General features: G+C 65.7%; 48 protein-coding genes (2 of these 48 only partly in view). 30 read left to right on the top strand and 18 right to left on the bottom strand.

What is annotated here, in order from left to right; translation table 11 throughout:
• Positions 1 to 917: the 3' portion of an ATP-binding protein gene (locus AC1VV3_RS04710; RefSeq protein ID WP_482961973.1), read on the top strand. It extends 751 nt beyond the left edge of the window; the window shows 917 of its 1,668 coding nt (coding positions 752-1,668); its start codon lies off the left edge, out of view; the stop codon is at positions 915 to 917.
• A 30-nt stretch (positions 918 to 947) separates the two neighbouring features.
• Here the strand turns inward: AC1VV3_RS04710 and AC1VV3_RS04705 are convergent, their stop codons facing one another.
• The 3 genes from AC1VV3_RS04705 to AC1VV3_RS04695 form a co-directional block, all read right to left on the bottom strand.
• Complete coding sequence (locus tag AC1VV3_RS04705; protein ID WP_431566949.1) at positions 948 to 2,378, bottom strand: MATE family efflux transporter; 1,431 nt, start codon at positions 2,376 to 2,378, stop codon at positions 948 to 950.
• Positions 2,379 to 2,385: 7 nt separating this feature from the next.
• Complete coding sequence (locus AC1VV3_RS04700; protein ID WP_431566948.1) at positions 2,386 to 3,132, bottom strand: 7-carboxy-7-deazaguanine synthase QueE; 747 nt, start codon at positions 3,130 to 3,132, stop codon at positions 2,386 to 2,388.
• Between the two features lie 363 nt (positions 3,133 to 3,495).
• Positions 3,496 to 6,165 (bottom strand): valine--tRNA ligase, encoded by a 2,670-nt coding sequence (locus AC1VV3_RS04695; protein WP_431566947.1) that lies wholly within the window; start codon positions 6,163 to 6,165, stop codon positions 3,496 to 3,498.
• 180 nt (positions 6,166 to 6,345) lie between these two features.
• Between AC1VV3_RS04695 and AC1VV3_RS04690 the strand changes: the two genes are divergently transcribed.
• The 5 genes from AC1VV3_RS04690 (at position 6,346) to AC1VV3_RS04670 (ending at position 10,864) form a co-directional block, all read left to right on the top strand.
• Complete coding sequence (locus AC1VV3_RS04690) at positions 6,346 to 7,461, top strand: ABC transporter permease (protein ID WP_132263443.1); 1,116 nt, start codon at positions 6,346 to 6,348, stop codon at positions 7,459 to 7,461.
• Complete coding sequence (locus AC1VV3_RS04685; RefSeq protein WP_243654090.1) at positions 7,458 to 8,387, top strand: ABC transporter ATP-binding protein; 930 nt, start codon at positions 7,458 to 7,460, stop codon at positions 8,385 to 8,387. The genes AC1VV3_RS04690 and AC1VV3_RS04685 overlap by 4 nt, the downstream gene beginning before the upstream one ends.
• Before the next feature lie 10 nt (positions 8,388 to 8,397).
• Entirely contained in the window at positions 8,398 to 9,336 is a 939-nt protein-coding gene (locus AC1VV3_RS04680; RefSeq protein WP_132263441.1) for an MlaD family protein, read from the top strand.
• Positions 9,337 to 9,368: 32 nt separating this feature from the next.
• The gene (locus AC1VV3_RS04675; RefSeq protein ID WP_243840862.1) at positions 9,369 to 10,016 is read left to right on the top strand and encodes an ABC-type transport auxiliary lipoprotein family protein; all 648 of its coding nucleotides are present in this window, start codon (positions 9,369 to 9,371) and stop codon (positions 10,014 to 10,016) included.
• 293 nt (positions 10,017 to 10,309) lie between these two features.
• A complete protein-coding gene (locus tag AC1VV3_RS04670) occupies positions 10,310 to 10,864 on the top strand; it encodes an outer membrane protein (protein WP_431566946.1) in 555 nt (184 codons plus the stop codon).
• Positions 10,865 to 10,962: 98 nt separating this feature from the next.
• On the opposite strand, the gene AC1VV3_RS04665 is transcribed toward AC1VV3_RS04670, so the two are convergent.
• Genes AC1VV3_RS04665 through crcB form a run of 5 tightly spaced genes read right to left on the bottom strand, consistent with a single transcriptional unit; the run spans position 10,963 to position 14,252 of the window.
• Positions 10,963 to 11,658, bottom strand: coding sequence for an ATP12 family chaperone protein (locus AC1VV3_RS04665; protein ID WP_132264176.1), 696 nt, complete (start codon positions 11,656 to 11,658; stop codon positions 10,963 to 10,965).
• Positions 11,655 to 11,864 carry a hypothetical protein gene (locus AC1VV3_RS04660; protein WP_132263437.1) on the bottom strand — a complete coding sequence of 70 codons (210 nt, stop codon included), beginning with the start codon at positions 11,862 to 11,864 and terminating at the stop codon, positions 11,655 to 11,657. The genes AC1VV3_RS04665 and AC1VV3_RS04660 overlap by 4 nt, the downstream gene beginning before the upstream one ends.
• Entirely contained in the window at positions 11,861 to 12,511 is a 651-nt protein-coding gene (locus tag AC1VV3_RS04655; protein WP_431566971.1) for an HAD-IA family hydrolase, read from the bottom strand. Before AC1VV3_RS04655 ends, AC1VV3_RS04660 begins: the two co-directional genes overlap by 4 nt.
• 8 nt (positions 12,512 to 12,519) lie before the next feature.
• Complete coding sequence (locus AC1VV3_RS04650; RefSeq protein ID WP_431566945.1) at positions 12,520 to 13,845, bottom strand: RluA family pseudouridine synthase; 1,326 nt, start codon at positions 13,843 to 13,845, stop codon at positions 12,520 to 12,522.
• On the bottom strand, positions 13,842 to 14,252 hold the full coding sequence (crcB, locus tag AC1VV3_RS04645; RefSeq protein WP_132263433.1) for a fluoride efflux transporter CrcB: 411 nt from the start codon (positions 14,250 to 14,252) through the stop codon (positions 13,842 to 13,844). The genes AC1VV3_RS04650 and crcB overlap by 4 nt, the downstream gene beginning before the upstream one ends.
• 117 nt (positions 14,253 to 14,369) lie before the next feature.
• On the opposite strand from crcB, the gene AC1VV3_RS04640 reads away from it, so the two are divergent.
• From AC1VV3_RS04640 to gatB, 7 genes are all read left to right on the top strand, one after another.
• Positions 14,370 to 15,020 (top strand): hypothetical protein, encoded by a 651-nt coding sequence (locus AC1VV3_RS04640; RefSeq protein ID WP_431566944.1) that lies wholly within the window; start codon positions 14,370 to 14,372, stop codon positions 15,018 to 15,020.
• 236 nt (positions 15,021 to 15,256) lie between these two features.
• Positions 15,257 to 15,463 (top strand): 30S ribosomal protein S21, encoded by a 207-nt coding sequence (gene rpsU / locus AC1VV3_RS04635; protein WP_007688176.1) that lies wholly within the window; start codon positions 15,257 to 15,259, stop codon positions 15,461 to 15,463.
• 258 nt (positions 15,464 to 15,721) lie between these two features.
• Positions 15,722 to 16,291, top strand: a complete 570-nt coding sequence (locus tag AC1VV3_RS04630; RefSeq protein ID WP_482961972.1) for an FKBP-type peptidyl-prolyl cis-trans isomerase — start codon at positions 15,722 to 15,724, stop codon at positions 16,289 to 16,291.
• Positions 16,292 to 16,302: 11 nt separating this feature from the next.
• Positions 16,303 to 16,806 (top strand): FKBP-type peptidyl-prolyl cis-trans isomerase, encoded by a 504-nt coding sequence (locus AC1VV3_RS04625; protein WP_132263428.1) that lies wholly within the window; start codon positions 16,303 to 16,305, stop codon positions 16,804 to 16,806.
• 135 nt (positions 16,807 to 16,941) lie between these two features.
• Positions 16,942 to 17,244: an Asp-tRNA(Asn)/Glu-tRNA(Gln) amidotransferase subunit GatC gene (gatC, locus tag AC1VV3_RS04620; RefSeq protein WP_134093159.1), complete on the top strand. Its 303-nt coding sequence runs from the start codon at positions 16,942 to 16,944 to the stop codon at positions 17,242 to 17,244.
• A complete protein-coding gene (gatA, locus tag AC1VV3_RS04615; RefSeq protein ID WP_431566943.1) occupies positions 17,244 to 18,743 on the top strand; it encodes an Asp-tRNA(Asn)/Glu-tRNA(Gln) amidotransferase subunit GatA in 1,500 nt (499 codons plus the stop codon). Before gatC ends, gatA begins: the two co-directional genes overlap by 1 nt.
• A gap of 177 nt (positions 18,744 to 18,920) precedes the next feature.
• Positions 18,921 to 20,423 (top strand): Asp-tRNA(Asn)/Glu-tRNA(Gln) amidotransferase subunit GatB, encoded by a 1,503-nt coding sequence (gatB, locus tag AC1VV3_RS04610; RefSeq protein ID WP_431566942.1) that lies wholly within the window; start codon positions 18,921 to 18,923, stop codon positions 20,421 to 20,423.
• Between the two features lie 180 nt (positions 20,424 to 20,603).
• Here gatB and AC1VV3_RS04605 read toward each other — a convergent pair whose 3' ends face one another.
• From AC1VV3_RS04605 to AC1VV3_RS04595, 3 genes are all read right to left on the bottom strand, one after another.
• Positions 20,604 to 20,906 (bottom strand): hypothetical protein, encoded by a 303-nt coding sequence (locus AC1VV3_RS04605; protein ID WP_132263421.1) that lies wholly within the window; start codon positions 20,904 to 20,906, stop codon positions 20,604 to 20,606.
• Positions 20,907 to 20,920: 14 nt separating this feature from the next.
• Complete coding sequence (locus tag AC1VV3_RS04600; protein WP_482961971.1) at positions 20,921 to 23,836, bottom strand: M16 family metallopeptidase; 2,916 nt, start codon at positions 23,834 to 23,836, stop codon at positions 20,921 to 20,923.
• A 112-nt stretch (positions 23,837 to 23,948) separates the two neighbouring features.
• A complete protein-coding gene (locus tag AC1VV3_RS04595) occupies positions 23,949 to 24,404 on the bottom strand; it encodes a nuclear transport factor 2 family protein (protein ID WP_134093155.1) in 456 nt (151 codons plus the stop codon).
• A 347-nt stretch (positions 24,405 to 24,751) separates the two neighbouring features.
• Between AC1VV3_RS04595 and clpB the strand changes: the two genes are divergently transcribed.
• Positions 24,752 to 27,331, top strand: coding sequence for an ATP-dependent chaperone ClpB (gene clpB, locus AC1VV3_RS04590; RefSeq protein ID WP_431566940.1), 2,580 nt, complete (start codon positions 24,752 to 24,754; stop codon positions 27,329 to 27,331).
• A 68-nt stretch (positions 27,332 to 27,399) separates the two neighbouring features.
• Here clpB and AC1VV3_RS04585 read toward each other — a convergent pair whose 3' ends face one another.
• From AC1VV3_RS04585 to AC1VV3_RS04575, 3 genes are all read right to left on the bottom strand, one after another.
• Positions 27,400 to 28,371 carry a 2OG-Fe(II) oxygenase gene (locus tag AC1VV3_RS04585; protein WP_431566939.1) on the bottom strand — a complete coding sequence of 324 codons (972 nt, stop codon included), beginning with the start codon at positions 28,369 to 28,371 and terminating at the stop codon, positions 27,400 to 27,402.
• Between the two features lie 87 nt (positions 28,372 to 28,458).
• Positions 28,459 to 31,650, bottom strand: a complete 3,192-nt coding sequence (locus AC1VV3_RS04580; protein WP_431566938.1) for a TonB-dependent receptor domain-containing protein — start codon at positions 31,648 to 31,650, stop codon at positions 28,459 to 28,461.
• 376 nt (positions 31,651 to 32,026) lie between these two features.
• A complete protein-coding gene (locus AC1VV3_RS04575) occupies positions 32,027 to 32,560 on the bottom strand; it encodes a hypothetical protein (protein WP_482961970.1) in 534 nt (177 codons plus the stop codon).
• Positions 32,561 to 32,982: 422 nt separating this feature from the next.
• Between AC1VV3_RS04575 and AC1VV3_RS04570 the strand changes: the two genes are divergently transcribed.
• From AC1VV3_RS04570 to mtnP, 8 genes are all read left to right on the top strand, one after another.
• Positions 32,983 to 36,027, top strand: coding sequence for a TonB-dependent receptor domain-containing protein (locus AC1VV3_RS04570; protein ID WP_431566936.1), 3,045 nt, complete (start codon positions 32,983 to 32,985; stop codon positions 36,025 to 36,027).
• A gap of 99 nt (positions 36,028 to 36,126) precedes the next feature.
• Entirely contained in the window at positions 36,127 to 38,214 is a 2,088-nt protein-coding gene (locus AC1VV3_RS04565) for a tetratricopeptide repeat-containing sulfotransferase family protein (protein ID WP_431566935.1), read from the top strand.
• A gap of 17 nt (positions 38,215 to 38,231) precedes the next feature.
• The gene (locus tag AC1VV3_RS04560) at positions 38,232 to 39,455 is read left to right on the top strand and encodes an aspartyl/asparaginyl beta-hydroxylase domain-containing protein (RefSeq protein WP_431566934.1); all 1,224 of its coding nucleotides are present in this window, start codon (positions 38,232 to 38,234) and stop codon (positions 39,453 to 39,455) included.
• Positions 39,456 to 39,460: 5 nt separating this feature from the next.
• The gene (locus AC1VV3_RS04555; RefSeq protein ID WP_465128119.1) at positions 39,461 to 40,936 is read left to right on the top strand and encodes a 2OG-Fe(II) oxygenase family protein; all 1,476 of its coding nucleotides are present in this window, start codon (positions 39,461 to 39,463) and stop codon (positions 40,934 to 40,936) included.
• Between the two features lie 89 nt (positions 40,937 to 41,025).
• Complete coding sequence (locus tag AC1VV3_RS04550) at positions 41,026 to 41,346, top strand: hypothetical protein (protein ID WP_482961969.1); 321 nt, start codon at positions 41,026 to 41,028, stop codon at positions 41,344 to 41,346.
• 248 nt (positions 41,347 to 41,594) lie between these two features.
• A complete protein-coding gene (locus tag AC1VV3_RS04545; RefSeq protein WP_431566931.1) occupies positions 41,595 to 42,380 on the top strand; it encodes an SDR family oxidoreductase in 786 nt (261 codons plus the stop codon).
• A gap of 32 nt (positions 42,381 to 42,412) precedes the next feature.
• Positions 42,413 to 43,054, top strand: a complete 642-nt coding sequence (locus AC1VV3_RS04540; RefSeq protein ID WP_132263401.1) for a TetR family transcriptional regulator — start codon at positions 42,413 to 42,415, stop codon at positions 43,052 to 43,054.
• Positions 43,044 to 43,934 carry an S-methyl-5'-thioadenosine phosphorylase gene (gene mtnP / locus AC1VV3_RS04535; RefSeq protein ID WP_431566930.1) on the top strand — a complete coding sequence of 297 codons (891 nt, stop codon included), beginning with the start codon at positions 43,044 to 43,046 and terminating at the stop codon, positions 43,932 to 43,934. Before AC1VV3_RS04540 ends, mtnP begins: the two co-directional genes overlap by 11 nt.
• A gap of 52 nt (positions 43,935 to 43,986) precedes the next feature.
• Here the strand turns inward: mtnP and AC1VV3_RS04530 are convergent, their stop codons facing one another.
• The gene (locus AC1VV3_RS04530; protein ID WP_134093145.1) at positions 43,987 to 44,667 is read right to left on the bottom strand and encodes an SDR family NAD(P)-dependent oxidoreductase; all 681 of its coding nucleotides are present in this window, start codon (positions 44,665 to 44,667) and stop codon (positions 43,987 to 43,989) included.
• A gap of 207 nt (positions 44,668 to 44,874) precedes the next feature.
• On the bottom strand, positions 44,875 to 45,354 hold the full coding sequence (locus AC1VV3_RS04525; protein ID WP_132263396.1) for a peroxiredoxin: 480 nt from the start codon (positions 45,352 to 45,354) through the stop codon (positions 44,875 to 44,877).
• Between the two features lie 183 nt (positions 45,355 to 45,537).
• On the opposite strand from AC1VV3_RS04525, the gene AC1VV3_RS04520 reads away from it, so the two are divergent.
• Positions 45,538 to 46,044: an S-adenosyl-L-homocysteine hydrolase gene (locus AC1VV3_RS04520; protein ID WP_132263394.1), complete on the top strand. Its 507-nt coding sequence runs from the start codon at positions 45,538 to 45,540 to the stop codon at positions 46,042 to 46,044.
• A 257-nt stretch (positions 46,045 to 46,301) separates the two neighbouring features.
• Positions 46,302 to 48,515: a TonB-dependent receptor gene (locus tag AC1VV3_RS04515; RefSeq protein WP_431566929.1), complete on the top strand. Its 2,214-nt coding sequence runs from the start codon at positions 46,302 to 46,304 to the stop codon at positions 48,513 to 48,515.
• Between the two features lie 149 nt (positions 48,516 to 48,664).
• On the opposite strand, the gene AC1VV3_RS04510 is transcribed toward AC1VV3_RS04515, so the two are convergent.
• Complete coding sequence (locus AC1VV3_RS04510; protein WP_132263391.1) at positions 48,665 to 49,342, bottom strand: TetR/AcrR family transcriptional regulator; 678 nt, start codon at positions 49,340 to 49,342, stop codon at positions 48,665 to 48,667.
• 110 nt (positions 49,343 to 49,452) lie between these two features.
• On the opposite strand from AC1VV3_RS04510, the gene AC1VV3_RS04505 reads away from it, so the two are divergent.
• The 3 genes from AC1VV3_RS04505 to AC1VV3_RS04495 all read left to right on the top strand — a co-directional run bounded on the left by AC1VV3_RS04505 (position 49,453) and on the right by AC1VV3_RS04495 (position 53,609).
• A complete protein-coding gene (locus tag AC1VV3_RS04505) occupies positions 49,453 to 50,565 on the top strand; it encodes an LLM class flavin-dependent oxidoreductase (RefSeq protein WP_132263389.1) in 1,113 nt (370 codons plus the stop codon).
• A gap of 63 nt (positions 50,566 to 50,628) precedes the next feature.
• Positions 50,629 to 51,231, top strand: a complete 603-nt coding sequence (locus AC1VV3_RS04500; RefSeq protein ID WP_431566928.1) for an NADPH-dependent FMN reductase — start codon at positions 50,629 to 50,631, stop codon at positions 51,229 to 51,231.
• Positions 51,228 to 53,609, top strand: a complete 2,382-nt coding sequence (locus AC1VV3_RS04495; protein ID WP_431566927.1) for a beta-glucosidase — start codon at positions 51,228 to 51,230, stop codon at positions 53,607 to 53,609. The genes AC1VV3_RS04500 and AC1VV3_RS04495 overlap by 4 nt, the downstream gene beginning before the upstream one ends.
• 80 nt (positions 53,610 to 53,689) lie before the next feature.
• On the opposite strand, the gene AC1VV3_RS04490 is transcribed toward AC1VV3_RS04495, so the two are convergent.
• Positions 53,690 to 54,901, bottom strand: a complete 1,212-nt coding sequence (locus AC1VV3_RS04490; RefSeq protein WP_314465830.1) for an MFS transporter — start codon at positions 54,899 to 54,901, stop codon at positions 53,690 to 53,692.
• 154 nt (positions 54,902 to 55,055) lie between these two features.
• On the opposite strand from AC1VV3_RS04490, the gene AC1VV3_RS04485 reads away from it, so the two are divergent.
• The 3 genes in view from AC1VV3_RS04485 to AC1VV3_RS04475 are tightly spaced (at most 17 nt apart) and all read left to right on the top strand, a layout consistent with a single transcriptional unit that may run on beyond the window.
• A complete protein-coding gene (locus AC1VV3_RS04485) occupies positions 55,056 to 56,177 on the top strand; it encodes a Gfo/Idh/MocA family protein (RefSeq protein ID WP_431566926.1) in 1,122 nt (373 codons plus the stop codon).
• 17 nt (positions 56,178 to 56,194) lie between these two features.
• The gene (locus tag AC1VV3_RS04480; RefSeq protein WP_431566925.1) at positions 56,195 to 57,253 is read left to right on the top strand and encodes a sugar phosphate isomerase/epimerase family protein; all 1,059 of its coding nucleotides are present in this window, start codon (positions 56,195 to 56,197) and stop codon (positions 57,251 to 57,253) included.
• Positions 57,250 to 57,318, top strand: the start of a protein-coding gene (locus AC1VV3_RS04475) for a gluconate 2-dehydrogenase subunit 3 family protein (protein WP_431566924.1). 564 nt of this gene lie beyond the right edge of the window; only the first 69 of its 633 coding nucleotides appear in the window; the start codon lies at positions 57,250 to 57,252; its stop codon lies off the right edge, out of view. The genes AC1VV3_RS04480 and AC1VV3_RS04475 overlap by 4 nt, the downstream gene beginning before the upstream one ends.

Genomic DNA, 57,318 nt, shown 5'->3' with positions numbered 1-57,318 from the left:
GCGGCGATGAGCGGCAGCTGGATTGCGAGATCCTGGGCAAGTGCCTCCTGGAGGCGCGGGCGAGGAACCGCCTGGCGGAGCAGATCGGCAAGATCACCGTCGATTCGCCGATTCCCTATCTGCTCTCCGACTTGTCCAACATCCTGAACAACCACATGGGCAAGCTCGACAAGGGCCACTCCAGCGCGCCCTACATGCGGCTGCGCAACAAGCTCGACGAATTGAAGGGCGATCCGCGCTACCAGTTCATGTTCTCGGGCATGCTGGTGGGCGACACGATGGCCGAGTTCGTCTCGCAGCTGTTTCGCCTGCCTTCGCGCGGGCGGCCGATCTCGATCATCGACGTGTCCGGCGTGCCGTCCGACATCACCAGCACCGTGGTGGCCGTGCTCAGCCGCATGGTCTTCGACTTCGCCGTCTGGGCGCGGGAGGAGAAGACGCGGCCGATCCTGCTCGTCTGCGAGGAAGCGCACCGCTACGTTCCGAACGAGAAGAACGCCGACGGTTCGTCGGTCGGCCGCATCCTTTCGCGCATCGCCAAGGAGGGCCGAAAGTACGGCATTTCGCTGGGCCTTATCACGCAGCGGCCGTCCGACCTTGCGGAGGGCGTGCTCTCGCAGTGCGGCACGATCATCTCGATGCGTCTCAACAACGACCGCGATCAGGCTTTCGTCCGCGCGGCCATGCCTGAAGGCGCGCGGGGTTTCCTCGATTCCATCCCGGCGCTGCGCAACCGCGAATGCGTGATCTGCGGCGAAGGCGTGGCGATCCCGATCCGCGCTTCGTTCGACGATCTGGAGGAATTCCGCCGCCCGGCGTCCGCCGATCCCTCGTTCATCGAACTCTGGAGCCAATCCGGCGGCGAGGAGGAGATGGTGCTCCGCACGGTCCAGCGCTGGCGGGCCCAGGGCAGATAAGCAAAACCGCGGAGAACCCGGCGCGCGCGGTCAGGCCTTGAACGCCGCGCGCCACTTGCCCCAGCGGTAGTAGCCGATCGTCAGAGCGACAGTCAGGGCCGAACCGACGGGATAGGACCACCACACCGCGTCGCTGTCGATGACCGGATAGGCGAGCCAGTAGAAGCCCAGACGTCCCGGATAGAGACCCAGGAACATGATTACGAGCGGGGCCACCACGGCGCCATAGGCGCGCATCGTGCCGGTGAGGATCATCGTGATCGACACGATCACGAAGCTGGCCGTGCAGACGAGCTGAATGTGCCGGGCGATCGGCATGGCCGGGCTGTCTCCGCCCAGGAACAATGCCAGCAGCGGGCGGTCGAACAGCACGATCAGCGCCGCCACCAGGGTCGAGAGCGCCAGGTTGGTGACGAGGCCCACTTCGGTCACTTTGCCGACACGGCCATGGTCGCCCGCGCCGAGCGACTGCGCCACCATGGCGCTCACCGCCGAGCCGATCGCGAAAGCGGGCATCTGGAGGTAGTTCCACAATTGCAGCGAGGCCCCGTAGGCTGCCGCGGCGTCCAGCCCCTCGCGGTTGACGAGGCTGACCATGATGAGGCCGGCGGAGGACACCAGCAGCATCTGGGCGCCCATCGGCAGGCCCTTGACGATCACATAGGCCAGTTCAGGGCCGCGCGGCACCAGATAGCCCAGTTCCGGCCCGCGCAGGCGCATCGGCAGGTCCTGCCGGTAGATGCGCCAGAGCTGGTAGACCAGGCCGGCGAAGTTCGCGAAGGCCGTGGCCATGGCCGAGCCGGCGATACCCAGCGTGGGGATCGGGCCGGGCCCGATGATGAGGAGCGGATTGAGCACGATGTCGAGCGCGACCGTCAGGATCATGGCGTAGAGCGGCGTCTTGGAATCGCCCGCGCCGCGCATCCCCATGGAGACCATCATCGACATCGAGCCTAGCGGGATCGTCACGAAGATCACCCGCAAGTAGGCGAGCGCCTCGACCCGGCTGGCCTCGGGCGTGCCGAGCGAATGGAGCAGGGCATCCGCCCCGAACCAGCCGCCGATGCCGCAAAGCCCCGAGAGAACGAGACAGAAGCCCAGCCCGGAGCCGAACGTGCGCCGCGCCGCGTCGATGTCGCGCGCGCCGAAGTGCTGGCCGACGCGCACCGTCGTGGCCATGCCGAAGCCGAACACCAGCGCGAAGAGCAGGAACATGATGACGTTGGCATTGGCCGTTGCCGCCAGCGCGGCCTCGCCCAGCAAGCGCCCGACCCAGATCGCGTTGACCGACCCGTTCAGCGTCTGGAGCACGTTGGAAATCAGCATCGGCACCGAGAAGACCATCAGCGTCTTCAGGATCGGTCCCTGCGTGAGGTCGCCCTTCATCCGCTCCATCTGCCGGGGGGGCTGTCCCTCCTCGGGTTCGGTTTCCCCGTGCGGAATCGGTGATGCCTCGTTCATATGCCCCTCAAGTTCCCCGCGTATCGCCCCAGATGTGTATGTGCAGCCGGTCCGTGAAGCGATAGCCTTCCTGCGTGCATAAATCCGAGAGCCATCCCGACCTCTGCCGGATGACATCGCTGGAGCGACCTTCCGGCATCAGGAATATCCGCTCGGCGGGGATCGCGTGGCGTTCCTGGAGCGCGCGGACTTCGTCCACGTCGGCAGGTTCCGCCACCACGAACTTGAACCAGGCCCGCGGGTCCGCCGCCCAAGCGTCGAGCCGCTCGGGCACCAGCGCCAGTTCCGCCGGGTTGCCGCTGTGCGAGAGCTTGGGGCTGACGTTGTACTGCTGCACCCGTGCGTCGAGGCCCGCATGGGGCGCAACCGAGCCGTTCGTCTCGATCTCGACATGCATCCCCGGTCGCGCCTCGTCGAGCGCCGCCAGCATCCGCGCCAGCTGCGCGCCCTGAAGCAGGGGCTCGCCGCCGGTGATGACCAGCCGGTCGGGCGGAAGGTCGGCCACCATGCGCGCCACGTCGGCTTCTTCGGCCATGACCTGGTTGGCCTTTCGCTCGAACGCAAGCTCGTCCCGATGGAAGCGGTTATCGCCGGAAAAGCGCCAGGTATAGGCGGTGTCGCACCACTCGCAGGCCAGATTGCAGCGCGACAGCCGCACGAAAGTGCTCGGCCGCCCCATGCTGGCGCCTTCGCCCTGAAGCGAGGCGAATACTTCGGGTTCGCCGGGAGTGGTGGTGGCAAGAGCAAGCGTCACGGTATTCTCGAATGCAGTTTGATGGAGCGTGGTTGACACAGTTTACACGGTCCAGGGGAGAAAATGTCACCTTGTGTGGGAGGTGTCATCTTGCGGCTGGTTGCGTGCAGGAAGAGCAGGGCGATCACGCGCGCGAAGGTGTCAGATGCGCGTGATGTAGGAAATCGAAAAAAGTGAGAAGTCCTGGGGGATGATCCCCCAGACCCTCGGAATGTCGAGGTCTCGCCCTGGCTGGCCGTTTTGCGCCCACTGGGAGCCGGGAGACAAATGGCCTGCGGTCGCAAGGAGAGCACGGGCGTGGCTGCGCGCGCGACCTCGCCAGTATCGGGGTGCAGGGGTGTTAACCCCTGCGTTTCCCTTTTCTTATCCCAGCCGCGCCAGCGCCGCAGCCAGACGCTCCGCCTCCGCCGAGTGGTGCGCATGATCCGCACGCGCCTTGTCGATCGCCTCGGGCTTGGCCTTCTCGACGAAGGCCGGATTACCCAAACGCTTGTCGAGCGAATCCCGCTCCTTGACCGAAGCGGCCATGGCCTTTTCGAGGCGCGCCTTTTCCGCCGCAATGTCGATCACGCCTTCCAGCGGGATCGCCAGGGTCGCATCGCCCGCGCCCACCTGCATGGCGGCACCGGCGGGGGCAGCCTCGAAGTGGATCGCATCCAGACGGGCCAGACGGTCGATCGCGGTGCCGTTGCGGCCGATCACCGCGCGGGTCGCGTCGGAAGGGTCGGCGACATAGGCGGTAAGGCGGGCGCCCGGCGCGATGCCGAGTTCGGACTTGGCGCCGCGAAGGTTGCCGATCAGCGCGATCAGCCACTCGACTTCGGCCTTGGCCCCGGCATCGACCGCGGCTTCCGGTGCGGGCCATGCGGCGACGATCAGGTCGTTCTCGCGGGTGCCCATCTTGCTCCACAACTCTTCGGTGACGAAGGGCATGAAGGGGTGGAGCATGACGAGGATCTGGTCGAGCACCCAGCCGGCGACGGCCTTGGTCTCGTCATCGAAGCTGCCCTTGATGAGTTCGATGTACCAGTCGCAGAACTGGTTCCAGACGAAGTGGTAGATCGCATTGGCAGCCGCGTCGAAACGCAAGTCGGCCATGGCCTTGTCCAGCGCGGCGACGGTTTCGACGACTTCGCCGATGATCCACTTGTTGACCGCCGTGGTCGCCTTGGGGGCGGCGACGGAGGTGCTGGCGACGATGCCGTTGGACTGGCAGAAGCGCGCGGCGTTCCACAGCTTCGTGGCGAAGTTGCGGTAACCTTCGACGCGCTTTTCATCCATCTTCACGTCGCGGCCCTGGCTCTCCATGGCAGCCATGAAGAAGCGCAGCGCGTCGGCGCCGTACTTGTCGATCAGGCCCAGCGGATCGACCACGTTGCCCTTGGACTTCGACATCTTCTGGCCATCGGCGGCGCGGACGAGGCCGTGGAGGTAGAGCCGCTTCCACGGCACTTCCTTCATGAAGTGGATGCCCTGCATCGCCATGCGCGCATCCCAGAAGAACAGGATGTCGAAGCCGGAAACGAGCAGGTCGTTCGGATAGTGCTTCTTCAGCAGCGGCGCATCTTCATCAGGCCAGCCGAGCGTGGCGAAGGGCCAGAGCGCGGAGGAGAACCAGGTATCCAGCACGTCGTTGTCGCGGGTCAGCTTCTTGTTGCCGGCCTGCGCCTGTGCCTCTTCCTCGGTTTCGGCGACGAAGATTTCGCCGTCTTCCGAATACCACGCCGGGATGCGGTGGCCCCACCAGAGCTGGCGGGACACGCACCAGGGCTGGATGTTTTCCATCCAGTTGAAGAAGGTCTTTTCCCAGGTCTTGGGGACGATCTCGATGGCGCCCGAGCGGACGGCTTCCATCGGCGGGCCGGCCAGCGTCTGCGCATCCACGTACCACTGGTCGGTCAGCCAGGGTTCGATGACCACGCCGCTGCGGTCGCCGAACGGGGTCTGGATCACGCGATCCTCGACCTTTTCGAGCAGGCCGTCATCCTCCAGGAATGCGACGATCGCCTTGCGCGCCTCGAACCGGTCCATGCCGATGAACTGCGCGGGGACGAGGCCGTCCTGCGTCTGGCAGACCTTGGCATCGGCATCGAGCATGTTGAGCATGTCGCCGGCCTTGAAGCCTGCGCGCTTGCCCACCTCGAAGTCGTTGAAATCATGACCCGGGGTGATCTTCACCGCGCCGGAGCCCAGTTCGGGATCGGCATGCTCGTCCGCAACGATGGGAATCTCGCGGCCGGTGAGCGGCAGGGTGACGGTGGCGCCGCGTGCAAGGAGTTCCTTGTAGCGTTCATCCTCCGGGTTCACCGCGACGGCCATGTCGGCCAGCATCGTTTCGGGGCGGGTGGTGGCGACGTGGATGTGGCCCGAACCGTCCGAAAGCGGATACTTGATGTGCCAGAAGTGGCCGTTGGTCTCGCGCGTTTCGACCTCAAGGTCGGAAATGGCGGTGCGGAACTTGGGGTCCCAGTTCACCAGGCGCTTGTCGCGGTAGATCAGGCCCTGCTTGTGCAGATCCACGAAGACCTTGACCACGGCCTTGGTGAAGTGCGGGTCCATCGTGAACTGCTCGCGGCTCCAGTCCATCGAGCAGCCCAGGCGGCGCAGCTGGCCGGTGATGGTGCCGCCGGATTCGGCCTTCCATTCCCAGACCTTCTCGATGAACTGCTCACGCGTGTAGTTGGCGCGCTTGTCTTGCTTGGCCTCCATCTGGCGCTCGACCACCATCTGCGTGGCGATGCCGGCGTGGTCGGTGCCGACCACCCAGAGCGCGTCCTTGCCCTTCAGGCGTTCGTGACGGATCACGATGTCCTGCAGCGTATTGTCCAGCGCGTGGCCGATGTGGAGCGATCCGGTGACGTTCGGCGGCGGGTTCACGATGGTGAACGGCTGCGCGTCAGGGCGTTCGGGGCGGAAAAGGCCTTCGCCTTCCCAGTGCTGGTACCACTTCGCCTCGATCTGGGCGGGGTCGAAAGTCTTGTCCAGCGCGGCTTCGGGCGCGGTTTCGGGGGAGGCTTCTGGAGTGTCGGTCATGGCGCCGCGCTTTGCCAGTGCGGGGCGTCATTCGCAAGTGCCGCCAACACGGGATGCCGCCATAGTCGCGGGACGTGCATAAAGGATGGCTCCAATACGGTTGCGATTGCGAAATGAACAATTCGCCGCGCCGGGGGAACCCCTTGCCGGTACAGGCATTTTCCCCCAATACGAGCACACATGCGGGAATGGGCTGAATTCACTCTGTCGGAAAGCGACCAGGACGGCGTCCAGACTGTGGCGCTGAAGGGGCCGTTGCGCGTCCATTCTCTGGGCAATCTCGACCACAAGCTGGCCGCCTTGCACGGCCCGTTCGACCGGATCGACATGTCCGGCGTCACCGATATCGACACCACCGGCGCCTGGCTCGTCTGCCGCTATGCAAGCGAGCATAACCTTGAAGTCGTGGGTGAAAGCGACCAGGCCAAGCACCTGTTCGCGGCGATCGGCCGCGTCCCTGACGAACAGCCTGAGATCGAGCCGGAACGGCCTCTTCTGGTCCGCACGGTGGGCGAACTCGGTGATCTCGTGGTCGGCTGGGGGCACGGGCTGGTCCGCTCTGTCGGCTTCCTGGGGGAGCTGATCTCGGCGCTCGGCGCGGCTATCCGGCACCCCTCGCGGCTTCGGGGCACGGCGCTGGTGCATCACATGCAGCATGTGGGCGTCAACTCGCTGTGGATCGTCGGGTTGATGAGCTTCCTCATCGGCATCGTCATCGCCCAGCAGGGCGCGGTGCAGCTGGCGCAGTTCGGCGCCGAAATCTACACGATCAACCTCACCGGCCGGCTCGCGATGCGCGAACTGGGCATCCTGATGACCGCGATCATGGTCGCGGGGCGCTCGGGCTCGGCCTTTGCGGCGCAGATCGGCACGATGAAGTTGACCGAGGAGGTGGACGCCATGCGCACCATCGGCGTCTCGCCGATGCAGGCTCTGGTGGTTCCGCGCGTGCTGGCGGCGATGCTGATGATGCCGCTGCTCGGCTTCTATTCCACGGTGCTGGCGATCATCGGCGGCGCCTTCATCGCGAATTTCGCGCTCGATATTCCGTTCTGGACTTTCCTTCAGCGCACTCAGGAAGTCGTGCCGATCACTGACGTCTGGGTGGGCTTGCTCAAGGCCCCCGTCTTCGCGCTGATCGTCGCCCTCGCAGGCTGCTATCAGGGGATGCAGGTGACCTCGAACGCCGAGGAAGTGGGCGCGCGCACCACCCAGGCGGTGGTCACGGCGATCTTCACCGTGATCGTGCTCGACGCCTTCTTCGCGATCTTCTTCACCAAGATCGGCTGGCAATGATCGAAAGCGAAAGCCTTCAGGCGGAGCCGGCGGAAACCGCCGCCGATTCCGATGAGAAATTCCCGATCGTGGTCGAGGGGCTGCGCAATGCCTTCGGCGATCACGTCATTCACGAGAATCTCTCGCTCAAGGTCCGTAGGGGTGAGATTCTGGGCGTCGTCGGCGGATCGGGCACCGGCAAATCGGTGCTGATGCGCTCGATCATCGGGCTCCAGCAGCCGGAATCGGGCGAGATCACCGTGCTCGGTCATCACATGGGCGATTCCACCGATGAGGAAGGCCGCGACTTGCGCTCCCGGTGGGGCGTCTTGTTCCAGGGCGGCGCCTTGTTCTCGACCTTGACCGTGGGTGAGAACGTGGAAGTGCCGCTCAAGCAGTTCTATCCCGAAATCACCGACCAGATGCGCGGCGATATCGCGCGCTTCAAGGTCCGGCTCGCGGGCCTGTCGGAAGAATCCGCTTACAAGTATCCCAACGAGCTTTCGGGCGGCATGCGCAAGCGTGCCGGCCTGGCGCGGGCGCTGGCGCTCGATCCCGAACTTCTGTTTCTGGACGAGCCGACCGCCGGCCTCGACCCGATCGGTGCCGCCGCTTTCGACCGGCTGACGCGCGGGTTGAAGGAGACGCTCGGGCTGACGGTATTCCTCATCACTCACGATCTCGATACGCTTCACGCCATTTGCGATCGCGTGGCGGTGCTGGCGGACAAGCAGGTGATCGCCGTGGGCACGATCCCGGAATTGCTGGCGCTCGATCACCCCTGGATCCAGGAATATTTCAACGGCCCGCGCGGCCGTGCCGCGCTGGGCGCGAAAGACGAGATTTCGATGAACGACGACGCGCTTGTCGCGCAGGACGGTTCCCCTCCCGAAGGACCGGCCGTGGACAGCAGCAACGGGCGCGATATCAACGGACGCGGGGCATAGGGTAATCAGCATGGAAACACGGGCCAATCATATCTGGGTCGGAGCCGTCACGCTGGTCCTTCTGGCGACCCTGGCGGCGTTCATCATCTGGATTGCGCGCCTGAACGATGGTGCGCGCAACGAATACGACATCTTCTTCAAGCAATCGGTCGATGGCCTGGCCAAGGGGTCGGGCGTCGATTACGCGGGCGTGCCGGTAGGGCAGATCAAGGAAATCGAGCTGTGGCCGCAGGATCCCAGCTTCATCCGCGTGCGGGTGAAGGTGGACAAGAAAGTGCCCGTCACCGTCGGCACCACCGCCACGATACAGGGCAGCTTCACCGGCGTTGCCGATATCCAGCTTGAAGGCGCCGTGAAGGATGCGCCGCTGCTGACCGAGCCGGGTCCGGAAGGCGTGCCGGTCATCCCCACCAAGCGCGGCGGCCTGGGTGAAATCCTGTCGAACGCTCCGCTGTTGCTGGAGCGCCTGGCGACGCTGACCGAAAACCTCAACCTGCTCCTCTCGGAAGAGAACCGCCGGTCGATCACCGGTATTCTCAAGAACACCGACAAGATGACCAAGGATCTTTCGTCGGCGACGCCGCAAGTGAAGCAGACCCTGGCCGAACTTCAGGGCACGCTCAACCAGGCGACCCGCACGCTGACCGCGTTCGAAGGCGTGGCCGGCAAGGCCGACAGTCTTCTGGGCGATCAGGGCAATTCGCTGGCCGAGCAGCTCCGCAACACGCTGGGCGCGGCGCAGAAGTCGATGGAGACGCTGGACCAGACCCTGCAGCATGCGCAGCCGGCCTTCGATCAGGTCTCGCAGCAGACGCTTCCCGCCGCCGAAGCTGCGATCCGCGACTTGCGCGCCACCAGCAAGGCGCTGCGCAACGTGACGGAAAAGATCGACGAGCAGGGCGCTGGCGCGCTCATCAAGGGGCAGAAGCTGCCCACGTACAAGCCATGAACGGGCGATCCATGCGCCTGCACGAACCGAGAATGAAGATGGGAACCGCGATGAAGCTCCGGCACAAGACCCCGATCCTCGGCGGCGCGCTTGCAGCCGCGGCAGCCCTGGCGCTTTCGGGCTGCATCAGCCTGGCGCCCAAGGCCCCCGACCTGCTGCTGCGCCTGACGCCGGACCAGACCGCGCCGGCCGGTTCGCAGGCCACCGGGCAGATCTCCGAGGCCATTGTCGTGCTCGATCCCGAAGCCGATCGCAGCCTGGACGTGCTGCGCGTGCCGGTGAGGGTGGACGGATCGACCCTGTCCTATCTCAAGGACGGCTGGTGGATTGAAAAGCCGAGCCGTCAGTTCCGCTCGCTTCTGGCAGAGACCTTGCGGGCCCAGACCGGCCAGCTCGTCGTCGAAGGCGGCGATTTCGAGGTCACCGGCAAGACGCTGATCGGCGGAAGGCTGCTGCAGATGGGCTATGACGTCCCCACGTCATCGGTCATCGTGCGTTTCGACGCGATCCGCACCGAGCGCAGCGGCCCGCTCGTGACCCGGCGGTTCGAGGCGATCGTGCCGGGCGTGAAGGCGGAAGCAGCCTCGGTCGGTCCGGCGCTCAACAAGGCGGCGAATGACGTTGCCAACCAGGTCGCCACCTGGGTGAAAAGCGGCGGGGCAAGCGCTGCGCCTCAATAATCATGACAATTGCTGTAAGTAATTGTCGCATTTGGGTGCAGGGTCGAGGTAAGTAGGAGGCGATTTGGAATTTTAATTCAGACGCCTCTTTTTATTTTTTCGCCCATTTTCTGTTTTCCAGAAATCCGCAGTCGGCCTTCATTCTTGAGGGCGGTGTTGTGGTAAAAACATCACAATGACACTTCTGTGACGTGACTTGTTCAGTGCGCTGTATTGAAAGCATTTTCCTGCGCTGTATTCGGCCCGGACCCCGCGGCCGCAACGGCCGGGTAAAACAGAATGCAGGAGCTACCATGAACAAGTTCGCCCTTCTTGGCGCCGTCGCCCTTTTTGCCGCGCCCGTCGCCGCCAATGCGCAGGCTTATGTCCAGGCTCAGACCGGTCTCGACAGCGTTTCGGTCAATGGCGGTTCGTCGGAAGGCCTGACTTACGGCGTGGCCGCAGGTTATGATTTCCCGGTGCGCGAAGCCTTGTTCTTCGGCATCCAGGCGGGCATTTCGGGCAGCACCACCAAGGAATGCGCAACCGATCTCCTGGCTACCGGGGACAAGCTCTGCGTTCGCGCCGGCCGCGATCTCTCCGCGATTGCCCGCGTCGGCACCAATGTCGGTGACACGACCAAGCTCTACGTGCTGGGTGGCTACACCAATGCCCGGCTGCGCGTGACGTACAACGACGGCGTCAACAAGGACAGCGACGGCGTCAACCTCGACGGTTTCCGCCTTGGCGCCGGTTTTGAACATGACTTCGGTGGCAACCTGTTCGGCAAGGTCGAATACAACTATTCGAACTTCGAACAGGGCTACAGCCGCCACTACGGCCTTGCCGGTCTTGGCGTGAAGTTCTGATCAGAGCCAAGTCTGCACGGCGGCTCTGCCGCGTGAGGCTATAAAAAAAGCCCGCTCCGGTTCGACCGGGGCGGGCTTTTCGGCTTTTTCGTGCAGCTTCAGGCGCGCGCCAGTGCGGCCAGCCGGATCGCCAGCTTGAACGCCTCGAACCTTGCGGCGCGGCGTTCGGCGGCTTCCCAGTCTTCGCCCCAGAGTTCGACCTGCCAGTCTTCTTCGAGGTTGGCCGCGTTCCACAGGGCCTCGGCATCGGCATCGGACCGAATCGCCGCCATGGCGATCACCAGCGACGCGGCAAGGCTGGAGAGCATCTTCAGCGCCGCCAGCGCAAAGTCGTTCTCGGCGGCGAGGGCGGTTTCCAGCCGCGCCAGCGTTTCGGCGGGCTGAGGCTTGTGGAGCACGCCGGAAATGCGGGCGAAGCGGATGTCGTAGCGCTGTTCGGCTTGCGCCAGCAGGGGCTCCCACAAGGCCAGCTGGCGCTGGTAGAGCGCGTCCTCGGGATCGCCGCGATAGCAGAGCGTGTCGGTTTCGGCATAAGGCAGCACGTCACGCACGGTCTGCGCCCGGTCCTGGGCGACGGCGTCGATCGCGAAGTCGGCCAGGTCGCGCAAGTGGAAGGACTGGGCGTCGATCTGCTCGCCCTGCGCGGCCCATTCGGCGGCCAGCGCTTCGGCCAGCGCGCGGGTGGGGACGATCTGCGCGCGGCCGCCGGCCGTCCTGATGGGGCGGCCGTCCAGCAGCACGCGCCACTGGCCATCGATCTCCCCGACGCCGGCTTCCTTGTAGAAGCGCTTCATCGCGGACTGCGCCATTTGCGGGCGAGGATCTTGGGGACGACGAAGACGTCGACAAGGCCGTTGGCGATCAGCAGGTAGCCGAGCCAGAGCGGCGCGGCGAGCTTGTTGGCGCCGATCGCCATGCCCGCAATCACGCAGGCGACGCCGAACAGGCGCACGAGCTGGATCGTGGCGAAGCGGGCCTTTGCGGGGTCTTTCTCGCTCACGTCAGCAGGTACTCCATGAGGTCGTTCGGCGCTTCGCAGACCTTTTCGGCGCCGGCCTCGATCAGTTCGCGCGGGTGATGATAGCCCCAATCCACGCCGACGGCACGGGTCCCGGCGGCCCGGGCCATCTTCATGTCATAGGCCGTGTCACCGATCATCACGGCGGCTTCCGGCATCGCCCCGGCCTCTATCAAGGCTTCCTCCAGCATCGCGGGATGCGGCTTGGAGGGATGGCGGTCGGCGGTCTGGAGCGTGACGAAAAGATCGGAAATCCCGTTCGCCGCCAGGCAATGCGTCAGGCCGCGATCGGACATGCCGGTAGCGACCGCGAGCGTCCAGCCGCGGGCGTGGAGCGTGCGCAGGCAATCCTCGATACCGGGGAACAGGGGTTGCGACACGCGCCCCTCTTCGCGGGCCTGGCGGAACGACACCTTGTAGGCCTCGGCCATGGCGTCCTGCTGGCGCTCGTCGCTTTCCGGCAGCAGCTGGCGGATGGCCTGCGGCAGCGAGAGGCCCACCGCGCGCCGGATCAGGGCGCGGGAGGGGGCGACCAGGCCGAATTCGGCGAAGCTCGCCTCCATCGCCTCGCAGATCGGCGCCTGGCCATCGACCAGCGTGCCGTCGCAATCGAAGACGGCGAGCTTCACGGACGTGGTCACCGCTTACCTCGCGGCGACGACGGACCACCTGCAGAGGGACGCGCGCCGCCGGGGCGGGGGGCGGGCTTGCCAGAGGGCTTGCCAGTGGGCTTGGAAGCGGGCCTGGAAGCGGGCTTGGCGCCGGGCCCGGCCTTGGCCGCCGGCCTGCCCGCGGGTTTTCCGGCAGGCTTGGCACCCAGCTTGCTGCCGGGCTTGCCCGAAGGCTTGCCGCGCGAACCGGGGCGTTCCGAGCTGCCGTCGCGGCGTGAGCGTCGTTCGCCGCGGCGTTCCTTGCGGTACTGCTTGGCATGGGCCTTGGCCATGCGCTTCTCGTCGTCCTTCCCGGGCGCCGGGGGCGCTTCGGGCAATTCGGCACCGTCGTTCTCGTCGAAGCCGAGCGAGGCCAGCGAATTGGCGAAATGCTCGGGCAGGGGGGCGGTCACGTCGAGCGGCACGCCGTCCGGGTGATCGATGATCAGGCGGCGCGCATGAAGGTGCATCTTGCGGCTGATCGTGCCCGAGAGGAACGCTTCCTGGCCGCCGTACTTGCCATCGCCGACGATGGGGTGGCCAATGGCGGCCATGTGGACGCGAAGCTGGTGGGTACGACCGGTCAGCGGGTGGAGTTCCACCCAGGCGGCGCGGTTGCCGGCGCGATCGAGCACGCGGTAGCGGGTGCGGGCCGACTGGCCGCCTTCCTCATCGACGTGCATCTTCTCGCCGCCGGTGCCCGGCTGCTTGGCGAGCGGCAGCTCGATCATACCGTCGTTGATGCTCGGCACGCCGACCACCAGCGCCCAGTAGATCTTGCGCGCGGTGCGACCGGAGAACCGCTTGGAGAAGAACGCCGCGCTGCCCGGCGTGCGGGCGACCAGCAGAACGCCCGAGGTGTCCTTGTCGAGGCGGTGGACCAGGCGCGGACGCGGACCCTTTCCGGCATAAGCGTCGAGCAGGCCGTCGACGTGCTCCTTCATGCCCGAGCCGCCCTGCGTGGCGAGGCCCGGCGGCTTGTTGAGCACGATGGCGGCGCGGTCCTGCGTGAGGACCATGGCGTCGGCGCGTTCGATCTCTTCCTCGGTCAGTTCGCGGCGCGGGCGCGATCCGCCCAGGCCGGGCTTGGCCTCGCCGCCCGGCGGTACGCGCAGGACCTGCCCGGGCGTCAGGCGGGTATCGACATCGGCGCGCTTGCCGTCGACGCGGATCTGCCCGGTTCGCGCCCAGCGCGAGACCATGGCGAAGCCCACTTCGGGCAAGTGGCGCTTGAACCAGCGATCGAGACGAACGCCTTCATCGTCGCGGCCTACGGTAAATTGGCGGACAGTGTCCGAATTGTCGCGGCTCATGCGGCGACTCCCTTCATGATGGAAAGACCGGCAAACAGCGCGGCGAAGCCTGCGATCAGCGTGATCGCGACATAGAAAGCCGCAAGACCGACCTGCCCGCGCGAGACGAGGGCAATGGTATCGAGGCTGAACGAGGAAAACGTGGTGAAGCCGCCTAATACGCCGACGCCGATAAGCAGGCGAGCGCTCTCGCCCTCGGTGCCGCGCAGCAGTAGCCAGCCGGCCAGCACGCCCATGGCAAGGCTGCCGACGACATTGACGGTCAGGGTGCCATAGGGAAACGCGCCGGCGCGGACAGGTCCGATGGCGGTGGTCCAGGCCAGCCCGGCGAGATACCGGAGCCAGGAGCCTAGACCGCCGCCGAACGCCACGAAGAGCGAGGAGGCAAGAAAGGAAGGTTGGGACATCGCGCCGCCTTAGCCGCGAATGCGCAGTTTTCCAATCGTCGCCGTCCGAACCGTCCGGCAGGGCAGTCGTCTATAAAGGTTCCAGGGTGCGACCCCACTCCGCAAGGAGACATAATAATGCAAATCTCATCGTCGACGAGCGCGCTGAGCGCTCTTTTCAATCCGCGTCAGGACATGGACGACAAGATCTCGACCGCGGTCGGCAATGGATCGATCAGCGATACGGACGCCTCGGCGCTCGAATCGGCCCTCGATTCGATCGACGACGCGCTCGGTACGAGCGGATCGGCCAGCCGGCTCGCGCCTTCGCAGATGAAGGATCGGATCGATTCGCTGATCTCCGACCAGGTGGAGAATGGCACGCTCAGCGAGGACCAGGCGAGCGCCTTGCAGTCGCTGTTCGCGCAAGGCCCGTCGCAAGGCGGCGATGCGGGCGCTGCGGGTGAAGGTGGCTCCGGCGGACCAGGCGGGCCGGGCGGCCCCGGTGGTCCCGGTGGCCCTCGCGGCGCGGGCGGTCCGCCTCCCGGCGGCGGGTCCGTCGAGGAAGCCGACGAAACCGACGAAACCGAGGCGACGGACGAAACGGATGAAACCGATTCGACCGACGATACCGAAGAGACCGACGAAGCCGACGCGACTCTCGCAGCCGTGCAGGCGTTTCTCGAGAACCTGAAGGCCCAACAGGCCGAGGGAACGACCTATACTGCTTCGGCGGCGACCTCGGCTGCGGTTTCCGCCGCGGGCCTGGTCGTGGATCAACTGGCCTGATCCTTTCTATCGGTGTATAAGTGCTCTCCATCGGGGCTTCAAAACCCGGTGGAGAGCGCATCCGGGCCAAGAAAACGGCCAAGGTTGCTTGCCTTCCGGTGCTGGCAGTGCTAGCGGCCCCCAACTTCGAGCCGACCCCGCCATGGGATTCGGTGCAAATTCGTGTTTTTCTTTCAGGGTACCTTCCGCGTCGGAATGCGGAATTCGTACTTTTGATTTGTGAGGTGTGTCGGTTTATGCAGATTCTCGTCCGCGACAATAACGTCGATCAGGCTCTTCGTGCGCTCAAGAAGAAGCTGCAGCGTGAAGGCGTCTACCGCGAGATGAAGCTGCGCCGTCACTACGAAAAGCCGTCGGAAAAGCGCGCTCGCGAAAAGGCCGCCGCTGTGCGTCGCGCCCGCAAGCTGGAGCGTAAGCGCATGGAGCGTGACGGCGCCAAGTAAGATCGGCGTCGGCCCCGCCCGGTGGGCGGGGTTGCGGCAGCGCATGGTTCCCGTTTCCGAGCGGGCCTCGCGCAAGGATGCCGCTACAGTCAGGATCGTGATGACACGATTGTGATTGGCACATCTTAAATTGCTCGGCTTGCGGCTTGAACGCCGCTCCGGCTTGAGCCATGAGGGCGCGGAAATTTCCATCCGCGCCCTTTGTGCATCTGCCGTGCAGGTGTTCCTGGCGGGCGAACCCGAACGAGGCCCTAGACCATGACTGAGATCACTCGCGTTCCGCTGCAGCCGATTGAAAAGGGCTCGCTGGGCAAGATCTGGCTCGGCGTCGCTGCAATCGCGCTGGCCGCGGGTGGTGTCGCCTATGCTGCCCTGCCGCCGCAGGTCCATGTCAAGACGCTGACCGCCGGCACCGGCGAATTGCCGACCGTGGCGGATGTGGTGCTCATCAACTACAAGGGCACGCTGCCTGACGGTAAGGTCTTCGACCAGGCCCAGCAGGTGCCGATGGCGCTCAACGAAGTGATCCCGGGCTTCTCCAAGGCGCTGGTGAAGATGCAGCGCGGCGGCAAGTACGACGTCGAGATTCCCGCGAAGCTTGCTTACGGCGACAAGGCCGTGGGCCAGATCCCGGCAAACACGGACCTGAACTTCGAGATCGAGCTGCTGGACTTCAAGAGCCGCGCCGAGATCGAACAGCAGCAGCGCCTGATGCAGCAGCTCCAGCAGATGCAGGGCGGCGGTGCTCCTGGCGCACCCGGCGCGGCCATCCCCGGCGGCGCCCTTCCGGGCGGTGCCGTGCCCGGCGCCGAAGGCCCGGCACGCTGATCGCGTCCTTCATGAACCGCAAGATCGGCTCTTCGCTTCTGGCGCTGGCTTTCGTCCTGCCTGCCGCGGCTCCGGCCGCCGCGCAGGAAAAGGCCGCGCCGGCTGTCGGCTCCACCGCTGCCGCGCCGGCCCGCAAGGTCGCCGTCACCACGCTGACCGCGGGGCAGGGCGAAAAGCCCACCCGTGAGGACTATGTGCTGGTGAGCTACAAGGGCATGCTCAAGGACGGCACCGTGTTCGACCAGAACGAGCAGATGCCGATGGCGGTTGGAAGCGTCGTGCCCGGCTTCGCCGACGGCCTCGTGCAGATGCAGCGCGGCGGCAGCTATCGCCTGGAGATCCCTTCGGAGCTGGCCTACGGCGCCGAGGGCGGCGGACCGATTCCGCCGAATTCGGATCTCGTCTTCGAAGTCACCTTGCTGGACTTCAAGACCCAGGCCGAGCTGGACGCGATGATCGCGGCACAACAAGGTCAAGGCCAGGAGCAGGCGCAACCGGGGCAATCCGGCCAGTAACGCGCCTGCCAATAGCACATCGGGGCGTGCTCCTCGCGGAGGCGTCCCTGCTTGAAGCAAATTCGGCCGGGTGCTAGCTGCCCGGACTGATCTCCCGGCGTGGTGCGCCATGCCGGTCAAACCTGAAGGAAAGCCATGTCGGTCGATACCGCAACCGTTGCGAAGATCGCCAGCCTTGCCCGCATCAAGGTGAGCGAGGCTGAAATCGAGGCGATGGTCCCCGAACTCAACGGCATTCTCGCCTGGGTGGAGCAACTCGGCGAAGTCGATACCTCGAACGTCGAGCCGATGACCGCCGTCATCCCCAACACGCTGCGCCTGCGCGACGACGTGATCGATGCCGATCCGCTGACCGGTGGCAACAAGCGCGATGCCGTTCTGGCCAATGCTCCCGCCGCCGAACACGGCTTCTTCGGCGTGCCCAAGGTGATCGAATAATGCCCGATACTTCAAACTCTCTTACGGAACTCGGCGTCGCGCAGATCCGCGACGGCGTTGCGAACGGCGATTTCTCCGCTGTCGAAGTGGCAGAAGCGTTCAACGCCAATGTCGCCGCCGCGCAGGAAGCGCTGAACGCCTTCATCATCGCCACGCCCGAAAAGGCGATCGAAGCCGCACAGGCCACCGATGCCAAGCGCGCGCGCGGCGAAGCGCTCGGCAAGATGGGCGGCGTGCCGATCGGCATGAAGGACCTGTTCGCGACTTTCGACGTGCAGACCACGGCCGCCAGCCACATGCTGGAAGGCTTCAAGCCGCAGTACGAATCGACCGTCTCGCAGAAGCTGTGGGACGCCGGCGCGGGCATGCTGGGCAAGCTCAACCTTGACCAGTTCGCCATGGGCTCGTCGAACGAGACCAGCTACTTCGGCAATGTGATCTCGCCGTGGAAGCGGAATGACGGCGGCAACGCCGCGCTGGCTCCGGGTGGTTCCTCGGGCGGTTCGTCGTCGGCTCTCGCCGCGCGTCTCTGCCCGGCGGCGACCGGCACGGATACCGGCGGCTCGATCCGCCAGCCTGCTGCGTTCACCGGCACCACCGGCATCAAGCCGACCTACGGCCGTTGCTCGCGCTGGGGCGTGGTCGCTTTCGCCAGTTCGCTCGACCAGGCAGGCCCGATGGCCCGCTCGGTGCAGGACTGCGCGATCATGCTCGAAGCCATGGCCGGTTTCGACGCCAAGGATTCGACCAGCCTCGACCTGCCGGTGCCGAACTGGGAAGCGGCGCTTTCCGGCGACATGAAGGGCAAGAAGGTCGGCATTCCCAAGGAATACCGCGTCGACGGCCTGGACGACGACGTGTCGAAGTCGTGGGACGACGGCATCGCCTGGTTGAAGGATGCGGGCGCGGAGATCGTCGAGATCTCGCTGCCGCACACCAAGTACGCGCTGCCGACATACTACATCATTGCGCCTGCCGAAGCCTCGTCCAACCTCGCGCGCTATGACGGCGTGCGTTATGGCCTTCGCGACCTCCCGGACGGTGCCAACCTTCAGGACATGTACGCCGCTACCCGCGCCGCCGGTTTCGGCCCCGAGGTGAAGCGCCGCATCCTGATCGGCACGTACGTGCTCTCGGCCGGCTTCTACGACGCCTACTACACGCAGGCCCAGAAGGTCCGCGCGCTAATCGCGCAGGACTTCGCGCATGCCTTCGAGCAGTGCGACGTGATCCTCGCGCCGACCGCGCCCTCGGCCGCTTTCGGCCTGGGCGAGAACGTCGACGATCCGCTGAAGATGTACCTCAACGACGTCTTCGCGGTCCCGGCCTCGCTCGCGGGTCTTCCGGCGATGTCGGTCCCGGCCGGCCTCAACCGTGAGGGTCTGCCGCTGGGTCTTCAGGTCATCGGCAAGGCTTTCGACGAACAGGGCGTGCTGAACGCCGGTCTCGCGCTTGAACAGCGCGCGCAGTTCGCGGCCAAGCCGGAGAAGTGGTGGTAGACTGGTTTACCCTTCTCGACCTGCTGGTAAGTCTCGGGGACCTTGTTCCCCGCAGCAAGCACAAGAGAGGGGACGACCGACCCGCTCGTCGGCGCAAGACGCCGGAGCGGGAAAGGAATGACGGGGAGGGGCAGCGGCACCTGCTGCTGCGTCGCCCCAGGAGTGGACCGAAACACGATGACTGAATCAACCTATCGCATCCAGGGCGCCACCGGTGACTGGGAGGTCGTGATCGGCCTCGAAGTCCACGCGCAGGTCACCTCGAACTCCAAGCTGTTCTCCGGCTCGGCGACGGCATTCGGTGCGGAGCCGAACAGCCAGGTCTCGCTGATCGACGCGGCGATGCCGGGCATGTTGCCGGTGCTGAACGGGGAATGCATCCGTCAGGCCGTGCGCACCGGCATGGCGATCGAGGCGCAGATCAACAAGTGGTCGCGCTTTGACCGCAAGAACTACTTCTACGCCGACCTTCCGCAGGGCTACCAGATCAGCCAGCTCTACCACCCGATCGTGGGTGAGGGCTCGCTGACCATCGACGCGGACGAGAAGGCAGGGATCCCGGCCGACAAGGTCATCGGCATCGAGCGCATCCACGTCGAACAGGACGCGGGCAAGCTGATGCATGACCAGCATCCGACGATGTCCTATGTCGACCTCAACCGTTCCGGCGTCGCGCTGATGGAAATCGTCAGCCGTCCGGACATGGCCTCCCCCGCCGAAGCCGGCGCCTACCTGTCGAAGCTGCGCACGATCCTGCGCTATGTCGGCTCGTGCGACGGCAACATGGACCAGGGCTCGATGCGCGCCGACGTCAACGTTTCGGTGCGCAAGCCCGGTGACGAACTCGGCACCCGTACCGAGACCAAGAACGTCAACTCCGTGCGCTTCGTCATGCAGGCGATCGAGCACGAGGCCAGCCGTCAGGTCGACGTGCTGGAAGCGGGCGGCAAGATCGTGCAGGAAACCCGCCTGTTCGACCCCACCACCGGCTCGACGCGTTCGATGCGCTCGAAGGAAGACGCGCACGACTATCGCTACTTCCCCGATCCGGACCTGCTGCCGCTGGAACTGGACGATGCCTTCCTGGAAGCATGCCGTGCCAGCCTGCCGGAACTGCCAGACGCCAAGCGCGCCCGCTATGAAGGCGAACTGGGGCTTTCCGCCTACAACGCCGCCGTGCTGACCGCCGACGTCGATACCTTCGCGTGGTTCGAGGCGCTGCTGGCCGAAACCGCTTCGGCGCAGGGCAAAGCGCCCGCCGAAGTGGCCAAGCAGGCGGCCAACTGGCTGATCTCCGAGTTCTTCGGCGCGCTCAACAAGCAGGGCAAGAGCCTTGAAGACTCGCCGATCAACCACGAGCAGGCGGCGGAACTGCTGGCGCTTGTCGGCAAGGGCACGATCTCGGGCTCGATCGCCAAGCAGGTGCTGGAAACGATGTTCGAGACCGGCGACAATGCCGGTGTCATCGTCGAGCGCGAGGGCCTGAAGCAGGAATCGGACACCGGCGCCATCGAGGCCAAGGTGGACGAGATCCTCGCCGCCAATGCCGACAAGGTCGCGCAGTACCGCGAAGGCAAGGTCGCGCTGTTCGGCTTCTTCGTCGGCCAGACGATGAAGGCCATGGCCGGCAAGGGCAACCCGCAGGTGGTGAACGAGATCCTCAAGGCCAAGCTGGGCTGATCTTGCGCCTGAACGAATAGAAAAAGCCCCGGAAAAGCAGAGCGCTTTTCCGGGGCTTTTTCGTTGTGCGGCGTGAGGTCCGCTCGGCAGTGACCCGGTTCGCCGGGGCCGGCCATTCCGGAAAACCCGGCGTCACGCCGGCGCGGGCGGCAGGTCTCATCCCGCCGCCGCACTCCCGGATCAGCTCGTTTTCGTGCCCTCCAGCGGCATGGTGCCGAAGAACCCGGCCTTGATCGTGCCGGTCAGCGCGGTTCCGTCGACCGTGGCCTTGCAGTCGAGGTCGATCGGCATGGGCGAAGTCATCTTCATCTTCCAGCTCAGCTGGTTGCCGCTGATGGTGCCGCCGCGCAGCTCCATCGTGCCGAGATCGCCCGTGATCTGGCCGGTGAAAGTGTCACCTTCGGGCACGATGGTCAGCGTGCCCTTCTGGTGGCCCATCGGGGTCTTGGTCGAGCATTCGTAAGTTCCGCCGAGCAGCGACATTCCATTTCTCTCCTTTATTCCTGGCCTTGAGGCGCGGCCGGGGCGGCGCGCACTTCCACGGGCAGGCCCAGGCCCTTGAGTTGCGGTTCCACCAGCTTGCGGTCGCCCACCACCACGAAGGTCAGGCCCTTGGGCTGGAGGTACTGGGTGGCGGCGGCACCGATCGCCTTGGCATCGATCGTGCGATAGCGCGCGGCGAGCCCGACGTAGTAGTCTTCGGGTCGGCCGAGGCGGTCATTCTTGCGGATCGCGGCCTGCACTGCCGCCCCGGTTTCGAACTGGTTGGGAAGCTGACGGATCGCGCCTTCGGTGACGCGCTGCAGTTCCTCGGCGGTCACCGGCTTGCTGCCCGGGAACGCGTCCATGTCGGCGATGATCGCCTTGATCGCCTCTCCCGTCTTGTCCGATTGGACCGGGGCCGAGACTTGTACCGAGCGCGGTCCGACAGGCTGTGCAACGCCGCTGCGCACGCCGTAACTCCAGCCCTTTTCCTCGCGCAGGTCCTTGTTGAGGCGCGAGAGGAAGCCGCCGCCCATCACGTCGTTGGCGAGCTGCAGTGCTTCGGTATCGGGCGTGCGGCCGGTCATCGGCAGCACGCGGCCCGCCATGATCACCGATTGCGGGGAGCCCGGACGGTCGATCAGGACGATGCGGTTGCCGCCTGCCGCCGGCACGGCGGCGCCGAGCGGCTTGACGGGCTTGGGCGTGGCCGGGGCCTGCCATTGCCCGAAGGCGCGTTCGAGCATCGGCTTCAGTTCGGCCATGGTCACATCGCCGACGACGGTGATGGTGGCGATATCGGGGCGAAGCCACTTGTCGCGCGCGGCCTTGAGCTGCGCCGGGGTCAACGCGGCCAGTGAGGCGGCATCGCCCAGGCCGTCACCCGGCTGGGCATAAGGATGCGTGCCGAAGAGTTCCGCCCCCAGCGAACGCGCGGCGAGAGCGTTCGGCGTGGAGAGCGCCTGTGCCAGCTCCGCTTCCGACTGCGCCTTGACACGGGCGACCTCGGAGGGGGCGAAGGCGGCGTCGCGGACGATCTGCGCGGTGAGATCAAGCGAAGGCGCCAGATTGGCGGACAGCGCCGAGAGCGTCACGCTGCTGGTATCGAGCGACCCGTCGATCGAGATGCTGGCGCCCAGTCGCTCCTGCGCTTCGGCGATCTGGGTGGCGTCGAGCTTGCTGGTGCCCTGGTCGAGCATGGCCAGCATCAGCCCCTGTGTGCCCGGCGTGTCGAGCGCATCGGCGGCATAGCCGGCGTCGAAGTCGAGCGTGAGGACCAGCTTTGGCACGGCCGTGCGGCGCGCGAGCGCGACCGGAATGCCGTTCGACAAGGTGGTGCGCTCGATGGCGGGGAAAGTCAGGGCGCCGATCTGGCCGAGGGGCGGCATATCGCGTTTGGGACCGGCGGCGAGGGTGGGGGTTTTCCCCTTGGGGGCGGCGCCCTTCGGGTTGGAGCCGGGCGCGGGGTTTTCCGCCTCGTCGCCCCAGCCGCCCATGGCATCGCCGCTTTCCTTGCGCTGGCCGGGCAGGACATCGAGCGCATAGACCGGGCGCGAGAGCCACTTGTTCATGGCCGCCTTGATCTCCGCCGGCGTCAGCGCGGCCATGCGGGCAAGGTCTTCCTTGTATTTTGCCGGATCGTCAGAATAGACTTGGCCCTCGGCCAGGGTCGCGCCCTTGCCGCTGAAGCCGCCGACGCGCTCCAGCCCGCCGATCTCGCCGGAGAGGGTGCTGACGACGGCGCGGCGCACTTCGTCTTCCGTCGGCCCGTCGCGCAAGTAGTCCGCCAGCACCTTGTCGAAAGCGGCATCGGCCTTGGCGCGGTCCACGCCGGGCTTCACGTCCATCGCCATGGTCAGGAAGCTGAGCTGCTGGAAGACCTGCGAATAGGCGGTGACCGCCACGGCCAGCTGCTGTCCGCGCACCAGTTCGTTGTCGAGCCGCGAACTGGCGAGGCCGCCGAGGATGTGCATGCCCATTTGCAGGGCGAGCGTCTCGCGGTCGTTGAGGCCGGGCGCGGTCCAGTTGCGGGTGAGGCGCAGGACCGGCACCTGATCGACGATCTCGCGCTTCACCGGTGCGCCCAGCGTCAGCGGTTCCGCGGTTACCGGCTTGATGTCCGGGCCGCGCGGGATGTCGCCGAACCACTTCTCCACTTTGGGCCGCGCGGTGGCGGCGTCGATGTCGCCCGAGAGCACGAGCACCACGTTGTTCGGGCCATAGTGATCGGTGAACCACTTGCGCACATCGGTGAGGGTGGCGGCGTCGAGATCGGCCATCGAGCCGATCGTCGAGTGGCGATAGGGGTGGCCGACGGGCAGCAGGCCTTCGCTCTGCGCATATTCGAACAGGCCGTAAGGCTGGTTGTCGCCCTGGCGCTTCTCGTTCTGGACGACGCCCCGCTGCTTGTCGAGCTTGTCCTGGGTCACCGCGGGCAGCAGGTGGCCCATGCGGTCGCTCTCCATGAACAGGGCCACGTCGAGCGCGCCGGTGGGCACGGTTTCCACGTAGTTGGTGCGATCGTACCAGGTCGAGCCGTTCGTGGGGGTGGAGCCTGCCGCTTCCAGCGGGATATCGAAGTCCGGCACGTTGGCCGAGCCGCCGAAGAACAAGTGCTCGTACAGGTGCGCGAAGCCGGTCTTGCCGCGCGGTTCGTTCTTGGAGCCGACCTTGTAATAGGCCGTCACGCCGACGATCGGGGCCTTGCGGTCGGTATGGACGATCGTGGTGAGGCCGTTGGCCAGCACGAACTTCTCGTAGGGAATGTCCACTTTGGCCACGAGTTCGGCCGGGGAGGCGGGGGCCGGACCCGCCTTGTCGGCAGGCGCGGCAGGCGCCGCGGCGAGGTCCGCTGTCGGGGCGCTGGCGCAGGCGGAGAGGAGCAGAGCGGCGGCGAGCGCGATGGCGCTGGAACGAGGAGCAAGTCGCATGGCCGAAGGTCTAGCACGTTGTTCGGCAAGGGCCAGCGGCAATGGTGCGGCGCCGGGATCGGCGGAACGCCGTCGCCCTGGATCCAGTCCGGGACGACGGATCCCTGATCCCTCAGCCCCGCTTGAAGATCTGCCCCGAATCGAAGCGGGTGATCCGCCATTCGCCGTCCGGATCGCGGCGGCATTCCATCGTCACGTCGGCAACGGCCAGCGGATCGCAATACTTGTCGAAGGGGCCGTCGCCCAGCGCGGCGAAGAAGACCAGGAGGTAGCCGACTTTCGCCTGGTCGGCGCCGTCGAACGAGACGCGCAGCGAGGTGATGATGTGGCGCATGGTCATCAGGCCCGCGCCCGCGCGCATGGCCTCGGCCCGGCCCTTGTAGAAGGCTTCCACTTCTGCCAGCCCTTCACGCCAGGCGCCGCCGACGTTGTAGGAGACGTCTTCGGCCAGCACGTCGGTCTTGCGCATTTCGAGGCCGTTGTGAATGTCCAGTTCGTCGCCCCATTCGTAGACGACCTGCTTGATCGCAAGCACGTCCGCTGCCTGCTGGGGAGTGAATTTCGCCACGTCTGATGCCTCTTCCCGTTGTTTTTCCGGTCTGGTTGGCGAAGGCTAGGCAAGGCGGCGTGCGGCGCCAAGCGAATGCGGCCCGATCGCCGCGTTCAACGCCCGGGCGACGTTTGGAAGCGGCCTGACCGAAAACCCGCGGAAAATCCTGCCCGATCTCAGGTGATTTTGGGGTGGCATTCGGCGCTGTGGTTCCCATCTTGTAGCCAGCCGGTTCCGGCTCTTGAGAATCCACGCTTTCTTCCCATCTGCGGCCGGAAATGACCGCGGCGCGAAAAATGTCACGGCATGCCTTGTGTTGTAAATATGCAACACTATATGGTCGAGATCAGGAGGCAATTCATACCATGAATCTCGAAAAATTCACTGACCGGGCCAAGGGGTTCCTTCAGGCGGCGCAGACCGTTGCGATCCGCATGAACCACCAGCGCATCAGCCCCGACCATGTCCTCAAGGCCCTTCTCGAGGATAGCGAGGGCATGGCGTCCGGTCTCATCCAGCGCGCGGGCGGCAACCCGGCCTTCGCCGTGCAGGAAGTTGACAAGGCGCTGGGCAAGATTCCCACCGTCTCGGGCAGCGGCGCGCAAGGCGCGCCTGGCCTGGACAATGACGCGGTGCGCGTGCTCGATCAGGCTGAGCAGCTCGCCGCCAAGTCCGGCGACAGCTTCGTCACCGTGGAGCGCATGTTGCTGGCGCTGGCGCTTGCCACCACCACTTCGGCCGGGCAGGCGCTCAAGGCCGCCAACCTCACGCCCCAGGCACTGGAGGCGGCGATTTCCGAGCTGCGCGGCGGCCGCAATGCCGACAGCGCCTCGGCCGAGAACGCTTACGACGCGATGAAGAAATACGCGCGCGACCTCACCCAGGCCGCGCGGGACGGCAAGCTCGATCCGGTGATCGGCCGCGACGAGGAAATCCGCCGCACCGTGCAGATCCTCGCCCGTCGCACCAAGAACAACCCCGTCCTCATCGGCGATCCCGGCGTCGGCAAGACCGCCATCGCCGAGGGCCTGGCGCTGCGCATCGCCAATGGCGACGTGCCCGACAGTCTCAAGGACCGCAGCCTCATGGCGCTCGACATGGGCTCGCTGATCGCGGGCGCCAAGTATCGGGGCGAGTTCGAGGAGCGGTTGAAGGCCGTGCTCGACGAAGTGAAGGGCGCGGACGGGCAGATCATCCTGTTCATCGACGAGATGCACACGCTGATCGGCGCGGGCGCTTCCGAAGGCTCGATGGACGCGGGCAATCTGCTCAAGCCTGCGCTGGCACGCGGCGAACTGCACTGCATCGGCGCGACCACGCTCGACGAATACCAGAAGTACGTCGAGAAGGACGCCGCCTTGCAGCGCCGCTTCCAGCCGGTCTTCGTGGGCGAGCCGACGGTCGAGGACACCATCTCGATCCTGCGCGGGCTCAAGGAAAAGTACGAGCTGCACCACGGCGTGCGCATCACCGATGCGGCGCTGGTGGCCGCGGCGACGCTTTCCAACCGCTACATCACCAACCGCTTCCTGCCGGACAAGGCGATCGACCTCATGGACGAGGCCGCCAGCCGCATCCGCATGGAAGTGGAAAGCAAGCCCGAGGAGATCGAGAAGCTCGACCGCCGGATCATCCAGCTCAAAATCGAGGAAATGGCCCTCGCCAAGGAGACCGACGAGGCTTCCCGGGACCGCCTCGTCGCTCTGCGCGAGGAATTGGCCAATCTGGAGCAGCAGTCGAGCGAACTGACCACCCGCTGGCAGAACGAACGCGACAAGATCGCCGCCGAGGGCAGGATCAAGGAGCAGCTCGACGCCGCGCGCAGCGAACTCGATCAGGCCCAGCGGCTTGGCGATCTCGCCAAGGCGGGCGAGCTGTCCTACGGCACGATCCCCTCGCTGGAGCGCAAGCTGACCGAAGCGCAGGCCCAGGCGGGCAACGCTCTTTTGCGTGAAGAGGTCACGGAGGACGACATCGCCGGTGTCGTCAGCCGCTGGACGGGCGTGCCGGTGGACAAGATGCTGGAAGGCGAGCGCGAGAAGCTCCTCAAGATGGAGGAGATGATCGGCGCGCGCGTGATCGGCCAGAAGGACGCGGTTTCCGCGGTGTCCAAGGCGGTGCGGCGTGCCCGCGCCGGGCTTCAGGATCCGAACCGGCCGCTCGGCTCGTTCCTGTTCCTCGGCCCCACGGGCGTCGGCAAGACCGAACTGACCAAGGCACTGGCCGGCTTCCTGTTCGACGACGACAGCGCGATGGTGCGCATCGACATGTCGGAGTTCATGGAAAAGCACGCGGTTTCCCGCCTGATCGGCGCGCCTCCGGGCTATGTCGGTTACGATGAAGGCGGCGTGCTGACCGAAGCCGTGCGGCGCCGGCCCTATCAGGTCGTGCTGTTCGACGAAGTCGAGAAGGCGCATCCGGACGTGTTCAACGTGCTGCTGCAAGTGCTCGACGATGGCCGCCTGACTGACGGACAGGGCAGGGTGGTGGACTTCACCAACACCCTTATCATCCTGACCAGCAACCTCGGCAGCCAGTACCTGACCCAGCTCGACGAGGATCAGGATGTGGACAGCGTGGAGCCGCAAGTGATGGAAGTGGTGCGCGGGCATTTCCGGCCCGAGTTCCTCAACCGCCTGGACGAAATCGTGCTGTTCCACCGCCTTGGCCAGGAACACATGGGCCCGATCGTCGATATCCAGGTCGCGCGCGTGCAGAAGCTGCTCAAGGACCGCAAGATCACGCTGGACCTCACCGAGGCCGCCAAGCGCTGGCTCGGTCGGGTAGGCTATGATCCCGTCTACGGCGCGCGGCCGCTGAAGCGCGCGGTGCAGCGCTACTTGCAGGACCCGCTGGCGGAGAAGCTGCTCGCCGGCGAAGTCCCCGACGGCTCGCATTTGCGGATCGACGATGGCGACGGCGCACTGGCGATCGTGGTGGAGTGATCGCGACCGTCCCGAACGGAAAAAGGCCTCGGCATTGCCGGGGCCTTTTTTTGTCATGGCGTCGCCGCTCAGCCCTGGTCCCACACGTCGAAGGGCTGCGCCCGGATCCAGCGCGTGGCGGCCCACTTGGCGCCTTGGCGGACCGGCGCGCCGGCATGACGGCTGCGGGGGTCCGGCGAACCGTCGGGGAGTGTATTGTCGAAGGCGACCATGTCGCCGCCGCCGCCCGCAACCGAGAGGTTCTGCTCGGGAAAGCAGGTTTCGCCCCCGAGATAGCCGGTGTTGAGATAGAGCAGCGCCGTCACCTTACGCTGGTTGGTGACGTGCGGCAGAGTATCCATGTGAGCGCGGTATTCCTGCCCGGGCGCATAGTGCAGCACGTTGAGCGGTTCGCCCTGTTCCACGCGCGTGCCGGTGGCCGCGGCCAGCCGCCGCATGATGGCCTGGAGCGGCAGGGACTCGCGGGTCGGACCGACCACGGCAGCAGATGACGTGCGGATCGGATGCGGTATGGCGCGGCCGGTGCGGGGATCCGCGACGATCGAGGGTGCCAGCAGGTCGCGCACGGACATGGCGAGATGCGCGCATTCCTCGGGTGTCACGAACTGCCGCCAGCGCCTGACCTGATAGCCCCGGCCCAGCCGTTCGGGTTCGGGCAGAGCGAGGGGATAGCCGTCCGCGTCGATCTCCATCCGCCCGAGCAGGTCCAGGTCTTGCGCGGCGGTGCCGCCGTAGCGCTCCGCGGTGTCCCGCAGGATGGCCGTGGCGCCTGCCCAGTCCTGAGGGGCGCCGGTACCGTTGGCGGTGAGAGCGGCCTCCATCAGCGCGGCATCCTCGCTGCCGGCGGACGTGGCCGCACGCAGCAGACGGCGCGCTTCGCCGAGGTCGCGAGGCAGGGGACTACCGATCAGCCGCCACCGCGCGAGCATGGCGAGACACTCGGCGTCCCCCCGAGCGCCGGCCTCCTGCGCGATCGCCACGGCGTCCTGCTGCCGCCCGCTGTCCAGCGCATTGCGGGCACGTTCACTGGCTTGAGTCATGACGCCTTTCTTGAACGCTCGAACGACCAAAGAAAAGGGGCGGCAGGATAACCCGCCGCCCCCGAAGAGTGGTTATGAACGAAAAGATCAGAACTTGGCAGTGATGCCGGTGTAGAAGTAGCGACCCATGTTCGGGTAGACGCCCGAGCCCTCGCCGATACCGGTCAGGCCGTACGGAGGCATCTTGTTGAACACGTTGTCGACGCCGAGGTAGAACGAATAGTTGTCGTCGATGTCGTAAGCGGCGCGGATGTCGTGGTAGAACACATCCGGATACTTCTTGATCGGCGCATAGTCTTCGTTCTGCGGCGGCAGGCCGTTCAGCGAATTGTAGTCCTCATAAGTGTTGAGGTACATGCCGCCGATCCAGCGCATCTGGTAGCCCAGCTTGAGCGCGCCGGTCTGGAACGATGCGTTCATGGTCACTGCGTCCGACGGATAGCTCAGTTCGTCGATCAGGCGATCCTTGAAAGTCGGATCGCTTGGGTCGGTGAACTGGTCCATCTTCAGATAGTGGGTCCAGTAAGCCGTCAGTGATACACGACCAAAGTCAAATGAGTGGTCATAGTTGACCTGCGTGTCGATGCCGCGCCACTTGAGCTTTGCATAGTTCAGCGAGCTTTGCAGCAGCGAACCTTCGAGGATTTGATTCGCCTGTTCGCCGTTAGGACCACCATTAGCGCCGGCGCGCTGGAACAGCGGGCAGAACGAGTTGTCGAGGCTCGTCGAATCGTAGCACAGGTTTGCAATGTCCTGCGCGTCGACGGAGGCGATCACGTTGTCGACGGTCATGTCCCAGAAGTCGACTGAAATCGACAGGCCCGGAACCCAGCGCGGCTGGATGAGAGCGCCGACAGTGAACGAATCCGAAGTCTCCGAACGAAGGTCGGGGTTGCCGCCGCTAATGATTTCCAGCGATTGCGCGTAGTTGAAGTCGTATCCGACCGGTACGCCGGCCGCGCGGCAGTTCGCTTCGCGATTGGCTGAACCCGCCGCGATGTTACGCTCGGAGCAAGGGTCAGTGAAGCCCGGTGCGAAATTCTGACCGGCAGCTGAGTAAAGTTCGACCAAGTTCGGTGCGCGAACCGAGCGAGCGTAAGTGCCTCGGAAGGTCAGATCCTGGACGGGGCTCCAGATGGCTTCACCACCATAGGCCCAGACCGTTCCGGCCGAACCCTTGTAGTCCGACACGCGGGCATTGCCGCGCAGGCTCAGGGTTTCGAAGAAAGGCTTGTCGTTGAGGATCGGCAGCAGGATTTCGCCGTAGGCTTCCTTCACTTCGAAGGCGGGTGCCGAGAACGACGGGATGGCGTTGTAGAACGCGTATCCGGCCTGCGTCACTTCGTCGAGATCGTAGCGAACCGTTTCACGGCGATATTCACCGCCGACCGAGAAGGCCACAGGGCCGCCCGGAAGGTTGAGGAACTCGCTGGTGTCGCCCGAGACATAGCCCATGACGTCGAACTGGCGCATCTTGCCGGTGGCGAGGCTGTTGGTGAGGATGTAATCCTTCGCCGCCTGGCTGACCGAACCCTGGCCGAACGGATTGAGCGGAACGCAGGCCGCGACGTCGCCGGCCAGCAGGTTCAGCGGATCGCCGATGCCGGACACCGAGCGAGCGGCAGCGGGGTTGACCTGCGAGCGGCAGACGATGTTGCCGTTGGCGTCCGTGGTGGAGTCAAGTGCCAGCAGGTAGCGCTGGACGTTGACGTTGCCGCGGATCAGGTTGCGTTCCTTGTGCTCGCCGTAGTTGACGGAAAGTTCGTACTTCCAGTCGTCGTTGAAGTCACCGCGCAGACCGCCGACGATGCGGAAGGTCTCGCGACGGATTTCTTCGTCACGGTTGCCGAAGTCGGCCCAGTTGCGACGCAGGTTGAAGCCGAAGGTGCCGTTGGCAATGGCGGCCTGCTGGGCTGCAAGCTTCTGGGCGGCGCTGGTGGTGACGTTGCCGTCATCGTCCACCGTGTCGGTGAAGGCAGCACCCGTGTTCGCGTTCACGGTAGAGGCCGCGAAGGTGTTGGTCAGCAGCTGGCGGGCGTCAGCGTTCAGGTAGGGGTTGTCGAGGCGGACGCGTTCGCGCGTGTCGCCGCCGAGCGTGGTGCCCTGCGAGAAGAACGGGCCGCTCTGCGAGCCGCGGGCATCGGTGCGGCTGTACTTCGCTTCGAAGAACGGCACGAGAGCCGGAGTGATCTCGTAGTGGCCGGTCAGGTTGACGGTATACCGCTTCAGGTCAGGCGAAAGTGCCATGAGCCGGCCTTCGCGGTTGCTGGAGCCGTTGCCACCCTGGAAGCTGCCGTTCGGGCCGATGCCGATGCGTTCGCCGGTCTGCGGGACCAGCGTGCCGTCGGGCTGGAACTGATAGTTGCAGGTGAAGGCCGAACCATTGGTGCCGCTTCCGCAAAGACCGGCGCTCGGGTTGCCGTATGCCGCGACCATGCCGCCCAGCGAGATCGTGGCCGAACGGATGTCGTTGTAGAACGTACGGTCGAACACGCCGTCCGAACCGTTCGGCGTGCCGGCGGGATCGGTGTCGGTAACCACGAAACCGTGGTTGTTGCGCAGGCCGGGGCGGCCGGAAGCGTAGAAGTCGTCCGAGTGCGAGTATTCACCGGCGAGGGTGATGTTACCGCGGCCTTCGGAGAAGTTCTTGCCGGCGACGAACGACACGAACTGCTTGCCGCCGTCCTTGTAGTTCGAGATGCCGTTCTGGGCACGAACGCTGAGGCCGTCGTAATCTTCCTTGAGGATGAAGTTCACGACGCCGGCGATAGCGTCCGAACCGTAAACGGCGGAGGCGCCGCCGGTCACCACGTCCACGCGCTCGATCAGGTCGGCCGGGATCGTGTTGACGTCCACCGAAACGGCGTTGACCAGAACGTCGCTGCCGACGTGACGACGGCCGTTGACGAGCACGAGCGTGCGCGAGGTGCCCAGGCCGCGAAGGTCAAGCAGGTTGAGGCCGCGGGTGCCGAGGAAGCGCGTCGAGTTCGCCTGGCTGAAGTTGCTGCGCAGCTGCGGCAGTTCGTTCAGCTGGTCGCCCACCGAGAGGTTGCCGCTGCTGAACACCTGCTCGCCGGTCAGGATGGCGACCGGGTTGGCCGATTCCAGATTCGGCGTCGAAATGCGCGAACCGGTGACGACGATGGCGGGGGCGCTGGCCGAGTCGTCGGCGTCGGCTGCGGCCTGGTCTTGCGCGTATGCGCTCGTGGCGAAGGCCAGAGCGAATACGGGCAGGCTGGCTGCGCTACGCAGCGCCGCCTTCTTCAGAGAGTTTTGCACGTTGTTGTGTCCCTTGTTGCTTTCGTGCGCACAGCTGGAAGCGTGACCAGACCCGCCGTGCACCCGGATGCAGCAATCTTCGTGCGTGGACGCGGAAGATTGCCATGAGGGATTTCTCGCGCCGAGGGCGTTCGCTTTCAATCGTAAACGCCGCCCTCGGCCGAATTGCAGCTACGGTTGTGACAAACCTGCAACAGCAAAACTCCGCATTTTCAGGGAGATTTCCGTCAATAACTCAGAGTAGTTGTGATCGGATTGTCACAAAAATCTAATGTCTAGGCAATATCGAGACGAAATATGTCGTGCGCGACCCATGATGACGAATTTAGTTGCTCGCGGCTTTTTTGCGCCGATCGTCATGGCCGTGAAGCAAACGTCACTTCACGCGGCGCATTTTGATCGGTCTTTGACCATTCACCGAGACGGTGAACGTTCCAAGCACGCCGCGTGCTATTTCTGCTTTGTTGCCGATCTTGGGGGAAAGCACGAAGTCGCGCGTGTCGTTCTGCTCCCAGGTGCTGCCGTCCTCGAAATCGATCAGCCAGCCCGCACCGGTCCTTCTTACGCCGGCGACGGTCGTCGAGACTGCCTTCAACTCCTCGGCCGCATCTTCATTGCCTCCAAAGCCCATGAGTTTCGCGACCGGCGTTGCAAAACCGAACAGGCCGCGCTTGGCGGTTTCGACAGCCTTCTTGTCGGCGATGACGATTTCGTGCCGGCTGGTAGCCTGGTCGAGCGCGGCAACTTGTTTGTCGTAGCAGGCCAGGCGCGCGGCGGCGTCGGCGATTTCACGGCAGGCGACGAGTTGCCGGTAGGGTTCGGGTTGATCGGTGGGGTTCTTGTCGGCGGCCAGCGCCGCCTGGGAAGCCAGCAGCGCCATGGCCGCCGCTGACAGATATGCCTTGTTCAATGCCCGTTCCCTTCGCTGCCGGATATCTCCGGTTTGGTAGCAAGCCAGACCGTGCGGCAGCAAGCGAACTGATCGAGCCGCAGAATGTGGGGTCTTCTGCTGTGCTTTCGCAGCATTACCGCTCTCGATGGACGCGTCCGTGAAATGATGTTGCGGCAATGTCACGACATGGAACAGAAATTTGCGGACTGAGCTGAACGGGATTCGCTGTAAAACCCGCTCGTCTAATTCGCCTTTGTTGCGGATTTGTCACAAGGATCCGCGAATGTTGCGGGGAACCGTCAAAGCCCTTTGAGCAAGTCCTGCTTTGCGTAATGAAAGCCTATCTTCCGCCGCGCGAAATATCCTTACAGGGGGGTCGCGTGTCGGAAAATTCAAGGGGCGGCGTCACACCGTGCCTTAGAAAAAAGGGACACACACACGTGAACAAGCAAACTCTCACCGCGCTGAAGGCTGGCGCAGCACCTCTGGTGCTCGGCTTCGCCCTGCTCAGCAGCGGCGCCCAGGCGCAGGACGCGGCCGACGACACCGCCAGCGGTCCGGCGATCGTCGTTACCGGCAGCCGCATCGTCGCACCGAACCAGGCTTCGATCGCGCCGATCACCACCGTGACGTCGCAGGACATCCAGCTGCAGGGCACGACCCGCACGGAAGACCTGCTGAACTCGCTGCCGCAGGTTGTTGCCGGCCAGAGCTCGGGCCTCGCCAACGGCGCCACCGGCACCGCCACGGTCGACCTTCGCGGCCTCGGCCCGTCGCGTACGCTCGTGCTGATCAACGGTCGCCGTCTGATGACCGGTGACCCGAACAGCACCACTTCGGCGGCTGACCTTAACTTCATCCCGGCTGCGCTGGTGAAGCGCGTCGACGTGCTGACCGGCGGTGCTTCGGCGACGTACGGCGCGGACGCCGTTGCCGGCGTCGTCAACTTCGTGATGGATACCGAGTTCGAAGGCTTCAAGATCGACGCCAACTACGGTCTCTACACCCACAAGAACAAGAACGGCTTCATCGGCGACCTGCTCGATGCCAAGGCGGGCGATCCGGCTTATGCCTACCCGCGCGGCAGCAATGCCGACGGTGGCCAGTACGACCTGACCGCGGCCTTCGGCACCAGCTTCGACGACGGCCGTGGCCACGCCACTGCCTATGTCGGCTATCGCCGTGCCACCCCGGTTCTTCAGCGCAAGCGCGACTACTCGTCGTGCTCGATCGGCACGAACGCTGCCGGAACCTTCGCTTGCGGCGGTTCGGCAACGGCTGCACCGGGCAACGTCCTGTACTACGATCCGGCCAACACCAGCTCGTCGACGATCGGTGCTCTTGGCGCCGGCACGATCACGCAGGGCGGCCAGAACATCTACAACTTCGCGCCGCTGAACTATTATCAGCGTCCGGACGAACGTTACACGGCCGGCGTCTTCGCCGACTACGAAATCAACACCGCGATCCATCCCTACATGGAATTCATGTTCATGGATGACCGCACCGTCGCGCAGATCGCGCCGTCGGGCGATTTCGGCAACACGCTGACCATCAACTGCGACAACCCGCTGATGTCGGCCGCCCAGCGCGCCGAAATCTGCCAGCCGAGCAACCTGATCAACGGCTTCCTCGGCAACTTCCCGCTGGCAGCTGGTGCGAACTACAACACCAACCCCGGCGCCGCTCCGGTCAACTTCACCGATCCCACGACCGGTGCGACCTACAACAAGGCGTTCATGCAGCTTCTGCGTCGTAACGTCGAAGGCGGCGCTCGCCAGAGCGATCTCCAGCACACCTCGTTCCGTACCGTCATCGGTTCGCGCGGCGAGCTGGGCAAGGCCTGGTCCTACGACGCCTACTACCAGTATGGCCGCACCAACTATACGCAGGTCTACTCGAACGAGTTCTCGGCTGCCCGCCTTGCCAACGCGCTCGACGTTGTCCAGACGGCGAATGGCCCGGCTTGCCGCGTCACGGTTACCGGCCAGGACCCGAACTGCTCGCCCTATGACGTGTTCAGCGGCAACATCTCGCAGGCTTCGCTCGACTATCTGACGGCGACCGGCTTCATGAAGGGCCAGACCTCGCAGCAGGTGGCAAGCGCCAGCTTCACCGGCATGCTCGGCGAATACGGCATCAAGTCGCCGTGGTCGTCGGACGGCGTCAACGTGGCGCTTGGTGTGGAATACCGCCGCGACTCGCTGGAACTGCGGACCGACAACGCCTTCACCACCGGCGATCTCACCGGTCAGGGCGCTCCGACGCTCGACACCGACGGCGCCTACAAGGTCACCGAGTTCTTCGGCGAAATCGATATTCCGATCGTCCAGGACAGCTTCATCCAGAGCCTGTCGTTCAATGGCGGCTATCGCTACTCGCACTACAGCATCTCGAACGGCCGTACCTTCAACACCAACACCTACAAGCTGGGTGTCGATCTTGCCCCGGTCTCGGACATCCGTCTGCGCGCCGGCTACAACCGCGCCGTCCGCGTGCCGAACATCCAGGAACTGTTCGCTCCGCAGATCGTCGCGCTTGACGGCACGACCGATCCTTGCGCCGGTCAGGACGTGCTCACGCCCGTCTGCGCCGCACAGGGCGTCAGCGGTGGTACCTCGCTTAACCCGGCCGGCCAGTACAACGGCCTGATCGGTGGCAACCCCGACCTCAATCCGGAAAAGTCGACCACCAAGACCCTTGGCGTCGTTCTTCAGCCGCGTTGGGTTCCGGGTCTGACCGCCAGCGTCGACTGGTTCGACATCAAGGTGAAGCAGGCCATCCAGCAGTACGGCGCGGACGCGATCCTCGCGGCCTGCGGCTCGGGCACTACCGAAGCGTGCGACCTGGTCAACCGCGACCCCTCGGGCTCGCTGTGGCTGACCTCGGGCGGCTACGTGGTCGACATCTACCACAACGTCGGCGGCGTGAAGACGCGCGGCTTCGAGTTCAACGGCAACTACTCGACCGAGATCGGCAATGCCGGCCGCGTGTCGCTTAGCTTCGTGGGCACCTGGCTGAACAACTACATCGTCGATAACGGTCTGACCGAGTCGTACAACTGCGCCGGCTACTACGGCCCGACTTGCGGCACTCCGCTGCCCAAGTGGCGCCACAAGGCCCGCGTGAGCTACACCATGTCGAACGGCGTCGGCCTTTCGCTGCAGTGGCGCCACCTGTCGTCGGCCACGGTTGAGTTCTCCAACCCGTCGTCGTCGCTGATCACGTCGGCCTCGCGTGCGCTTCGCAATCAGAACTCGCTTGACGACAAGCTGAAGGCGATGGACTACTTCGACCTGACGCTGACCGCCGACCTCGGCAAGAACCTGACCTGGCGTCTGGGTGCGACCAACCTGCTGGACAAGGATCCGCCGCTGGTCACCTCGAACGCTTGCGCCAGCGTCGTCTGCAACGGCAACGCCTATCCGGGTACGTACGACGTTCTGGGTCGCTACGTGTTCACGGGCATCAGCATGAACTTCTAATCGTTCCCACGAACGGTTAGTCTTTGGCGGCGGTCTTCCCCGGAGGGCCGCCGCTTCTGTTTCCGGCGGACACGTCCGCCAAGCAATTCGGACCCCTGCATGACCACGACCGCCAAGCCATCGGAAAAGCCCAATCCCTCGGATGAGCTTCGCCGGATTGCCGGATTGGCTCGCATGGGGCGGCTCGACGAAGCGGCGCAGGCCGTCGTCGCGGCCGTGGCAGCCGAACCCGAAGATCCCGCGCTGGCCGCTCTCGGCGGTGCGGTTGAGTTCCACCGCGGCGATTTTTCGCGTGCTGCGACATATCTGGAGCGCGCCCATTCCCTGCGACCGCAGGACCTGGTCGTGCGCACCAATCTGGCCGAATCCTATTTGCGGACCGATCGCAAGGACGAGGCTCTGGCGCTCTGCGATGAGGCCTGCGCTTTCGCTGAACCGAGCCTGCGCCTTGCCCGGCTCGGTGCGCATCTGGCGCAGGAGGCCGGAGATTTTGCCAAGGCCGCACGGCTTTATCGCCATGTCCTGGCGAGGCAGCCGGACGATTGGTCGCTGCTGAACAATCTCGGCAACACTCTTAGCGAGCAGGGAGAGGCGGCGGAAGCCATCGAGGTGCTGCAGCGCGCGATGGCGCTGGCTCCCGATTCCCCGCCGATCCGTGTCAATCTGGGGACGGCCTTGCTCCTCGCGGAACGTGTGGAGGAAGGGGAGACCGTGCTGCGCGATGCGGCGCGCGATTTCCCGAACGATCATGTGCCGATGCTGACTCTGGCGCGTTTTTACCACGATAACGGTATCGAGGATCGCCAGTACGAAGCCATCGCCGAGGCCGCGCGGCGCGCGCCCGGCAATGCCGCGTTGCAATCCGATTACGGTCAGGAAGCCGCCCGGCGTAACGACTATGCCATCGCCGAAGGCCAGTTCGAGGCCGCTCTTGTCATCGAGCCGGCACTGGGCCCGTCCTTCGTCGGGCTTGCTGCCGTCTACGAACGCAGCAACCGCGAGGCGGAGCTGGAACCCTTGCGTGAGCGCGCCCTTGCCAGCGGAACCGATGCGCAATCGCTGGCCTATATCGATGCCCTGCGTTTCAAGCGGGCCGAGGACTTCGGGCAGGCATTCGAGGCGCTGGAGCAGTCGGGCGAGGTGGTCGTGGCCAATCGCCGCCATCAGCTTCGCGGCATCATGCTCGACCGCATGGGGCGCTATGACGAGGCTTTCGGCGAATTCGCCGCCATGAACGCCAGTCATCTCGACGAGCCGTCGCAGCCTGCCGTTCGCGCCGAGCGATTCCGCGGCGATCTCGCGCGGGATCGGGCGCTCGTGACGCCGCAGTGGCTGGGCGGCTGGAGCGAGACCCCGCCTGCCGATCGTGCCTCTCCGGTCATTCTGCTGGGCTTTCCTCGTTCAGGCACGACGTTGCTCGATACGATGCTGATGACGGCGCCGAACACCCTGGTGCTGGAAGAGGAACCTTTCTTCGGAGAAATCGAGACGCAGCTTGGCGGCGTGAACGCTTTGGCAGGGCTGGATGCCGAGGCCATCGTTGCCGCACGGGCCCGTTACTTCGAGCGCGTATCCCAGCATGCGCCGCTGGGGCCGGATACGTTGGCGCCAGACACGCTGATCATCGACAAGCACCCGCTGCACCTGGGCAAAGTCCCGGTGATCCGCCGCCTGTTCCCCGATGCCCGCTTCGTGCTGGCGCTGCGGCACCCCTGCGACGTCATCCTCAGCTGCTTCATCACCAACTTCCGCCCCAACAATGCCATGAGCAATTTCCTGGATCTGGAGACGGCGGCGCGGTTCTACGATCTCACCTTCTCCTATTGGGAGCAGGCGCGGGAGGTGTTCGACCTGCCGGTCCGTACGGTCGTTTACGAAAGGCTGGTTGCAGACCAGGCGCGCGAGCTGGCACCGCTGTTCGACTGGCTGGACCTGCCGTGGGCCGGCGAGGCGTTCGACCACCGCGAAGCCGCGCGTGCGCGCGGCGTGGTGCGTACGGCCAGCTACGCCCAGGTCACCGAGGCGATCTATACCCGCGCGGCCGGGCGCTGGCGGCGGTACGAGAAGCATCTTGAGCCGGTGCTGGATATCCTGCGGCCCTGGGTGGAGCGCTTCGGTTATTCGCTTGAGGACGACCGGGTGCCGGCCTGGGGCGGCCCGCCGGACCTCGACATCGATCCGGTCTGAACACGCTCGGGGGGGCAATGAACTCAGGGACTACGACTTTCGCGCAAGTGGACCGGCTGACGGCGGCGGGCAACCTCCCGGCCGCGGCGCAGGCCCTGCAGATTTTGCTGGAGAGTGCCGGATCGGAATCGGGTTCGCCCGATTTCGAACTGCCGCCGCTCGATGTGCCGGCGCTCATGGCGCAATGGCTCAAGCTGGCGGGTCTGCGCCGGGCCTTGCGGCAGCCGCACAAGGCGCTGGAGGCTGTCCACCGCGCGCTGGACCTGGCGCCGCTCGACTTCATGGCGCTTGTCATGCGGGCCGGGCTGCTGGAGCGGATCGGCGATGCCCAGGCGGGCGCGGCCTGGGGCGAAGCCCTGGCGCAGTTGCCGGATGGCCCCATGCCGTCGCCGCTCGAAGCTGCCGTAGCGGCGGGGAGGGCGTTTCATGCCAACTGGCTGGAGGAGCGCGGCCAGCACCTGGAGCAAGTCGCGCGGACGGCGGGCCAAGAGGCCGAGACTATCGAGGCCGATGCCGATGCCGATCTGGACTGGCGGATGGCGCGGTTCCGCGACAATATCCTGCGCAAGACGCGGGTCTATCACAGCGAACCCACGCATTTCCATTATCCCGGCCTGGTCGAGCGGGAGTTCCATCCCCGCCATGCGACACCTTGGCTGGCCGAAGTGGAGGCCGGTTTCGAGGCGATCCGTGCGGAGATGCTGGCGCTGATGCAGTCCGAGCGCGCCGAGCTGGAACCCTATATCCAATATGAGGACCGCGAGAACCTGGCGCAGTGGCGGCCGCTGAACCGCAGCCGGGACTGGAGCGCGATCCATCTGCTGCGACACGGCAGGGAAGTGACGCACAACGCCGCGCAGGCGCCGCGCACGATGGAGATCCTCTCGCGCCTGCCACAGCCGCAAGTTGCCGGCGCCTCCCCGAATGCGATGTTTTCGCTGCTGGCGCCGCACACCGCGATCCCGCCTCATGTCGGCGTCGACAATACGCGGCTGGTCTGCCACCTGCCGCTCGTCGTCCCGCCGGGTTGCTGGTTCCGCGTCGGTGCCGAGACGCGGGAATGGCGGGAAGGCGCGGCTTTCGCGTTCGACGATACGATCGAGCACGAGGCGATGAATCCCACCGATGTCCTCAGGATCGTGCTGATTTTCGACGTCTGGCATTACGGCCTTGCCGAAACCGAGCGCGGGGCGGTGGCGGCGACGATTGCCGCGGCGGGCCGCGACGTGGACGGGCGCTAGTGTCCGTGCCCGGGGACGAGAGGCAGGCGCTGGCCGAACTGGCGGAACAGGCGCTCGCCCGCGGCGACGAGGAACAGGCCGAAGCGCGGCTGGCGGCCTGGCTGGCCCGCAATCCGCGCCGCCATCCCGCCGATGTCACCGTCCTCCATTGGACCGCGATGCTGCGCCGCGCGCTCGACCGCCGTGACGGTGCCATTGCCGCGCTGGAGGCGGCGCAGCGGCTGGCGCCGGACAATGGCGGTGTGGTCCATGCGCTGGCGCATGTCTCGCTGGAGGCGGGGCGCCCCTCGGCGCGGCTGTTCGAGCAGGCGACCCTGTTGGCCCCCGCGAAAGGCGAGATCCGGCTGGGGCTCGCCTCGGCGCGGCTTGCCGAAGGGGAAGGGCCGCGCGGCCTGGCCGAGCTGGAGGCGATGCTCGCGGCCAACCCCGGCTGGATGGAAGGACATCGCCAGTTCGCCCAGTTGTCCGTCATGGTGGGGCAGGATGGCCGGCTGCTGGCGAGCATCGAGGCGGCCTTGCAGCGCTTCCCCCAGAGCGATGGCTTGCGGGCGCTCGCTATCGAACTGCTGCTTTCCGGCGAGCGCCATGCCGAAGTCCTGGCCGCAGCGGACCGCGCGATCGCTGTTCACGGGCCGGTTCGCACGTTCCTCCTGGCGCGGGCGGCTGCGCTAGACGAACTGGGACGGGGCGAGGAAGCGGCCGCCGCATTCGCCGCTCTGGGTGCCGCGACCGATCAGGGCCATGCGGTCTGGCGCCTGCGCCATCTGCTGCGACGGGGGGAGGCCGCGCAGGCCGTCTCGGAAATGGAGCCTCTTCTCGCCGGGGAGGGCGCGGAAGCGATCTGGCCTTACGCGGCCCTGGCCTGGCGACTGGCAGGCGATCCGCGGTCTGCTTGGTTGGAGGCGGAGGGGCTTGTCCGCGTGATCGACCTCGATCCTGCCGAGATCGGGCTGGACGCGCTCGTGCCGATGCTGCGCGGTCTCCATGCGCGATCCGGTCGGTTCCTCGATCAGTCCGTTCGCGGGGGGACTCAGACGGACGGGGTCTTGCTGGCGCGATGCGAACCGGAAATCACGCGCATCCGCGAAGTCCTGCGCGGCGAAATCGCAAAATTCGAAGACAGCCTTCCGCCGGTCGATGCCGCCCACCCCACGCTTGCGCGGAAGCGAGGCCGGCGTCCGCGGTTTGCCGGTAGCTGGTCGGTACGGCTGGCCGGCGCGGGCTTTCATGCGCCGCATCATCACCCGCAAGGCTGGATCAGCTCGGCGCTCTATCTCGCTGTTCCGCAAGGCCTTCCTCCCGGCGAGGGATGGCTCGATCTGAGTGGTGCGCCCGCAGGACTGGGCGATCTTGCCCCGCGCGTTTCGGCGGAGCCGAAGCCGGCGCGGCTCGTGCTGTTCCCGTCGTGGATGTGGCATGGGACCCGGCCTTTCGCCGCGGGCGAGCGCATGACGCTCGCCTTCGACGTAGCGCGCACTTGAAGTGCGATACGTCCCGATTTACCTTCGTTTCATCCAGTCTTTTCGGCGCGCGAACCCAAAGGTCGGCGCCACGGAGTTACACGATGCACATGATCACACGAGTTGCCGTCGCTGCCTGCGTCCTGGCAGCCAACCCCGCGCTGGCAAGCGACCCGGCGCCCCAGGTAACGGGCCAAACGATGGCGCAGACTGCACCGGTTGCGCCGGCCGCGGTTCCGGCCACGTCCGTCGCCAAGAACGACATCGAGAAGAAGGACCCGATGATCTGCCAGCGGGTGGAGGAAATCGGCTCGCGTCTGCGCGCAAAGAAGATCTGCATGAGCAAGAGCCAGTGGGAAGAACAGCGCCGCGGCGATCGTTCGAACATCGAGCGTTCGCAGATCCAGCGCGGCATGGACCCGGTGGGCTGATTCAGCGCGCCATCCTGCTCACGGAGCGGGCCCCCGCGCCGGGGCCCCCGCCGGCCGACGACGCCAGGCGACGGCGCCAGGCCATGACGCCGGGGCGCGATTTCACTCTGCCCGATTGACCTGCCGGTTTCAGCTGCTTAACCGGTTGATTAAATCGTCGGGCCTGAATCATCAGGTCCAGGTCATCGGGCAGGCATGCCCTCGCCGTTCGGTGGGGCTGGCCTGTGCGGGCAGGAAGGGGAAGCAGCATGAAACTGGACAGCAGCCTTGCCGCCGTCGTTACCGGCGCGGCATCGGGCCTGGGCGCAGCCACGGCGCGCGCGCTGGCGGAGCAGGGTGTGAAGGTCGCCGTGTTCGACCTTAACGCCGATGCCGGAGAAGCCATTGCGGCAGAGATCGGCGGCGTGTTCTGCCAGGTCGACGTGACTGACGATGCCAGCGTCGATGCCGGCTTCGCCAAGGCCCGCGCCGCTCATGGACAGGAACGGGTGCTGGTCAATTGCGCCGGCATCGCGCCTGCTTCCAGGACCGTCGGCCGGAACCGCGAGACCGGCGCGCCGCGCGCGCACGACATGGCCCTGTTCGAGAAGGCCATCGGCATCAATCTCATCGGCACTTTCCGCTGCATCAGCAAGGCGGCGGCGGGCATGGTCACGCTCGATCCCGTCGATGACGCCGGGGCGCGGGGCGCCATCGTCAACACGGCCTCGATCGCGGCGCAGGACGGGCAGATCGGGCAGGCGGCCTATGCGGCGTCGAAAGGCGGTGTGCTGGCGATGACCCTGCCGATCGCGCGCGACCTCATGAGTGAGGGAATCCGCGTGAACACGATCCTCCCCGGCATTTTCGAGACGCCGATGATGACCGGCATGCCGCAGCAGGTACAGGATTCGCTGGCCGCCATGGTTCCGTTCCCCAAGCGCCTGGGCAAGCCGGACGAATATGCGAAGCTCGCTCTCTTCATGCTGGAGCATGACTATATGAACGGCGAATCCGTCCGGCTCGACGGCGCGATCCGCATGGGCCCGAAGTAAGCGTTTCGGGGAACAGGGGCGGAAACCGGGACATGGCGCAAGGCAATTCCACAAGCGAGACCGGCGCGCCGCCGCCCGGCGCCCGCGCCCAGTTGCTCGAGACGGCGAGCGCCATCATGCGTGACGGCGACGTGATCGACATCTCGCTGTCCGAACTGTCGCTACGCTCGGGCCTCAATTCGGCGCTGGTGAAGTACTACTTCGGCAACAAGGCCGGGCTGCTCAAGGCGCTGCTCGACCGCGACTGGCAATCGATCGTCACCAGCGTCGACGCGCTGGTGGCCAAGGACGGCTGGTCGCCCGAGGCCAAGTTGCGGCGCCATCTCTGGAAGGTCGTCGATACCTTCTACGAGGTTCCCTACCTGAACCGCCTGACCATGCGCATGGTGCGCGAAAGCGACGATACCGAGGCGCGCCGCATTGCCGACTGCTACCTCTCGCCGATCTACCGCGCCTATGAACAGCTCATTGGCGACGGTGTGCGGGCAGGGGTGTTCCGTGAAATCGATCCGCAACTTTTCTACTTCACGGTGACCGGGGCGGTGGACCGATTCTTCTCGGCGCGGCTGGTGCTGAAGCATTGCTTCGACCAGGACACGTTGACCGAGGAACTGCGCGACCGCTACCGCGAACACACGATCGACATCATCATGGCAGGTATCCTTGCGCGCTGAAAAAAGCAGCTTCTGGCACATCGGCATTCTGGGCGGATCGGGTCTCGCCGCCGGCATCGAACTGGACGAGGCGCAGGAGATCACGGTCTCCAGCCCCTTCGGCGCGCCTTCCGGCCCGGTGACCACCGGCTGGCTTGGTGGTGTGCGCTTCACGTTCATCGCACGCCACGGCGCGGGTCACGCCATTCCGCCATCCGCCGTGAATTACCGGGCCAATATCGACGTGCTCAAGCGCTGCGGCGCTACCGACGTGCTGGCGCTCTCCGCGATCGGCTCGCTGCGTGAGGAGATGGCGCCGGGGCACATGGTCATGGTCGACCAGTTCATCGACCGGACCACGGGGCGTACGGGCAGCTTCTTCGGCACGGGGCTGGTCGCGCATGTCAGCCTGGCCGATCCCGTCTGCCCGCGCCTTTCCGCAATGGCAGGGGCTGCGGCCGAAGCGGCGGGAGCCAGGGTCCATCGCGCCGGCTGCTACCTCGCGATGGAGGGGCCGCAGTTCTCGACCCGCGCGGAAAGCCGGATGTATCGGAACTGGGGCGCCGACGTGATCGGCATGACCGGCATGCCCGAAGCGAAGCTCGCGCGGGAGGCGGAGCTTCCTTACGCCATGCTGGGCATGGTCACTGACTACGATTCCTGGCGCGAGGAAGAGGCCGGCGTCGAAGTCAGCCATGTCCTGGAAGTTATGCATGCCAATGCAAAAGTCGCGCGCGACATGCTGCGGAGCCTGGCGGCCGGCCTACCGCCCGAACGCGCACCCAGCCCCATCGACCGGGCGCTCGATCATGCCTTGATAACCGCGCCCGATGCGCGCGACCCGGCACTGGTGGCGCGGCTCGATGCCGTGGCCTGCCGCCTGTTCGGCGAGCGGGACTGATCTTCCGGGACAGGCGCGGGCCGGGCTGAGGCCCGTCATCCCCGCCTGGGCCTTAGCCTCCGCGCGTGACCGGGATCAGCGCTCCGGTAACGGCGCGGCCGGCGTCGGAGGCGAGGAAGGCGATCACGTCCGCTATCGCTTCGGGCTGAACCCAGGTGGCGAAGTCCGCATCCGGCATGTCCGCCCGGTTGGTCGGCGTGTCGATGATGCTGGGCAGGATGGCGTTGACGGTGACGCGGGTGCCGGCGAGTTCTTCGGCGAGCGCCTCGGTCAGGCGGTGGACGCCCGACTTGGAAGCGGCGTAGGCGCCCATGCCCATGCCGGCCTTTACCGCCGCTCCGGCGCCGATGCTGATGACCCGGCCCGCCGCCGATGCCTTGAGTTGGGGCAGGGCAAGCTGGGTGATCGTGGCCGCCGTCGTGAGGTTCATGGCCTGCATGCGCGCCCAGCTCGCCAGCGATCCGCCTTCCAGCGTTTCCCAGGTGAAGCCGCCCGCGACATTGACCAGCACGTCGATCCCGCCATGCGCAGCGGCAACCCGGTCGAGCGCGGACTGGGTGGCGGCGGCGTCGGTCAGGTCCACGCCGCCGATGTCGAGCGCGCCGACCAGCGGGTCACGGGCCTCGGGCGCGAAGTCGATACGCGCCACCTTGTCGCCGGTGCGGGCGAATGCGGCGGCCACTGCCGCGCCGAGAATGCCGAAACCACCGGTGACGATAACCGAACGTGCCATGAAAACTCCTCACTTTGGCGCGAGGCTAGCCATCCGTCCGGGTCGCGGCAAGGCGCCATCGGCCTGGACGGAAAGCCAACGCCCCGTCGATGCCGCAAGGGCAAAGGAAAGGGCGGCCGTCCCCCAGGAAGGCCGCCCCTGGTCCAGGCGAAAGGCCATTTCGGCCAGTTCGCCCGGGGCGCCTTTCAGCGCCTTTTCACATGCAGTTCAGAGCTGGCCGAGCATGTGGTCGGCGGAGCTGACTTCGAAGGCACCGGGCGCCTCGACGTTGATCTGCTCCACCACGCCGTCGTTCACGACCATCGAGAAGCGCTGGCCGCGGTGGCCCATGCCGAAGCCGGTGCCGTCCATCACCAGGTCCATGGCCTTCACGAAGTCGCCATTGCCGTCGGACAGCATGGTGACATCGGCAGAGCCCGAGGCCTTGCCCCAGGCGCCCATCACGAAGGCGTCGTTGACGGCGGTGCAGGCGATCTCGTCGACGCCCTTGGCCTTCAGTTCGGCGGCCTTGTCCACGAAGCCAGGCAGGTGCTTGGCCGAGCAGGTCGGGGTGAAGGCGCCGGGAACCGAGAACAGCGCGACCTTGCGGCCGGCGAAGAACGCCGCGCTCTGCACGGGTTCGGGGCCGCTTTCGCCGGCCTTGATCAGCTTCACGTCAGGCAGCTTGTCTCCAACGGCGATGGTCATCGTGTAAATCCTTCTGATGCAAGTCGATTGCGACGGTGCAGATATAGAGTGCCGGCGCGCTCCGGCAATGTCGCGGCCGGAGATTGCACGCCTCGTCACCGGCTTTAGGCGATGTTAACCAACTCGTGTAAACTCTTGCCCTGGGACGGGACGAAAACCCGCCATTGGAGGAGGAGCACGAAGATGAGCAACAAGCCTGAAACGCGCGTAAGCAAAAGCCGATCCTTCCTGGCGATCGCAGGCGCGGTGGCCGCGCTGGCAGCGCTCCCGGCAGCAGCCGCTCCGAAACCGGCGGCGATCGGCGATGACGGATCGGAACGCGTGCAGCGTCTGGACGCGATGCTGAAAGTCACGGCCATGCGGTGCGAGAGCCGGGGAGAGGGCTTCGATACCGATTACCGCACGTTCAGCCGGCAGCATCGCGGCGATCTCGACACGGCGGCGCGGCACATGCGCAGCGCCTATCTCCATGCCTATGGCGCGAAGAACGGCCAGCGCGCGCTGGAGCGGATGAACCTCGGGATGGCGAACCAGTACGGCGCCGGACATCCCTGGCTGGATTGCGGACAGCTGCGGCAAGTGACGCAGGGCCTCGCCATCGCCATCGGGCGCGAGCCTCTGGTCGAGACCGCCGGGCAGCTGCTGGGCTATCGTCCGGTGCAGACCATACCGGCGCTGGCCATCCGCTAGGGACATCCGCAAAGGCGGCTGACGGCCAGTTTCGGGGGCTATTCCGCCGTCCGAACCACCCCCCGAAAAACCATCGCATCGCACCGAAGGCGGCGCGTTTCCGGCTTTTGAGCCCAGGAAACGCGCCGCCTTTCGCGTGTGCTTCACGAAGGCGCTCTGCTGCCTTGACGGGTGCCGATTCGTGATCTAATTAGAATAAGCATTCCGGTTTTATAAAGGCGCCCGATCGCAAAGCGGCGCCGACTAGGGAGAGTTTGATGAGACTGGCATTCGTGCTTCTTTCCACGTCCGCGCTGGCCGTTCCGATGACCGCCATGGCCCAGACGGAATCCGCGCCGCAGCCTGCCGGCGAAACCGCGGCGCAGGAACAGCCCACCGGCCTTGGCGACATCATCGTCACTGCCAACCGCACGGCTTCGAGCGCGCAGGACACGCCGACCGCGCTCAACGTCTATTCGGGTGATGCACTGCGCGATGCCGGCATCGCTTCGGTGCGCGACCTTGCGTCGATCGACGCCAGCGTGAACATCTCTCCGTCCGCAGGCGCAGCTTATGTCGCGGTGCGCGGCATTGCCTCGACCGACGTGACGGAAATCGGCGACCCGTCCGTTCCCGTGTCGCGTGACGGTTTCTACACCAACCGTTCTTTCTCGCTGAACTCGTCGATGTACGATCTGGCGCGCATCGAAGTGCTGAAGGGCCCGCAGGGCACGCTCAACGGCCGTAACTCGACCGGCGGCCTGGTGAGCATCATCACCAATCGCCCGCAGTTCGTGAACGGCGGCTATAGCGCGGTCGAAGTGGGCAACTTCGGCGCGTTCACCGGTGAGATGGGCGCGAACCTGGCAGTGAGCGATACGTTCGCGATCCGCGCCTCGGGCACGTACCTGACCCACAAGGGCTATCGCAAGATCGACGGACCGACCACCTCCGGGGACGACGAGGACTTCGCCTCGGGCCGTATCCAGGCGATGTACAAGTCGGGCGGTCTTTCGGCATGGGTGTCCTACCAGCACGATTCCCGCACCGTGAACGGCGATGCCATCCTGCGCGGCACGCTGGGCGGGCCGAAGCCCAGCTTCAAGGACCTGGGCGCCTTCCCGGGCGATGCTGCACAGAAGACCACGCTGGAGGGGGACCGCGTCCGCTGGGAGCTGGCCTACTCGACCGACAGCAATCTCAACTTCATCTATGCCGGCGGCTACGACAGCCAGAACTGGCACAACGTTCTCGACGCCACCGGCCCGGAATATCCCGCCAACCGCCAGTTCCGCCAGAACGAGCGCCCGAAGACCTGGAACCACGAATTCCGGGTGAGCAACGACAGCGCATCGAAGCTGTTCTTCCAGGCCGGCTATTTCCGGTTCAGCGAGAACAACACGGTCGATTCCGGCCTGTTCAACCTCGACATGACCGGCCTGTTCGCGGATGGCGGTCCCTTGGCGGCGCTCGGCCAGCCGGACCAGTACGGCATCAAGTTCGACTACAAGATCAAGACGCGCTCGCAGGCCGTGTTCGCCCAGGTCGACTACGACCTGACCGACCAGCTCGAACTCAGCCTTGGCGGCCGCTACACCTGGGACAAGAAAGTGCGCAGCGGGCAGGCGTTCCTGGACCTGCAGGCCCTGTCCAGCCCCTTCGCGCCGGCCTTGAGCTTCCCGGTGGCGGGCGACGGCAGGCTGAGCGACGGGCAGCCGACCTGGCATGTCGGCCTGAACTATCGTCCCATGCCTGACACGCTGATCTATGCGAAGTACGACCGCGGCTACAAGTCCGGCGGCTTCAATTCGAACGGCAGTTCCGCTTCGGTGCCTTACGATCCCGAGCAGCTGGATGCCTTCGAGATCGGCACCAAGAACTCGCTGATGGGCAACAAGCTGCAGCTCAATGGCGACGTGTTTTATTCGAACTACCGTGGCTACCAGGCCTCGCAGACCTCGGACGTGCTCCAGGGCAGCGGCATCTTCAACGTCGGTTCGGCGAAGATCTTCGGCGTCGAAGGCGAAGTGAAGGCGCTCCTGGGCGAAACCACCCGGATCGGCATCAATGCGGCCTACCTGCACACCAAGTTCGGGGACGGCATCATCGTCGACGACGGCGATGGCAATCCGCAGGACATCAGCGGCAATCGCCTGCCCAATGCCCCGTCGTTCACCGTCACCGGTTCGATCGACCAGGACTTCGTCGTGGGTGCCGGCAAGGTCACTGCCCATGCCGACGCGAAGTTCTCGTCGAAGTACTACTTCTCGGCCTTCAACGTCGACGACATCTCGACCGACGATTTCGTGGTCGCCAATGCTTCGCTCGGTTACGAGCCGGACGTAGGCGGCTGGAAGGTGATCGCCTTCGTGCGCAACATCTTCGACAAGAACGTGCTGGCCTATGCGCAGCAGAACTTCGTCTCGCACACCAACAACTACCAGTTCCAGCCCCCGCGTACTTACGGCGTGCGGGCGAGCGTCAACTTCTGACGCCGGATACCGTCTTCGCGGGCCTGCATTTCTCCTCCGCGGGCCCGCGGCAAACTGCCCCACGCAAAATGGGGAGGGGCGTGGCATCGCTGCCGCGCCCCTTATTTTGTGCGGCCGGGATCAGCCGGCCGCGAATCTCGCGCTTCTGTTCAGAAGTCGGTCTTGAGATAGGCCAGGCACATCCGGCCCAGCTCGATCTTCAGTTCTTTCCAGTCCTGCGGATGGACCGATTCTCCGGTGGAACCGAGGCTCAGCTGGCGGGCGAGCGTGGCGAAGATGATCTGGTAGGCGGCATTGGCCTTGCGCTCGTGATCGCTGCCGCCGAACTGGTCGCTGTAGTTCAGCATGGCACCGATCCCCAGGGCGGCGGCACGGTTGGCGCTCTGGCGGCCGGGACCGGCGACCAGTGGGTCGAAAGCGGCGCGGGCCATGCTCTGGCGCAGGAGCGGCGCTTCCTCGCGCAGCAGTTCGGCGTAGTTCTCGACGAAGGCCGGAACGACGGTGACCAGCGAGTCGGACTGCTCATGCACGCGGGCCATCATCTCGTCCTCGCGCACTTCCATGCGCTTGAGATGATTGCCGATCACGGCGCGGACGAGGTTCTCCTTGCTTTCGAACCGCAAGTAGATGGACCCGATCGAGACGCTGCCTTCCTGGCTCACTTCCTGGAGGGTGAACTCTTCGCTTCCGCGTTCGAGCATGAGTTTTTCGGCCGCCGCGACCATGCGTTCGAGCGACGCCTTGCTGCGCCCCTGCTGGGGCTTGCGGCTGACGGAATCGACGGCGAGCTTTTTTTCAGCCGAGCGGGGCTTTGCGCGTGTTGACATGGCAGCAACAAACAGCCTATCGAAATCAGAACGTCAATTCTAATTCATATTTATTTCACACCGGCACGCACGCCATCGCGGCGGCGGCAATGACCCCAAGGGAGGGGAAGATGCGTTTTTCCGTATTTCTGAACGCCCGATCGCTCGGTCCCGAACAGGATCGCAGGCTGATGAAGGACCTTGAGGGGCACGCGAAACTGGCGGCCGATCTCGATTACGATGCCATCTTCCTGCCGGACCATCACTTCAACGGCTACATGCCGGTGGCCAGCGACAGCTTCATCTTCGCCGCTTATCTCGCCGCGCAGATGCCGAAGATGCATTTCGGCTTTTCGGTCGTCTCCGTGCCGCTGCACCACCCGGTGCGCCTTGCCGAGCGGATCAACATCCTGGACCAGCTGACCGACGGCAAGCTGCTGGTGGGCGTCGGTTCGGGCACCACGCCGGAAGAGATGATCGGCTTCGCGGTGGACTACCGGGATGCCGGTTCGATCGCGGAGAACAACCTGGCGCTGGCGGAACAGCTCTGGGCCAAGGGCATGGAAGACCCCGCCGTCGTGATCGACAACGGGCCTTACAAGGGCCGCGTGCTCCAGCGCATCACGCCTGCGCCTTATACGCCGGGTCATGCACGCCTGATGCCGGTGGCGATGAAGGAAGCCAGCGCGCGCCGTGCGGCGGAGAACGGCTGGCCGGCGTTCATCCCGGCCTTCACCCCGCCCAGGATCGGCGGCACCGAGCCCTTCGTCCACGTCAAGAAGTGGTTCGACATCTACAAGGGCTTCCTGCTCGATGCCGGGCATGACGATGCCGTGGTGAAGTCCGCGCTCGACTGGACGACTCACACCTATCAGGTGGTCCATGTGGCCGAGAGCGACGACCAGGCGCGCGAGGAACTGGAAGTGATCCTGCGCAGCTACCAGGAAGCGATCGAGCGCGAGGCCGAATTCAACGCCCGCGCCGAGAGCGACGATGCCAACAAGAAGACCGACAGGACGCCCGACGCCCTCAGCGACGACTGGATCGGCACCTGGTGCCTCTACGGTTCGCCCGAGACGGTTCAGGCGCATCTGGCGCCTTATGCCGAACTCGGCATCGGCAACGTGCTCTGCGGCACGACCACCGGCCCGCTGACCGAGCAGCGCCTCGCCTATGGCGACCAGACGCTGCGCCTGATGGCGGAGAAGGTGATGCCGGCGTTCAAGGCCGCAGTGCCGGCCTGAGGCTTTCGATACCGACATGACGGCGCGGCCCGCAAGAAGGCCGCGCCGGTTTAGGAGAATGCGATGACCGTGATTTCGCCCGCCGCTCCCCGGCGGATCGTGGGCCTCGGCGGAACGTTCCGCCAGGCCTCCTCCAGCGAGCGGATCGTGCGCGCCGTGCTGGCCGAATGCGCGGCACTGGGCGCCGAGACAGTGATGTTCGACGGGCCCGCGCTTGCGGGCCTGCCGCATTTCAACCCCGAGAAACCCGACCGCACGCCCGAGGAACAGGCGCTGGTGGAGGCCGTGCGCGGCGCTGACGGTATCGTCATCGGCAGCCCCGGCTATCACGGCGGCTATTCGGGCCTCGTCAAGAATGCGGTCGACCTGCTGGAAGACTTGCGCGGCGATAGGCGCGTCTATTTCGACGGGCGGCCGGTGGGCCTGGTGGTCACGGCGGCGGGCTGGCAGGCCTGCGGCACCACGCTTTCCGCCTTGCGCGACGTGGTCCATGCGATGCGCGGCTGGCCGACGCCGGTGGGCGTTGCAGTCAACTCGGTGGAGCAGAAGCCTTTCGCGCCGGACGGAACGCTGGCCGACGAAGGCATTGCCCGCGCCGTGCGTGCCCAGGCCGAGCAGATCATGGGCTTTCGCATGGCGCCGAGCCCGGTGGAGGTCGCCGCATGAGCGATGTGACTTTGGCGCAATCCTGCGCGCTCACGGCCGGCGGGTCGATGTGGTCGACACTGGCCGTGCCGGAAGCGGGGATCCCGTCTTTCACCATGTCCGATGGCCCGCTCGGCATCGCCAGCGGCAAAGTGGATGAGCGCGACATCGCCTTGCTCAGCCCTTGTTCGACCCTGCTGGGCGCCACCTGGGACCGCGACCTCACCCGCCGTATCGGCGCCCTGGTGGGCAGCGAGGCCGTGGCGCGCGGCGTGGATGCGGTGCTGGCGCCCAATCTCAATCTCGCGCGCAGTCCGCTGGCGGGCCGGGCCTTCGAGTATTTCTCCGAGGATCCGGTGCTGACCGGCGTGCTCGGCGCGGAATGGGTCAGGGGCCTGCAGTCGACCGGCACTGGCTCGGTCGCCAAGCACCTGGTCTGCAACGACAGCGAAACCGCGCGGGACGAAGTGGATGTGCGCCTGGACGAGCGCACCTTGCGCGAAGTCTACCTGCTGCCGTTCCAATACGCGGTGGAGGCGGGCTGCGTGGGCCTGCTGGCCGCCTACAACAAGGTCAATGGCGCCTGGTGCGCGGAGCAGGGCCATGTCCTGACCGAAGTGGTGAAGCAGGATTGGGGCTTCGATGGGCTCATCATGAGCGACTGGTTCGGCACCCATTCCAGCGAGGGCACGATCAATGCCGGCCTCGATCTGGAAATGCCGGGGCCGGCGCGGTTCATGGGGGGCAAGCTGGAGGCGGCGGTATCCGCAGGGGCGGTCGATCCGGCGCGCATCGAGGATGCGGCATCGCGCGTGGCCTCGGTCGCGCGCCGGGTCACTGCGAACAAGGCGCCGCCGATCCCCGCAGCCGAGGCCGAGGCGCTGCTGGTGGAGGCGGCAGCGGCCGGCTTCACCCTGCTGCGCAATGAGAGGGACATGCTCCCGCTCGCGCCGGGATCGGTGAAGACGCTGGCGGTCATCGGCCCCAATGCCTGGGCGCCGTGCTTCCAGGGCGGGACATTCGCGAAGATCTCGATCTCGCCCGATGCGCCGACCCCGGTGGACGCGCTGCGCGAGACTTACGGCGAGTCCTGCGAGATCCTGTTCGCGCCGGGCGTCGATCCGCAGCCGCGCCTGCCGAACATGAGCGTGACGCCCGCGATCGACATCGGCGACGGCTGCACGCGCGGCATGACGCTGGAATACTTCGCCGCGCCGGAATGTGCGGGCGAAGTGCTCACCCGCGAGACGCGCGATACCAATTCGCTGGTCTGGTTCGTGGGCGTGCATGAGCAGGCGCGTTTCATGGAGCCCGGCTCGGTGCGCGCCAGCGGACGCTACACCGCAGAGCGCAGCGGCGAGCACAAGCTGCACCTCGGTTCGACCGGCGCGGCACGCATCCTCGTCGATGGCAGGGAAGTGCTGCGCGCCGGGGGCGAGGTTCCTGCGGGCGACGTGATGGGCGTGCTGAAGCGCGGCGATTCCGATGCCGTCAGCCTGGATCTTGCCGAAGGGCAGGACGTGGCGATCACGGTCGAGTTCTCGTGGACCGGCGGGCGCGTGCAAGGTCTCTGGTATGGCCTGCGCAGCCCCGGCAGCGCCAAGGAAATGCTCCAGGTCGCTGTCGATGCTGCACAGGCAGCGGATGCCGTGTTCCTGATCGTGGGGGAAACCTCCGATTCCAGCGTGGAAAGCAAGGACCGGCCGGATACGCTGCTTCCCGCCGAGCAGCTTCGCCTGATCGAGGCGGTGACGGCGGCCAATCCGCGCACGGCGGTGATCGTCAATGTCGGCCATGCCTTCGACAGCGCGTGGGAGGAGAAGGCAGCGGCGCTGCTTGCCGTCTGGTATCCGGGTGAGGGCTTCGCCCGCGCGCTGGCGGATGTGCTCTCCGGCGCGCGCGAGCCTGGCGGCCGTCTGCCGGTGACGTTCGCGGCGAACGAGGCGGACTATCCGGCTTTCGCGCTCCAGCCTGCGGAGGACGGTTCGCTGACTTACGCCGAAGGCACCTTGCTGGGCTATCGCGGCCTTGCCGCCAGCGGCACGGCCGCGCGTCATCCCTTCGGTTCGGGCATGGGCTATGCGCGCTTCGCATGGGACGATGCTGCGGTGGAGGGCAGCATGCTGCACGTCACCGTGGCCAATCTGTCGGACCGCGGGGGCAGCGATGTCGTGCAGGTCTATCGCGACCATCCCGAACGCGCGCTGGTGGGTTTCGCCCGCGTCGTTCTGGCTTCCGGGGAGCGCCGCCGCATCGCTGTGCCGCTGGAACCCCGCGCGCTCCAGCGTTGGGGGACAGAGGGCTGGGAGCCGGTTGCTGACCGGCCGACGCTGCGGCTTGCACGGCATTGCGAAGATGCCGGACTGGCCGTCGAAATGGAGATCGCTGCGCTGACCTGAAGCGCAGCATTTTGCGGAAAAGGAAAGGCCCGCCGGGATCGCTCCCGGCGGGCCTTTCTGCTTTTGCTCTGCCTGACAGATCAGGCCATCAGCGGCGTCCGTCCGCGGGTCATGCCCATCGTCAGCGCGCCGATGGCGACCACCAGCGAGACCACGCCGGCAGTGACGAAAGCGCCCTGCATGGAGCCGGTCGCGCCGCTGGCCTGATGCACCAACACGGGTGAGATGAACTGGCCGAAGAAGAACGAGCCGGTCCAGATGCCCATGCCCCGGCCGCGATGCTCGAAGGGGAACTTGGTCTGGGCCCAGGCGATCAGCGAGGGAACCGCCATGCCCGCGCCGGTCTGCTGGATGGCCAGGCCGGCGATCATCTCGGCTGGATTGCGGGCGAGGCCGATCACCGCGAGGCCGGTGCCGAGAATGGCGAGGAAGGCCCCGAGCTGCACGCCGTTCGAACGGCCCGACAGGATTCGGAACAGCAGCGCGCCCAGGATCACGAACAGGCTGGGCAGGAAGCTCATCTTGGCGACGGCGCCCGGATCGGTCACCCCCACTTCACCGAAAGCGATGCTGCCATTGACGATGAAGACGTAGTACTGCGCGGCGGAGAACAGCGTCAACGCGGCGACGCCAAGCGCGGCGCCCAGCGGGAAGCGGGCTTTGTCGCCGGTGGCTTCCGCAGGTGCGTCGTCATGCGCGGCGCGGCCCTTGGGCTCGTAGAGGAAGGCCAGCATCGCGAAGTAGATCGGGAAGGCGACGAGGTAGACAAGGAAACCGCCGTTCCACTTCATCGACGCGACCAGGCCCGACATCAGGATCACGCCGGAAGCCAGGAATGGGCCCACCACGCCTTGCAGGAACAGCCAGTTGCGGCGGCTTTCATTGTCCCAGTAGTCGCCGATCAGGGTGTTGACGATGGTCAGGATGCCCGCCTCGCAAATGCCCAGCGCCAGGCGGCTGGCGAAGATCTGGTTCAGGTCGTCCAGGAAGAAGGGCAGGGTGCCGAACAGTCCGTAGAAGAACGTGCAGATCAGCAGCAGCCGGCGGCGGCCGAACTTGTCCACGAACCAGCCTGCGAACGGGGCGAGGATGGCGATGGTCAGGCCCGGCGCGGTGACCATCAGCGGCACCTTGGCGGCGGCGTTCGGGTCCGTGTGGAAGTGCGCGATCATCGACGCCACGATCGGGAACATCGACACGATCGCGAAGATCGGAAGGAAAGCCGCGATGACGATCGTCATGCCCTGCGGCTTCATGGTGAGCTTGCTGAAGAATCGGGAAACCGGGTTCATGCCTCTCCGCCCGCGCCGCTGACCGGCGCTATATTAGAATTGCTATTCTCTTTTTGTTATCGGTGATTTTGATCGCGGTCAATGCCATCGAAGGCCTTGACCGATGGGCTTCGATAAAATTAGAACCATCATTACAAATCATACGAGAGGAAGCATGACGAAAGCGCGCCTGCGGATGGGCATGGTGGGTGGAGGGCCAGGGTCCTTCATCGGCCCGGTGCACCGAATCGCTGCCGAACTGGACCGTGAGATCGAACTGGTGGCGGGCGCCTTCAGCAGCGATGCCGCGCGTTCGCGGCAGGCGGGCGAGAGCTATCGCATCGATCCCGCGCGGGCTTATCCCGATCTCGCGGCGATGCTGCGCGAAGAGGCGGCGCGGGAGGACGGGATCGATTTCGTTGCGGTGACGACGCCCAACTTCCATCACCTGCCTGCCGTGAAAGCCGCGCTCGCGGCCGGTATCCCGGTGATCTGCGACAAGCCTGCCACCGCCACCCTGGCCGAAGCCGAGGAGATGGCGGCGCTGGTGGCGGCTGCGGGATTGCCCTTCGCGCTGACCTACACTTACTCCGGCTATCCGCTGGTGCGCGAGGCCCGCGCCCGCGTCGCGGCCGGAGCGCTGGGCGCGATCCGCAAGGTCGTGGTCGAATATCCGCAAGGCTGGCTTGCCGCCGAGGCAGAGGGCAAGCAGGCCGAATGGCGCGTCGATCCTGCGCGCGCGGGCGCCGGCGGCTGCATTGCCGATATCGGCGTCCATGCCTTCCAGCTTGCCGAGTTCGTCACCGGCCTGCGCGTCACCCGCATCTTCTCGGACCTTGGCGCGGTGGTGCCGGGCCGCGTGCTCGACGACGATTGCCAGATCCTGCTGCGCTTCGAGAACGGCGCGCGCGGGGCCCTGCTCGCCAGCCAGATTGCGGTGGGCGAGCGCAATGGCCTGAGCTTGCGCATCTACGGCGAGAAGGGCGGGCTCTGCTGGCGACAGGAAAGCCCGAACGAATTGCGCCTCTATCACCTCGATGGCCGCACCGAACTGGTGCAGGCGGGCGATCCGGGCCTTGGTCTCGATGCCGTAGTGGCCAGCCGGACGCCGGGCGGACATCCCGAGGGATACCTCGAAGCCTTCGCCAACCTCTACCGCGACTTCGCCAGAATGCTGCGCGGCGAGCCCGGCGCACTGGTTCCCGGCATGGCCGAGGGCCTGCGCGGGATGCACCTGATCGACCTGGCCGTGCGTGCCAGCCGCGATGACCTCGGCTGGGTCCAGTTTCCCGCCTGATCGGAACGAGAAAGACCATGAGAACCATCAAGGGCCCCGCCATCTTCCTCGCCCAGTTCGCAGGCGACGAAGCGCCGTTCAACACGTTGGAGAGCATGGCCGACTGGGCTGCGGGTCTGGGCTACAAGGGCCTGCAGGTCCCCAGCGGAGACGCGCGGCTGTTCGATCTGGAAAAGGCCGCCGAGAGCCAGACCTATTGCGACGAAGTGACCGGCATGCTGGCCGACAAGGGCCTTTGCATCACCGAACTTTCGACACATCTTCAGGGCCAGCTCGTAGCGGTCCATCCCGCCTATGACGTGCAGTTCGACGGTTTTGCTGCGCCGCATGTGCGCGGCAATCCGAAAGCGCGGCAGGCCTGGGCGGTCGAGCAGATGAAGCTGGCGGCCAAGGCGAGCCGCCGCCTCGGCCTCACCACGCAGGCCAGTTTTTCCGGCGCGCTGGCGTGGCCCTATTTCTACGCCTGGCCTCAGCGCCCCGCGGGGTTGGTCGAGGATGCCTTCGACGAACTGGCCCGGCGCTGGAAGCCGATCCTCGACGTGTTCGACGAGAACGGCGTCGACATCGGTTTCGAGCTGCACCCCGGCGAGGACCTGCACGACGGCGCGACATTCGAGATGTTCCTGGACCGCGTCGGCAACCATCCGCGCGCGAACATCCTCTATGATCCCTCGCACTTCGTGCTGCAGCAGCTGGACTACCTCGCCTTCCTCGACATCTACCACAGCCGGGTGAAGTGCTTCCATGTGAAGGATGCCGAGTTCCGCCCGAATGGCCGGGTCGGGGTCTATGGCGGCTATCAGAACTGGGCGGACCGCCCCGGCCGCTTCCGCTCGCTGGGCGATGGGCAGGTGGATTTTGGGCAGATATTCTCGAAGCTGGCGCAGTACGATTTCGCCGGCTGGGCCGTGCTCGAATGGGAATGTGCGCTCAAGCATCCCGAGCAGGGCGCGGCGGAAGGCGCACCGTTCATCGAGCGGCATATCATCCGCGTCACCGATCGGGCCTTCGACGACTTCGCCGGCAGCGGCAGTGACCGCATGCTCAATGCCCGCCTGATGGGAATCGGCGAATGAGCGGCGCGAAGAACGGCTGGAACCGCCGCGAGTTCACGGCGGGCGCGGCGCTGCTGGCGCTGGCT

This window comes from Novosphingobium sp. BL-S-34, assembly GCF_056857015.1.
The sequence above is the reverse complement of the archived record's forward strand: the minus strand, read 5'-3'. Positions and strand labels throughout refer to the sequence as shown.

Excerpts from the sequence above, each read along its gene's own strand:
- AC1VV3_RS04705 (WP_431566949.1), bottom strand. The coding sequence starts at position 2,378 with ATGAACGAGGCATCACCGATTCCGCACGGGGAAACCGAACCCGAGGAG.
- AC1VV3_RS04695 (WP_431566947.1), bottom strand. The coding sequence starts at position 6,165 with ATGACCGACACTCCAGAAGCCTCCCCCGAAACCGCGCCCGAAGCCGCG.
- AC1VV3_RS04690 (WP_132263443.1), top strand. The coding sequence starts at position 6,346 with ATGCGGGAATGGGCTGAATTCACTCTGTCGGAAAGCGACCAGGACGGC.
- AC1VV3_RS04685 (WP_243654090.1), top strand. The coding sequence starts at position 7,458 with ATGATCGAAAGCGAAAGCCTTCAGGCGGAGCCGGCGGAAACCGCCGCC.
- AC1VV3_RS04680 (WP_132263441.1), top strand. The coding sequence starts at position 8,398 with ATGGAAACACGGGCCAATCATATCTGGGTCGGAGCCGTCACGCTGGTC.
- AC1VV3_RS04675 (WP_243840862.1), top strand. The coding sequence starts at position 9,369 with ATGAAGATGGGAACCGCGATGAAGCTCCGGCACAAGACCCCGATCCTC.
- AC1VV3_RS04670 (WP_431566946.1), top strand. The coding sequence starts at position 10,310 with ATGAACAAGTTCGCCCTTCTTGGCGCCGTCGCCCTTTTTGCCGCGCCC.
- AC1VV3_RS04665 (WP_132264176.1), bottom strand. The coding sequence starts at position 11,658 with ATGAAGCGCTTCTACAAGGAAGCCGGCGTCGGGGAGATCGATGGCCAG.
- AC1VV3_RS04650 (WP_431566945.1), bottom strand. The coding sequence starts at position 13,845 with ATGAGCCGCGACAATTCGGACACTGTCCGCCAATTTACCGTAGGCCGC.
- crcB (WP_132263433.1), bottom strand. The coding sequence starts at position 14,252 with ATGTCCCAACCTTCCTTTCTTGCCTCCTCGCTCTTCGTGGCGTTCGGC.
- AC1VV3_RS04640 (WP_431566944.1), top strand. The coding sequence starts at position 14,370 with ATGCAAATCTCATCGTCGACGAGCGCGCTGAGCGCTCTTTTCAATCCG.
- rpsU (WP_007688176.1), top strand. The coding sequence starts at position 15,257 with ATGCAGATTCTCGTCCGCGACAATAACGTCGATCAGGCTCTTCGTGCG.
- AC1VV3_RS04630 (WP_482961972.1), top strand. The coding sequence starts at position 15,722 with ATGACTGAGATCACTCGCGTTCCGCTGCAGCCGATTGAAAAGGGCTCG.
- AC1VV3_RS04625 (WP_132263428.1), top strand. The coding sequence starts at position 16,303 with ATGAACCGCAAGATCGGCTCTTCGCTTCTGGCGCTGGCTTTCGTCCTG.
- gatC (WP_134093159.1), top strand. The coding sequence starts at position 16,942 with ATGTCGGTCGATACCGCAACCGTTGCGAAGATCGCCAGCCTTGCCCGC.
- gatA (WP_431566943.1), top strand. The coding sequence starts at position 17,244 with ATGCCCGATACTTCAAACTCTCTTACGGAACTCGGCGTCGCGCAGATC.
- gatB (WP_431566942.1), top strand. The coding sequence starts at position 18,921 with ATGACTGAATCAACCTATCGCATCCAGGGCGCCACCGGTGACTGGGAG.
- AC1VV3_RS04605 (WP_132263421.1), bottom strand. The coding sequence starts at position 20,906 with ATGTCGCTGCTCGGCGGAACTTACGAATGCTCGACCAAGACCCCGATG.
- AC1VV3_RS04600 (WP_482961971.1), bottom strand. The coding sequence starts at position 23,836 with ATGCGACTTGCTCCTCGTTCCAGCGCCATCGCGCTCGCCGCCGCTCTG.
- clpB (WP_431566940.1), top strand. The coding sequence starts at position 24,752 with ATGAATCTCGAAAAATTCACTGACCGGGCCAAGGGGTTCCTTCAGGCG.
- AC1VV3_RS04585 (WP_431566939.1), bottom strand. The coding sequence starts at position 28,371 with ATGACTCAAGCCAGTGAACGTGCCCGCAATGCGCTGGACAGCGGGCGG.
- AC1VV3_RS04565 (WP_431566935.1), top strand. The coding sequence starts at position 36,127 with ATGACCACGACCGCCAAGCCATCGGAAAAGCCCAATCCCTCGGATGAG.
- AC1VV3_RS04560 (WP_431566934.1), top strand. The coding sequence starts at position 38,232 with ATGAACTCAGGGACTACGACTTTCGCGCAAGTGGACCGGCTGACGGCG.
- AC1VV3_RS04550 (WP_482961969.1), top strand. The coding sequence starts at position 41,026 with ATGATCACACGAGTTGCCGTCGCTGCCTGCGTCCTGGCAGCCAACCCC.
- AC1VV3_RS04545 (WP_431566931.1), top strand. The coding sequence starts at position 41,595 with ATGAAACTGGACAGCAGCCTTGCCGCCGTCGTTACCGGCGCGGCATCG.
- AC1VV3_RS04540 (WP_132263401.1), top strand. The coding sequence starts at position 42,413 with ATGGCGCAAGGCAATTCCACAAGCGAGACCGGCGCGCCGCCGCCCGGC.
- AC1VV3_RS04530 (WP_134093145.1), bottom strand. The coding sequence starts at position 44,667 with ATGGCACGTTCGGTTATCGTCACCGGTGGTTTCGGCATTCTCGGCGCG.
- AC1VV3_RS04525 (WP_132263396.1), bottom strand. The coding sequence starts at position 45,354 with ATGACCATCGCCGTTGGAGACAAGCTGCCTGACGTGAAGCTGATCAAG.
- AC1VV3_RS04520 (WP_132263394.1), top strand. The coding sequence starts at position 45,538 with ATGAGCAACAAGCCTGAAACGCGCGTAAGCAAAAGCCGATCCTTCCTG.
- AC1VV3_RS04515 (WP_431566929.1), top strand. The coding sequence starts at position 46,302 with ATGAGACTGGCATTCGTGCTTCTTTCCACGTCCGCGCTGGCCGTTCCG.
- AC1VV3_RS04510 (WP_132263391.1), bottom strand. The coding sequence starts at position 49,342 with ATGTCAACACGCGCAAAGCCCCGCTCGGCTGAAAAAAAGCTCGCCGTC.
- AC1VV3_RS04505 (WP_132263389.1), top strand. The coding sequence starts at position 49,453 with ATGCGTTTTTCCGTATTTCTGAACGCCCGATCGCTCGGTCCCGAACAG.
- AC1VV3_RS04500 (WP_431566928.1), top strand. The coding sequence starts at position 50,629 with ATGACCGTGATTTCGCCCGCCGCTCCCCGGCGGATCGTGGGCCTCGGC.
- AC1VV3_RS04495 (WP_431566927.1), top strand. The coding sequence starts at position 51,228 with ATGAGCGATGTGACTTTGGCGCAATCCTGCGCGCTCACGGCCGGCGGG.
- AC1VV3_RS04490 (WP_314465830.1), bottom strand. The coding sequence starts at position 54,901 with ATGAACCCGGTTTCCCGATTCTTCAGCAAGCTCACCATGAAGCCGCAG.
- AC1VV3_RS04485 (WP_431566926.1), top strand. The coding sequence starts at position 55,056 with ATGACGAAAGCGCGCCTGCGGATGGGCATGGTGGGTGGAGGGCCAGGG.
- AC1VV3_RS04480 (WP_431566925.1), top strand. The coding sequence starts at position 56,195 with ATGAGAACCATCAAGGGCCCCGCCATCTTCCTCGCCCAGTTCGCAGGC.